The following is a 57,671-nucleotide window of genomic DNA, read 5'->3' as shown; positions in this document are numbered from 1 at the left end:
CAGGTCCGCGACGATCCACTCGATGCGGGTGCCGGACGCGATGCCGACCCGCTCGCCGACGGCCACGCCGAGGTCGACCAGGCCGGCCGCCAGCTCCCAGACCCTGGTCCTGGTGTCCTGCCAGGTCAGGCTCTGCCAGCCGGACCCGTCGCGGTAGCGGAACGCCTCGGCCGCCGGCGTGCGCCGCACGCGGTCGACGAACTGGTGCGCGAAGGACACGCCGTGCTGGGTGGTGGTCACTGTCGTCCCTTTCGAGGCGCCCGTGCGGGACCGGGTGCCGACGACCCTATGCGGTGCCGTCCGGGCGCCCGGACGGACGAGGTGCTCACGTGTCCGTCGACCCCGGCGTGGTGCCTCGCGGGCGCGCGTGGTCCCGGACCACCTCGTCGTCGGCCCAGGAGCCGCCGACCGGGTCCACGTCGAGCTCGCCCTCGTCCCGGACGACCTCCTGGGCACCCCATCCGGGCCGGTCGGCGGTGTCGGGCTGGGTGCCGTGGTCGCGAACGACCTCGTCGGCCCGCCAGCCGCCGGGTGCGGGGGCCGTGGTCGCCGTCCCGTGGTCGCGGACCTCCTCGTCGGCGGACCAGCCGCGGGCGCCGGCGGTCTCACCGCCGGGCGCGTCGGCCGGGACATCGCGGGGCGCCGGCTCGTCCGGCGCGGACGGCGTGGACGGTGGTGTCATGGCGGTCCCTCCTGCCTGTGGCGGACCCCACCATCGTGCCCCGCTCGGGCCGGATCCGCCCGCGACGGGGCCTCCGGGACGCCGGGTGCCGACCCGGCCGGCTTCGCGGACCGGCCCGGGTCCGGACCGCGGCCCGCAGCCGGGCGGGTTCAGCGGACCCGGGTGACCCGGACGGTGACCTCGTTGCCGGTCGCCGCCGGCCCCGCGTAGACACCCTTCACCGGCGGCACGTCCCGGTAGTCCCGGCCGCGGCCGACGACGACGTGGGCATGTCCGGGCGGAGCGCCGTTGGTCGGGTCGAACGCGGTCCACGCGCCGTCCCACCACTCCACCCAGGAGTGCGACTCGCCGACGACGGTGCGGCCGATCTCGGCGTCCGGCTGCGGGTGCAGGTAGCCGGAGACGTACCGGGCCGGGATCCGCACGGCCCGCAGCAACGCCACCGCGAGGTGCGAGAAGTCCTGGCAGACACCGCGGCGCTCGTGCCAGGCCTCCACGGCCGAGGTGTGCACGCCGGTGGCGCCCTGCTCGTAGGTCAGCCGGCGGCGGATCAGGTCGCAGACCGCGCGCCCGGCTGCGGCGGGTGTCGCGGACGACTCGCGGAGCTGCTGCGCGACGCCCAGCAGCTCGTCGTCGAGTTCGGTCAGCGGGGTCGGGCTGAGGAACTCCTCCTGCGTGTCCGACACGTCGGCGCCGGCCAGCGCGTCCCAGTCCAGGTGCGGGACCGGGTCGCGGGACGGGATGTCGAAGGTCTCGACGGTGGAGGTGGCGGTCACCGTGAGATGCCGGTGGGGACGGTGCACGTCGAACGCGGCGACGCGGGTGCCCCAGTGGTCGACGTAGGGCAGCACTCCCTCGAACGGGTCGATCTCCAGCCGGGACGACAGCACGGACTGTCCGGCCTCCTCGGCCGGCTGCATCCGGACCTCGTTGTAGGACGTGGTCACGGTGTCCGGGTAGGTCAGGGCGGTGCGGTGCACGATCTGCAGCCGCCAGACGTCCCCGGTCCAGTAGGCGGGCTGCGGCGCCGGACCGGCGGCGTCGTGGGCGGAGACGGTCACGCGAGACCTCCGGGCAGGGCGGGGGCGGTGGCCACGGGCGCGCCGGGCTGCACCGGCAGCGTGACCGGCGGCCGGGACGCTGGGCTGCCGGCCGGGGCCGCGGGGGAGCCGGGCGCCGATCGCCGCTGCCCTGAGAGGTGCTGCGCCGAGAGGTGCTGCGCCGCCAGCTGTTCCGCTCCGATCGTGGCCCAGGTGACCTCGTCGCCGCGCCGGAAGAAGGACCGGCTGACCGCCACGTGGGCGCTGTGCACGGTCCGTTGCAGGGCCGCGAGCAGGGTGGGCAGCTCGGCCGGCAGCTCGGTGCCGGTGCGGTAGTCCAGTCCGGTGCGGGTGCGGCCGACGATCCGCCGGGCGCTCGACGGGTCCCGGCGTGGGTCGCGCACCGGCGACCCGGACAGCGCCTCCAGCTCGGCCAGCGACGTCTCGGCCGCGGTGAGCGACCGCAGCACCGAGCGCGGGAAGCGGCGGTCGAGCAGCACGAACGCGGCGGCGGTGTGCTGCCCGACCATGCCGCCGTGCTCGCGGACGTAGGGCTCCCATCCGCCGCAGGCGGAGACCAGGGCGCGCCACGGCGGCACGGACCCGGTCTGCGAGTCGGCGGCCGCGAGCAGCCGGATCGTCATGTCGGCGCGCTCGAGCGCGCGCCCGACGGCCAGGAAGTGCCAGCCCTCGTCGTGACTCATCACCTCGTCGACCAGGCCGGCCGACATGGCGCAGCGCTCGGCCACCCAGCGCAGGTAGGTGTGCGGCCCGCCGCCGGACGAGGTGCGGCTGCGCAGCCCGTGCCACGTCACGTTCAGGCACTCCCAGACGTCCAGCGGCAGCGCGTCGCGCACGCCGCGGGCGTTGTCCCGGGCCGCCATCAGGGCACCGGACACCGAGGACGGCCGCTCGGGGTCGAACACCAGGGTGCGGACGAGCTGGCTCGGGTCGGCGCCCTCGAGCTCGGTGTCGCCCCGCAACCCCATGGACTCCACCAGCGACCGGATGACCTGGTGGTCCGTCTGCCACGAGCCGGTGGGCAGCAGGTGCAGGTAGGTGTCCAGGATGCGGGCCGTGCAGTCGGCCCGCTCGACGTGCCGTCCCAGCCAGTACAGCGACTCGGCGATGCGGCTCAGCACGCCGGGCTCCCGCCGGTCTGCGCCGCCGCGTCGCCCGGGATGCCCGGAGCCGGCCCGCGCGGGACCGGCTGGCTGCCGCGCCGGCCCTGGCGGTCCTGCCGGCGGTCCTGCTGCCGGCCCTGCTGCTGCTGGCCCTGCTGGTGGCGCAGGCCGGGGTCGGCGACGTCCGGCTCCACCGGCGCCTCGAACAGGAAGGCGCCGGTGTCCTGCGCGCCGCCGGACCAGCCCCAGCTGCCCTCGCCCTGCCACTGGCCGGCCCTGCCCTGGGACTGGCCCTGCCACTGGCCGGCCCCGCCCTGGGACCGGCCCTGCCATGGGGCGGCCGCGTCGTCCGTCCGGTCCTGCCACGGGGCGGTCCCGTCCGGCCCGTCCGCCCGGTCCGGCCCGTCCGGCGCGGTGCCGCCCGGCACCGGCGCGGCCGGACCCGCGACCCCGGGGACACCGCCGGTGGACCGGTCGTCCGCGCGGCGCCCGGCGAGCACCCAGGTGTCCTTGGACCCGCCGCCCTGCGACGAGTTCACGACGAGCTCGCCCTCCGGCAGCGCCACCCGGGTCAGACCGCCGGGCAGCACCCAGACCGAGCTGCCGTCGTTCACCGCGAACGGGCGAAGGTCGACGTGCCGCGGCCGCATCCGGTCGCCGATCAGCGTCGGCACCGTGGACAGCGCGATCTCCCGCTGAGCGATGAAGCCGCGGGGGTTGTCCAGGATGGCCGTCCGGGTCCGGGCCAGCGTCGCGCGGTCCGCGCGCGAGCCGATGACGATGCCCTTGCCGCCGGAGCCGTCGACCGGTTTGACCACGAGTTCGGCCAGGTGCTCCAGCGCGTAGTCGCGGTGGTCCGGGTCCTCCATCCGGTAGGTGTCGACGTTCGGCAGGATCGGCTCCTCCCGCAGGTAGTACCGGATGATGTCCGGCACGTAGGTGTAGACCAGCTTGTCGTCGGCGATGCCGTTGCCGACGGCGTTGGCGATCGTCAGGTGGCCGGCCCGCGCCGCGTTGACCAGCCCCGGCGAGCCGAGCAGCGAGTCCAGCCGGAACTGCAGCGGATCGAGGAACTCGTCGTCGACCCGGCGGTAGATGACGTGCACCGGCATCTCCCCGCCGGTGGTGCGGACGTACACCCGGTTGTTGCGACAGACAAGGTCCCGGCCCTCGACCAGCTCGACGCCCATCTCGCGGGCCAGCAGGGTGTGCTCGAAGTAGGCCGAGTTGAAGACGCCGGGTGTCAGCACGACGACGGTGGGGTCGGCGACGTCCGGCGGGGCGACCGCCCAAAGCGCGGCCAGCAGCCGCCCGGGGTACTCCGAGACCGGGCGGACGTCCTGGTCGGCGGACGCCTCGGCCAGCACCTGCGCCACGGCCTGCCGGTTCTCCAGCACGTAGGACACCCCGGACGGCACCCGGACGTTGTCCTCGAGCACCCGGAAGCTGCCCTGCTCGTCCCGGATCAGGTCGACCCCGGAGATGACGATGCGGGCACCGTCCTGCGCGCCCATCCCGGCGACCTGCCGGTGGAAGTGCGGCGAGGTGGTGACGAGCCGGCGGGGCACCACGCCGTCGGCGAAGATCCGGCCGGGCCCGTAGCTGTCGGCGAGGAAGGCCTCCAGCGCCCGCACCCGCTGCGGCACGCCGTCCTGGACCACCCGCCACTCGTCGGCGGTGACGATCCGCGGGATCAGGTCCAGCGGGAACGGCCGCTCCACGCCGCCCAGGGCGAAGGTGATGCCCTGGTCCAGGAACGTCCGGCCCATGATGTCGGCGCGGGCCTTGAGGTCCGCCGCGGTGAGCGTCTGCAGCGCGCTGTGCACCGACTCGTAGGAGTCGCGGATGACCCCGGGACCGGCGAACATCTCGTCCCACGCACGGCCGAACGGGTAGTCGGCGAACAGGTCGGCCATCCCGGGAACGCTAGGTCCGGCGTGTTGCGTGACGGTCACGCCTCATTGTGTCCCGGTTACGCCGATGTGTCCTCGGCGCCCCGTCGGTGCCCCGCCCGAGGCCCGGTCGGCGTGCGGTCGGAGTCCGGTCGGCGCCCCGTCGGTGGACTGTCGTCGCCCCCGGGCCGGTCCGGAGGCGGGGCGGCCCGGGCCGCCTGGTCCGTGCGGTGCGGTGCGGGCGCCGTGTGGTGCGGCGGCGGACCTGAGACCATGTGCCGGCCGGTGCGGTGGGCGTACCGGTCACGGGCCAGCGCCCCCCGCACGCGGAGGAACACACCCATGAGTACGTCCGGCGGTACGACGGCGATCCTGGCCGCACTCGGTGCCAACCTCGGCATCGCGGTCACCAAGTTCATCGCCTTCCTGGTGTCCGGCTCGTCCTCGATGCTCGCCGAGTCGGTGCACTCGCTCGCCGATTCCGGGAACCAGGTGCTGCTGCTCGTCGGCGGGCGCCGCGCCCGCCGCGCGGCCACCGCCGAGCACCCCTTCGGATTCGGGCGCGAGCGGTACGTCTACGCGTTCATGGTGGCGATCATCCTGTTCAGCGTCGGCGGCGTGTTCTCGATCTACGAGGGCGTCCACAAGCTGCAGCACCCCGAGCCGATCGAGCAGGCATGGCTGCCGCTGGCGGTGCTGGTGATCTCGATCGGGCTGGAGTCGTTCTCGCTGCGCACGGCGCTCAAGGAGTCCGCGCCCGAGCGGCAGGGGATGTCCGTGCTGACCTTCGTCCGGCGGGCCAAGTCGCCGGAGCTGCCGGTGGTGCTGCTGGAGGACATCGCCGCGCTGACCGGGCTGGCCCTGGCGCTGATCGGCGTGGTGCTCGCCGTGGTCACCGGCGACGGCGTCTGGGACGGCGTCGGCACCGTCGCCATCGGGGTGCTGCTGGTGGTCGTCGCCATCGTGCTCGGCATCGAGACCAAGAGCCTGCTGATCGGCGAGGGTGCCTCGCCGACCGACCTGGTGACCATCCGGGCGGCGGCCGAGGCCGGCGCGGAGATCGGTTCGATCATCCACATGAAGACGCTGTACCTGGGTCCGGACGAGCTCATGGTCGGCATGAAGGTCGCGGTGACGCCGACCGAGTCCGCCGCCGGCGTCGCCGCGGCCATCAACGCCGTCGAGGAGCGGGTGCGCGCCGCACTGCCCAGCGTCGGACCGATGTACGTCGAGCCGGACATCCTGGACCCGTCCCGGGCGGCGGCCGCAGCGGTCCCGGCGCCGGCCGCCCACTGAACGGGGGAGGAAGACATGCTGGTCGCGTTCTCGGTGGCGCCGTCCGGTGACGGCGAACTGACCCGGCAGGGGCCGGCCGACTCGGTGTCGCAGGCGGTGGCCGACGCGGTCCGGGTGGTGGCGGAGTCCGGGCTGCCGTACCGGACGGACGCCATGTTCACCACGGTCGAGGGGTCCTGGGACGAGTGCATGGACGTCGTCCGGCGCGCGTCCGAGGCCGCCGGCCGCTACGGGTCGCGGGTGTCGCTGGTGCTCAAGGCCGACATCCGCCCGGGCCACACCGGCGAGCTGGACGGCAAGGTGGCCCGGGTGCAGCGGTTGCTCGACGGGTCCTGACCGCCGGGTGCGGGACGTGCCGAGGCGGGTGCTGCTGCCGGCGGCCCGACCCGGTGGGCCGCGTGCTCAGCGGCGCACGTCCGCGGGTCCGCGGTGCAGCGGCAGCCCCGCGGCCACCCACGCCTCGACACCGCCGACCAGGTCGGTGGCCCGGTGCAGGCCGACGGCCTGCAGGCTGGCCGCGGCGAGGCTGGAGCTGTAGCCCTGCCGGCACACCACCACGATTTCCCGGTCGTACGACGTCGCCTCCGGGATCCGCGACGGGCTCGCCGGGTCGAGCCGCCACTCCAGCACGGTCCGGTCGATGACCAGCGCCCCGGGCAGTTCTCCGGTCTCCGCGCGCTGGTCCGGCGTCCGGGTGTCCACCAGCAGCGCGCCGGCGGCGACCGCCGCGACCGTCTCCTGGGCGGTCCGCCGCCGGAGCGTGGCCCGGGCTCGCTCGAGGACGGCGTCGACCCCCGAGACCGCCTGCGCCGCTGTGACCGTCATACCGCGATGCCCCCCCGCCGGCGGGCCGGCGCCGACAGCGCCAGGCTAGCCGCGCGCCGCCGGCCCGCTGCCGGCAGACGGGCGCAGAGCCCGGGTGCCGGCAGCGCACCGTCCGCTGAGGGCAGGTAATCAGTGACGCGGACGGCAGGGATGGTGTCCTGCAGACCCGGCGGTCAGCCCTTCTCCGCGACATCCGGGCACGACGAGTAGTCGACGTCCGGCTGCCAGACGGTCGACCAGCAGTAGCTCATGTCCGAGGAGTCGGTGGCGGTGGCGCCGGCCTGCTGGGTGGGGGACGGCGCGGGCGTGGCGGCCTGCGCGGGAGCTGCGACGGCGACGCCGAAGCCGCCGAACAGCAGCACCATCCCGGCGCCGGCGGCAAGACGGCGGATCGAGGAGGTCCGGGGAAGGCGGCCCGGCTCCACGTCGGTGCTGGGACGGCGGGCGGGGGATGTCGTCGTGAACATGGCGAGATCCTGCGACGGCTCGCGCCCGTTCGGACCGGTCCGATCGATCGACCAGGCGGAGGGCTCCTGTCCTCCGATCGGCGGACAGCGGGTCCGCCTGGAATGCCGGACACGCCGGCTCCCGTGCCTCCGCGAGCCCCGCCCCGTTCCGGACCACCGCGGCTGGACCGTGCGGATGTCGCCGATCCGTCGATGCCGTACGCAGGCGGTCGGCCCACCTCGCGGTGATCACCGAGGCACCCTGTGTGGATCTTGCGGGCGACTTGCAAGCCGGCCGGTCCCCGTCGCAAGCGCCCGTCGCAGCCGGCTCCAAGTCCGCCGAAAGGGGTGCGGCCGACAGTCGTCACCATGCGTTGCGCCTGCCCGGATTCCGCCGTGGTCCTGTCCGCCCCCCTCGCCGTGCCGTCGACCTCCGGATGGGCCGCGGTCCTGCGGCGTCACCTGCTGACCGCGGTGACGGCGGCCGCGCTGCTGCTGGGTCTGGCACTGGGCGGTCTGCTGGGCGGGACGACGGTGCTGGCCGGCGGCGCTGGGATGGCTCCCGCCGGGGCGCTGCAACCGGCTGGCGGCACGGCTCCGGTGACGGCCGGTCTCCCGGACCTGGCCCGGCCGTCGGCGGCGGTCCCGGGCACGGGTGTCGGGGGCGGTGCCGCGGTGGCGGCCCCGGCCGGCGACCCGATGGCGCTGCCGGACCTGGCCGCGGGCGGCCTGCTGGCCACCGGGCGGTTCCTGTCCGACGTCGTGCCTGCGGCGGTCGGCGACCTCGCCGGGGCGCTGCACGACTGGTCGACGGCCCGGTCGGTGCTGGCGGCGGTCCGGGCGGCGGAGGCCCACCCGGCGGGCCGCTGATCCGGCCCCGCCGGGTGGCCGACCCGGACACCGGTACCGGCACCTGGACCGGGCACTGCCGACCGGCATCGACGGCCCGTGGAACGGCGACACCCGGTGGTCCGGACGGACCACCGGGTGTCGTGGATCGTGCCGCCGGGCCCGGGGCCGTGTCGCCCCGGGCCGCGGATCACCAGCCGCCGCCCCAGGCGAACGCGGAGGTGCCGGAGCCGGAGCTGCCCGCGGCTGCGCCGACGGCCTCGTCGCTGCCGGTGTCGCCCGTCGTGCCGGTGTCGCCGGTGGAGCCGTCGCCGGAACCCCAGCCGCCGGTGCTCCAGCCGCCGGTGCTCCACGGGTCGACCAGCGTCCAGCCGTTGCCCAGGTCGGTCCAGCCGGAGCCGGACAGGTCACCGGTGCCGCGGCCCCAGCCGCCCATCGACCACGGGTCCAGCCCGCCCGGGCCGCCACCGGGATAGCCACCGGCACTGCTGCCCGACCCGCTGCCCGACCCGCTGCCCGACCCGCTGCCCGACCCGCTGCCCGACCCGCTGCCCGACCCGCTGCCCGACCCGCTGCCACGGCCCGATCCGCCGGCCGATCCGGTGCCGGTCGATCCCTCGGCCTTCCAGGTGACCGTGAAGGTGTCGTCGCCGGTCAGCGGGGACACCGTGGCCATCGTGGTGCCGCTGCGGTCGGCGAGTTCGATCTTCCGGGCGTTCGACAGCGTGCCGATGCGCTTTCCGTCGACCCGGATGTCGGAGAAGGTCTCGGAGCCGAAATCGGCCAGCGGCAGCACGCTCTCGGTGCGACCGTCGGACGGCGCCTCGCTGATGATCTCGGCCGAGGCGTTCTCGGCGTCCGGCGCCTGACCGGTGACAGTCTTGGTCCAGCCGCGCGTCCGGTCGGTGAGCACCAGCCGGTAACCGGAGTCGGTCGAGGTCACCGACGCCGTCATGGAGTCGCCAGGCTTCACCGTCTGCGGCAGCGTGACGGACGCCGCGGGGTAGAACTCGTACCAGGTCGAGTAGCTGGGCGTGCCGTTGTCGCAGTCGCTGGACGTGCCGATCTGCTCGACCGACTCGCTGCCGTCCCCGTCCAGGCCTACCCAGTGGGCGCTGTAGGCGGTCCGGCGCGGCGCGCAGGTCACCGTGGGCACCGTCCAGGACGCCGACACCGACGTGTAGGTGCCACCGGTGACCTCCCAGCCGGCCCAGTCGGCGCTGACCGTGCTGTCGGCGGTCGAGTCGGACGGTGCGGCGACCACCGACGGCGGCGTCGCACCCGCCACCCCGCTGCCCACGCCGAGCATCAGCACACCGGCCGCGGCACCGACCACGGCCCGCCGTGCGGTCCGCCGGTGGCGGGAGGCGCGGGTGTCGGTGGTGGCGGGGTCCGGCGACGCGGCGCCGGCGGCAGAACGCACAGTCATGTTCGAGGCCCTCCGGGATCGGCCGCCCGAGGTCGGCGGCCACTGCGGTCCACGGTGGGACGGCTGTCTGTGCGGGGGACGTGAGCGGGCGTACCGGAGGCTGAGGACTTGCAAAGAATGGAGCGAGAGCAACGATCCGGCCGTCACCGGGCCGGGAGACGGCGACGCCCCCACCCGGTGGGGGCGGGGGCGTCGCGGACCTCTGGCTGCGGACGGGTCAGAGGATGACCAGGCCCGCGGTGTTCGCCTTGGCGGCGGCGAAGCGCGCCTGGGCGTCGGCCCAGTTCACGACGTTCCACCAGGCTTTGACGTAGTCCGCCTTGACGTTCTTGTACTGCAGGTAGAAGGCGTGCTCCCAGACGTCGACCATCAGCACCGGGATCTGCGCCGCCGGGATGTTGCCCTGCTGGTCGTACAGCTGGAAGATGTTCAGCCGCTGGCCCAGGGAGTCCCAGGCGAGCACCGACCAGCCGGAACCCATCACGGACGTGGCGTTGGCGGTGAACTGCTTCTGGAAGGCGTCGAACGAGCCGAAGAACTCGTCGATCGCCGCGGCCAGCTCGCCGTCGGGACGGTCGCCGCCGTTCGGCGACAGGCTCGGCCACCAGATCGAGTGGTTGACGTGGCCGCCGAGGTTGAAGGCCAGCTTCTTCTCCAGGCCCGGCAGCGTGCCGAACGACTCCTTCTCGCGGGCCTCGGCGAGCTGCTCGAGGGCCTCGTTCGCGGTCGTCACGTACGTCTGGTGGTGCTTGGTGTAGTGCAGCTCGGTGATCTGCCCGGAGATGTGCGGCTCGAGCGCCCCGAAATCGTAGGGCAGGTCCGGAAGGGTGTACGGGGCCATGCGGTGCTCCTTCGACGTGTCGGTGCAAGTCGGTCCGAGATCCACCGTATACCCGTGGCGCGGAGCGGCACCGGCCGCCCGAGCCGGTCACCGCGGACGCCGGAAGGGTTGCGCCACAACGGCTCTGACAGAGTCGTCGGGGAGCCGTGGCGGGATCACCCCCAGGACGGCAGCCAGGTCTCGGCGGTCAGCCGGTCCTGCGTGATCGGGTCGCCCTGCAGGATCGGCAGCAGCCAGATGAAGTTGGCCACCACCAGCCCCACGTAGACGGCCACCACCGCCACCGACAGGAACCGTTTCTCCACCCCGGCGCGGGCCCGGCCGAGGACGTCGCCGAGCACCAGGCTGATGCCGATGACCAGGAACGGCGCCAGCGGGGTGACGTAGAAGAAGTACATCTGGCGGTCGAGGTTGAAGAACCAGGGGACGTACCCGGCCCCGTAGCCGACCAGCACCGCGGCGTAGCGCCAGTCGAGCCGGCCGATCGCCCGCCACAGCGCCCAGCCGGCGACGAACAGCGACACCCACCACAGCGCCGGCGTGCCGATCAGGAAGATCCGGCCGATGCAGTCGGTACGTCCGTCGCCGCAGCCGCTCTGCCCCGAGGACACGTAGTAGAGCACCGGCCGGGTGCCGATCGGCCACGTCCAGGGCTTGGACTCCCACGGGTGCCGGTCCGCGGGGTTGGTCGGGGTGAGCAGGCTGGAGTGGAAGTCGAGCATCTTCCACGTCCACTGCCACAGCGAGTTGTGCCAGACCGCGGCGATCTTCTGCAGCCCGGTGCTGGTCCAGTTCTCGGTGTCGGCGACGAAGATGTGCCGGGCCCACCCGTCCTCGGAGGCGAACCAGGCCCACCACGACGCGACGTAGGTCGCGATCGGCACGACCGCCAGGGACCAGAGCGAGGGCAGCAGGTCGCGCCGGATCACGGCCACCACCGGGGTGCGGATGCCAGCCTCGCGCCGCGCGGTGATGTCCCAGACGACGCTGAGGATGCCGAACGCGGCGATCCAGTAGAAGCCGGACCACTTGACCGACGTGGTCAGCCCCAGGAACAGCCCGCATCCGAAGCGCCACCAGCGGGCGCCCAGCGCGACGCCCGCGCGCTCGCCGCTGCGCCGCCAGAATCCCGGGCCGCGGGTGGGCAAGAAGGCGTCGGGGTCGGCGACCGACCGGTTCAGCCGGGCCCGCACCTGGTCCCGGTCGGCGATCAGACAGGCGAACGCCGCGAGGATGAACAGCTCCTGGAACACGTCGAGCAGCGCCGTGCGGGCCTGCACGTGGCTGACCCCGTCGCAGATGACCAGCACGCCGGCGATGGCGCCGACCAGCGTGGAGCGGGTCATCCGGCGGACCACCCGGACCATCAGGGCGATGATGATCGTCCCGGCCACCACCGACGAGATCCGCCAGCCGGTCGGGTTGTAGCCCAGCAGCATCTCGCCGAGCGCGATGATCTGCTTGCCCAGCGGCGGGTGCACCACCACGCCGAACGCCTGGTTGTCCTCGATGCCGCCGTTGCGGATGACCTCGGCGGCCTGCACGGCGTAGTACTTCTCGTCGAACAGCGGCGTGGGGACCGATCCGGACCCGCCGACCCCCCCATCAGCGGCCTGCCCCACGTTCCACAGCCGCAGCAGCCCGCCGATCAGCGCCAGCCCGGCGGTGACCAGCCAGGCGCGCAGCCGGTCGGTCGGCGGGTCGGGCAGCCGGCGCCGCTCCGGACGCACCGGGCGGCGCACGGGCGGCACCTCGCCGATCGCCACCACGTCGGCGGCCGGGTCCGGCCGGGCCTGGCTCGGGTCCAGATCGTCGACCAGCGGGACGGTGCTGCCGCGGCCGGTGCGGTGCAGGGCCGAGGGGTCCGGCGGCGTCCCCCCGTCGGGACCGTCACCCGCGGCGGGCGATCGGCCGCCGGCAGGGTCGACGAGCGGCGGGGCGGTCATGCCCGCGATCGTAAGGTGGGCCCGGTGAACACCGGCGTGAACCCGGACGCCGGGCGCATCGCGGGCGAGCCGCCGGGCGGCGTGCTGATCCTGGGCGGGACACCGCTGGGCCGGCCGGCCGACGCCTCGCCGGCGCTGGTCGAGGCGCTGCGCACCGCGGACCTCGTCGCGGCGGAGGACACCCGCCGGCTGCTGCGGCTGGCCGCCGACCTGGACGTGGCCGTGCACTGCCCGGTGGTGTCGTACTACGAGGCGGTGGAGGGTGCGCGGATCCCCGGCATCCTCGACCGGATCCGCGGCGGCGGCCGGGTGCTGCTGGTGACCGACGCCGGCATGCCGTCGGTGTCCGACCCGGGGTACCGGTTGGTGGCGGCGGCCGCGGCGGCGGGGCTGCGGGTCACCTCGGTCCCCGGCCCGTCTGCGGTGGTCACCGCGCTGGCGCTGTCCGGGCTGCCGTCGGACCGCTGGACGTTCGAGGGCTTCCCGCCGCGCAAGGCAGGGGAGCGGTCCAGGGCGCTGCGCGAGTTGGCCGGTGAGCGCCGGACGATGGTGTTCTTCGAGTCGGTGCACCGCATCGCCGACACGGTCGGTGCGATGGTCCAGGCGTTCGGCGCGGACCGGCCCGCCGCGCTGTGCCGGGAGCTGACCAAGATGCACGAGGAGGTCCGCCGCGGCACCCTCGGCGAGCTCGCCGCCGGCCTGGACGGTGTCCGCGGCGAAATCACACTGGTGGTGGCGGGGGCACCGGTCGTGGCGGTCGAGATCGGGGACGCCGAGCTGGCCGCACAGGTCGCCGAGCTCGTCGCCGCTGGCCGGACCCGGCGGGACGCCGTCGACGAGGTGGCCGACCGATCGGGTGTGCCGCGCCGCCGGGTGTACGACGCGGCGCACCGGTGATCGCCACCCTGCTGGACCGTGCGGGCAGGATGAGGTCATGGCGACGTTGAAGGAGCGGATCCGCGGCGACCTGACCCGGGCGATGAAGGAGCGGGACGCCGTGGGGGTGTCCACGCTGCGGATGGCGCTCGCCGCCATCACCAACGAGGAGGTGGCCGGCGACACGGCCCGGGTGCTCAGCGACGCCGACGTCGTGTCCGTGTTGACCCGCGAGGTCCGCAAGCGCCGGGAGGCCTCGGAGGCCTTCGACGGGGCCGGCCGGCCGGAGCTCGCCGCCCGCGAGCAGGCGGAAGCCGCCGTGCTGACCGGCTACCTGCCCGCCCAGCTCTCCGACGACGAGCTGTCGGAGCTGGTCGCGGCGGCGGTCGCGACCGTCGCCGCGGACACCGGTGCGGCCCCCGGCCCGCAGCAGATGGGCGCCGTCATGAAGCTGGTGCAGCCGCAGATCGCCGGCCGCGCCGACGGCAGCCGGGTCGCCGCCGCCGTCCGCTCCGCCCTGTCCGGCTGACCCCGGCCGCCGGGCAGCCGGACGCCCGGCCGACCCGCCGGACGGCATCCGGCCGGGGTAGGCAAGGCTGTCCCCGCCGTCCGCGACCCCGGTCGCCGGCGCTCCCACGTTTGTCGCAGTCCCTCTCCGTCCCGACCAGCAGGAGGTCCGCATGTCCGCAGCACCGAAGGCCGACATCGGGGTGACCGGACTGGCGGTGATGGGGTCCAACCTGGCCCGCAACTTCGCGAGCAAGGGCTTCGTCACCGCGGTCCACAACCGCACCAGCGCCAAGGTCGACGACCTGATCACCGAGCACGGCGGCGACGGCACGTTCGTCCCGTCGCACTCCATGGCGGACTTCGTCGCCTCGCTGGCCACCCCGCGCAAGGTGATCATCATGGTCAAGGCCGGCGGCCCGACCGACGCCGTCATCGACGAGCTGGCCGAGCTGCTGGAGCCCGGCGACATCCTCATCGACGGCGGCAACGCCCGCTTCCAGGACACCCAGCGCCGTGAGGCCGCGCTGCGCGAGCGACAGATCCACTTCGTCGGCTGCGGCATCTCCGGTGGCGAGGAAGGCGCGCTCAACGGGCCGTCGATCATGCCGGGCGGCTCGGCCACCGCGTACGAGTCCCTGGGCCCGATACTCGAGAAGATCTCGGCCCACGTCGACGGCGAACCCTGCTGCACGCACATCGGCGCGGACGGTGCTGGTCACTTCGTCAAGATGGTGCACAACGGCATCGAGTACGCCGACATGCAGCTCATCGCGGAGGCCTACGACCTCCTGCGGCGCGGCGCCGGCCTGGAGCCCACGGCCATCGCCGACGTCTTCGCCGACTGGAACCGCGGCGACCTGGACTCGTTCCTGATCCAGATCACCGCGGAGGTGCTTCGCCAGGTCGACGCCGACACCGGCACGCCGCTGGTGGACGTCATCGTGGACGCCGCCGGCATGAAGGGCACCGGCACCTGGACGGTGCAGACCGCGCTCGACCTGGGCGTCCCGGTGTCCGGCATCGCCGAGGCGGTGTTCGCCCGCGGGCTGTCCTCGCTGCCCGAGCAGCGGGCGGCCGCCCAGCAGATCGGCCTGCCGGGGCCCTCGCAGAGCTGGCAGGTCCGCGACGTCGACGCCTTCGTCGAGGACGTCCGGGCGGCGCTGTACGCCTCCAAGATCATCGCCTACGCCCAGGGCCTGGACGAGATCGTCGCCGGCGCCGCCCAGTGGAACTGGGACATCGACCTCGGCGCGGTCGCCCGGATCTGGCGCGGCGGCTGCATCATCCGGGCCAAGTTCCTCAACCGGATCACCGAGGCCTACCGGGACGCCGGCGAGCGACCGGCGAGCCTGCTGTTCGCGCCCTACTTCACCGAGGCGATCGGGCACGCCCAGGACTCGTGGCGGCGGGTCGTCGCCGGGGCGGCCCAGTCGGGCATCCCGACGCCCGGCTTCGCCGCCGCGCTGGCCTACTACGACGGGCTCCGCGCCGAGCGGCTGCCCGCCGCGCTCATCCAGGGGCAGCGCGACTACTTCGGAGCCCACACCTACCGGCGGGTGGACCGGGACGGCGTCTTCCACACCCTGTGGTCGGGCGACCGGTCGGAGATCTCCGCCGAGGGCGGTCTCGGCCCGCAGGAGGCCAAGCCCCGTCGCTGAGCGCCGGACCCCGGACACGCCACCGGCCCGGGGCGCAGCTGCCCCGGGCCGGTGACCGGCGGACCGCTCAGGCGGTGGCCGCGGCCGGCCGCGGTGCGCCGTCGAGCTCGGCGAGCACGTCGGCCGCGTCGCTCACCGCGGTCACGGCGGCCGGCGCGGTGGCGGCCGCCGGCGCGCTGTCGGCCCCCACGGCACGTGCGGCGACGGGCCGCGGGCTGCGCCGCAGGGCGACCAGCACCAGCAGCACGGTGGCCGCCAGGAAGATCGCGGCGACGGTGAAGCCGCGCTCGGACCCGGCGACGAACGCGGCCCTGGCCCGGTCGGCGGCCGTCCCGGTGGCGCTCGCGGCAGCCGACCGGCTGGCGCTGCCGAACACGGTCACCAGCACGGCGAGCCCGAGGGCACCGCCGACCTGCTGCATGACGTTCACCAGCCCGGACGCCGCGCCGGAGTCCTCCGGGGCGACCCCGGACAGCGACGCCGCGGTGAGCGGGACGAACGCGACGCCGTTGCCGAGACCGAACAGCAGCAGCGGCAGCAGGAGGTCCAGGTACCCGCTGCCGGCGTCCAGCCGGGTGAGCCAGGCCAGACCGACGGTGGACACGGCCAGCCCGCCGGCGATCAGCGTGCGGGTGGCGAACCGGCCGACCAGCACCCGCGCGGACAGCTGCGACGAGCCGAACAGGGTGACGGTGAGCGGCAGGAACGCCAGGCCGGTCACCACGGCCGAGTAGCCCAGGATCTCCTGCAGGAACTGCGTCAGGAAGAAGAACATGCCCATCATCCCGGCGACCAGCAGCAGCCGGGCGACGTAGCTGGTGGCGCGGTCCCGGTCGGCGAAGAGCCGCAACGGCGTGATCGGCGAGCTGCTGCGCCGCTCGATCAGGACGAACGCGGCGAGCAGGACGGCACCGGCGCCGAAGGCGACCAGGGTCAAGGGGTCCGTCCAGCTCCGCTCGGCGGCCCGGACGAAGCCGTAGACCAGGCCGGTCATGCCCAGCGTCGAGGTGACGGCACCGGCCACGTCCACCCGCCCGCGGGACCGGGCGGTCTCGCTCAGGACGCGGACGCCGGCCAGCACCGCCAGCCCGATCGGCACGTTGACGAAGAGCACCCAGCGCCACGACACCCACTGCGTGAGCACGCCGCCGACGATCAGGCCGAGCGCGGACCCGCCGATCGACACGGCCGTGTAGTAGCCCAGCGCCCGGGTCCGCTCGGCGCGGCCGGGGAACAGGGTCATCAGCAGGGCCAGAGCGGACGGCGCGGCGAGCGCCGCACCGGCGCCCTGCACCGCCCGGGCCGCCAGCAGCGTCGCCGCATCCTGCGCGAACCCACCGGCCAGCGACGACAGCGTGAAGACGGTGATGCCGGCGGTGAAGACGCGGCGCCGGCCGAACAGGTCACCGGCCCGGGCGCCGAGCAGCAGCAGGCCACCGAACACCAGCGTGTAGGCGGTGACCACCCAGGACAGGCCGGTGGGCGAGAACGCCAGCGCGCCGGCGATGTCCGGCAGCGCGATGTTCACGATCGTGGCGTCCAGCGTGACCATCAGCTGGGCGGTGAGCACCAGCGCCAGCACGGCGGCCCGGCGCCGGTCGCCGGTCGCGGGCCCGGCGGCGGACCGGTGCGGGTGGGGTAGGGACAAGGTCATGACTGCGGTCCTTCCACGCCCCGAGGGCGTAGCATCGGCGAAACGGATGGTTCCTCCGGTTCGCCCGGGCCCAGGCCATCCGGAGGTTGCCTCCGCTTAGAACCATACGGAGGTTGCCTCCGCTTCTGCAAGTGCACGCGAGAGGTGACCCGCATGACTCGGCTCGACGGTGAGTCGGCGCGCACGGCCGGCGGCACGGCGACCTCGGCCGCCCCGGAGCCGGCCGCGGCGACCACGGCGATACCGGCGACGGCCGCGCCCCGCCCGCTGCGGGCGGACGCGCGGCGCAACCGCGACGCCCTGCTCGCCACCGCCGCGGACCTGTTCAGCGAGCGCGGCGTCGACGTGTCGCTGGAGGACATCGCCCGTGGCGCCGGGGTGGGCATCGGGACGCTGTACCGGCACTTCCCGACCAGGGAGGCCGTCGTGCTCGCCGTCTACCAGCGGCAGATCGACGACCTGGCGGAGGCCGCCAGGACCCTGCCGTCGACGCACCCGCCGGCCGAGGCGCTGCGGGAGTGGATGCGTGGGTTCGTCCGGTACGCCGCCGTCAAGCGCGGCATGGTGGCGCTGCTCCGGTCGATGATGGACACGCAGACGGACCTGTTCGCGTCGGCGCGCACGACGCTGCGGGAGTCCGCCGGCGCCCTCATGCGGGCGGCCGCCGACGCGGGGGAGATCCGCGCCGACGTCGAGCCGCAGGCGATCCTGCAGGCCATGGGCGGGATCTGCATGGCCACCGACCGTCCGGGCTCCGAGGCCTCCGCGGTGGCGCTGGTGGACCTGGTCTTCGACGGTCTGCGGTTCGGGGTCGGCGCTTCGGCCTGACGCCGGGAGCCGCGGCCGGGTCCCCGGCTGCCGAACCGGTGCGGCGGGGCCGAGCAACTAGCCTCTAGCCATGGGTTCCATCCTGACCGCCGTGGCCTGGCCCTACGCCAACGGTCCACGGCACATCGGCCACGTGTCCGGCTTCGGCGTCCCGGCGGACGTCTTCTCGCGCTACCAGCGGATGGCCGGCCACGACGTGCTGATGGTCAGCGGCACCGACGAGCACGGCACGCCGATCCTGGTGCAGGCGGACGCCGAGGGCGTCCCGGCGGCCGAGCTGGCCGACCGCTACAACCGCGTCATCGTCGAGGATCTCGCGGGCCTGGGGCTCTCCTACGACCTGTTCACCCGGACCACCACCCGCAACCACTACGCCGTGGTGCAGGAGCTGTTCCGGACGGTGCACCGCAACGGATACCTGGTGCCGCGCACCACGATGAGCGCCATCTCGCCGTCCACCGGGCGGACCCTTCCGGACCGCTACATCGAGGGCACCTGCCCGATCTGCGGCTACCCGTCGGCCCGCGGCGACCAGTGCGACAACTGCGGCAACCAGCTCGATCCGGTGGACCTGATCGACCCGCGCTCGAAGATCAACGGCGAGAAGCCGTCGTTCGTGGAGTCCGAGCACTTCTTCCTCGACCTGCCGGCGCTGGCCGGCGCGCTCGGTGAGTGGCTCGGCACCCGCACCGACTGGCGGCCGAACGTGCTCAAGTTCTCGCAGAACCTGTTGCGCGACATCCGTCCTCGCGCGATGACCCGGGACATCGACTGGGGCATTCCGGTACCGCTGGACGGCTGGCGCGAGCGCGGCGACAAGAAGCTGTACGTCTGGTTCGACGCCGTCATCGGGTACCTGTCCGCGGCCGTGGAGTGGGCCCGGCGCTACGGCACCGACCCGGAGCAGTGGCGCCAGTGGTGGAGCGCCGACGGCAGCGACGACGGTCCCGGCGCCCGCCAGTTCTACTTCATGGGCAAGGACAACATCACCTTCCACTCGCAGATCTGGCCGGCCGAGCTGCTGGCCTACGACGGCCGCGGGGACCGCGGCGGCAGCCCGGGCACCCTGGGGCCGCTGCGGCTGCCCACCGAGGTGGTCTCCAGCGAGTTCCTGACGATGAGCGGGTCCAAGTTCTCCACCTCCCGCCGCACGGTGATCTACGTCGGCGACTTCCTGCGCGCCTACGGCCCCGACGCGCTGCGCTACTTCATCGCCGTCGCCGGGCCGGAGACCCAGGACACCGACTTCACCTGGGACGAGTTCGTGCGCCGCAACAACTTCGAGCTGGCCAACGAGTGGGGCAACCTGGTCAATCGCTCGATCTCCATGGCGCACCGCAACTTCGGCCGCATCCCGGACCGCGGGCCGGTGACCGACGCCGACGGCGACCTGCTGGCGGCGTCCGCGGCCGCGTTCGACACCGTCGGGGACCTGCTGTCCCGCAGCCGTTTCCGGGCCGCGGCCGGTGAGGCCATGCGGGTGGTGTCGCTGGCCAACAAGTACCTGTCGGACGAGCAGCCGTGGAAGCTCGGCGACGACCGGGAGCGGCAGGGCACCGTCCTGCACACCGCGCTGCAGGTGGTCGACGACGCCAAGACGCTGCTGACGCCGTTCCTGCCGCACGCCGGGCAGGCGGTGTTCGCAGCGCTGGGCGGCGAGGGCGTGTGGGCGGCGCAACCGGAGATCCGCGAGGTCGAGGACTTCGACGACGACGTCGAGGGCGTCGGGGTGCCGCCGCCCCGCAGCTACCCGGTGCTGACCGGCGCCTACCGCGACGAGCAGGCCCGGTGGCAGCGCAGCGACATCCGGCCCGGGCGGCCGCTGGCCAAGCCGGCGCCGCTGTTCGCCAAGCTGGACCCCGGCCTCGGCGAGGCCGGTCCGGACTGGGCGCCGCTGCAGTGAGCCGGACCGCCGTGCCGGGGGACCGGCGGTGACCGGCGTGCACCCGGCCGTCGCCGACCGGTCACCCGCCCCGGTGCCCGAGCCGCTGCCGCGGCCGGTCGCGGACGCGCACACCCACCTCGACGCCTGCGGGTGCGTCGACGCGGCGGACGTCACCGCGGCCGCCGACCGGGCCGAGCAGGTCGGTGTCCGCCGCATGGTCACGGTCGGCGACGACCTGGCGTCCGCGCGCTGGGCCGCGGACGCCGCGCAGTGGGACCCGCGGGTGTGGGCCGCCGTCGCGATCCACCCGACCAGGGCCGACACCCTCGACGAGGCGGCCAGGGCGGAGCTGGAGCAGCTCGCCCGCCGGGAGCGGGTGGTCGCCGTGGGCGAGACCGGGCTGGACCACTACTGGGACGCGGCCCCCGCCGACGCGCAGCGCGAGGCCTTCGCCTGGCACATCGACCTGGCCAAGCGGGTCGGCCTGCCGCTGATGATCCACGACCGGGACGCGCACGACGAGGTCCTGGCGGTGCTCTCCGCGGAGGGCGCCCCGCCGGTGGTGGTGTTCCACTGCTTCTCCGGGGACGCCGGGTTCGCCCGGCGGTGCCTGGACGCCGGGGCCGTGCTCTCCTTCGCCGGCCCGGTCAGCTTCAAGAACGCCCGGGCGCTGGCGGAGGCGGCGGCGCTGGTGCCCGCGGACCGGTTGCTGGTGGAGACCGACGCGCCGTTCCTGACGCCGCACCCGCACCGCGGACGGCGCAACGAGCCGTACGCGCTGCCGTGGACCGTCCGGGCGCTGGCGGCCCTGCGCGGGGTCGACGTGGCCCAGCTGTGCGATCAGGTGAGCAGGACCACAGCACGGGTGTTCGGCTGGCCGGAGCCCTGACCGGGGCCTCGGATGCCGTTGTCTCACACGGCCTCCTGGGGACCCGGCACCGGCTCCGCCACCGGCGTCCACCGGCCTCCGGTGCGCCGGTCGCCCGGAGCGGTCAGGACGCGGTTGCCGGCCCGTAGCCGTGCCGTTATTGTCCTGTGACAACGGCCGGGATGGGGAAGTTCCGGGTGTGTCGCAGCAGGTGCCGCTCGGGGACCCCTGGGTCCCGGCGCGAGCCTGCCCTACGGGCGTGCGCCCGCCCGACCCCCTGCCCGGGCACCACCAGGCTGGGACACCGACCTCTTGGCACGAGATCTCGACGGCGCGGACCGCCCGCGCGGCGCGCACCGGGCGGACGGTGCGGACGGCACCCGCCGCACCGCCGGTGCGGACTCCGCGGGCGTCGCACCGGGCGCGGCCCACCACGGCGGCCCGGCCGCCCATCGGCGGGCCGGTCGTGGACGGCGCCGCCCCCTGCTCGCCGCCGCCGCGACGGTGCTCTGTCTGGTGACCGTCGGTGGGACCGCGGCCGCCGCGCTCACCAGGACCGTGACCGTGACGGTCGACGGCCAGCAGCGGCAGGTCACCACGCTGGCCGACTCGGTCGGCGGTGCGCTCCAGGACGCCGGTGTGCAGGTCGGCGCGCGCGACGCCGTCCGCCCGGCAGTGGCCACGCCCGTCGGCGACGGGTCGTCCGTCGTCGTCGACCGGGCGCGTCCGGTCACCGTCACCGTGGACGGCCACCGGCAGCAGGTCTGGACGACCGCGCGCACCGTGTCGGCCGTGCTGTCCCAGCTGCACCGGGATCCGGGCGACTACCAGCTGACGGTGGACCCGGCTGCTGCCGTGCCGCTGGCCGGGCTGGCCATCGGCGCCCGCACGCTGCACGAGGTCTCGGTGACGACGCCGTCGGGCGACACCACCGAGGTCGACACCCCCGCGGCGACCGTGCGGGAGCTGCTGACGCAGCAGGGCGTCGTCCTCGGCCGCAACGACCGGCTGTCGCTGCCGCTGGACTCGCGGTTGGCCGACGGTGCCGCGGTGCGGATCCGCACGCTGCCGACCGTCGCCGTGACCGACGGTGCCCGCCGTCCGGTCACCGGCGCGTCGGCGCAGCCCACCGTGGCGGCGCTGCTGCGGGAGCGCGGCGTCGCCGCGCCGGACGCCGACGACTCCGTGACGGTGACCGTGGCCGGCCGCCGCGTCCCGCAGGGGCTGGTAGCGCCGCTCCGACAGGGCATGTCGGTGACGGTGGTGCGGATCAGCCGGCACACGGCGGTGCGCACCGTGACCGTGTCCCAGCCTGCCGACCGGACCGTCCAGGACGACACCATGGACGAGGGGACCAGCCAGGTCACCGCAACCGGCCATCCCGGGACGGTGCGCGAGGAGTGGCGGACCACCACCGTCAACGGCAGAGCCCGTGCGCCGGAACGCCTCTCGCGACGAGAGGTGACGGCGGCGACCCCGTCCGTGACCCACGTCGGCACCAGGGTGGTCCCGCCGGCACCGGTCGCCACCGGCGGGTCCGGCACGGCGGGTCCGGACGCCGACACCGCCACCGCGGACGGTCCGACGGGCGACGCCGCGACCGACAGCGACGCGGGTACCGGCGAGGCCACGGCATCCGCCCCGCCCGCGGACACCGGCGGCTCGGGCAGCGGCGTGAACTGGGACGCCATCGCGCAGTGCGAGTCGACCAACAACTGGTCGATCAACACCGGCAACGGCTACTACGGCGGCCTGCAGTTCGACATCGGCACCTGGCTGAGCAACGGCGGAGGTGAATACGCCCCGCGGGCCGACCTCGCCACGCGAGAACAACAGATCGCCGTGGCCGAAAGGGTCTACGCCAGCCGCGGTCTCGAGCCGTGGGCGTGCGGGTACGCAGCCGGCGGCTGAGCCGGGGTTGCCGGCCGGCCATTCCGCTGTTACGGTGGAGTTACCGCCTCGAAATACTTCCGTGATGGTTGCCGTTCATCCGGCCTGAATCCACGGACGGCGTGCCGGCCCGGCCGGCCCCTTTTTGCCGCACTGCGGACCCGGCTGCCGGCCGGCCGCCGTGCGCCCTGTCCGTGCAGACCCCGGAGGACACCGTGACCACCTCGGACCACCAGGCCGACCAGCCCGACGACGCCGGTACACCGGCCGTCCCTGACGCCGCGGCGACCGGGAGCACCAGCGCCCCGGTCACCCGGTCCCGCGCTGGCGGCCGCCGGGTCCGCCGCGCCGTCGTCGCCGCCGTCGCAGTGCTGGCCGTCGGGGGCGGCACGGCGATCGCGGTGACGCACGGCGCGCCGGCGGCCGCCGACGCCCTGTCCGCCGGTCCCTCGCCGGCCGCTGCACCGTCGGCGGCGGTGCCGCCGGTCACGCCGGCCGGCACCTCCGGCGCCGTGCTGGACGCCGGCGCCCCGCGGGAGATCCCGGTGGCCCGGCAGGCCGCAGCGCCCGCGTCCACGGTCACCCTGGTGGTCGGCGGACGGCGCAGCACCGTCCACTCCGCCGCGAGCACCGTCGCCGCGCTGCTCCGGGAGCGGCACCTCACCGTCGGCCGGCAGGACGTGCTCACCCCGTCCGCGCCCACCGCGCTGCACGACGGGGCGACCGTCACGCTGCGGCGGGTAGAGATCTCGTCGATGGTCCGGCGGGTCACGCTGGCCGCACCGGCCACCCGCACGGTGCAGGACGCGGCGCTCGACCGGGGCACCACCAAGGTGGTCCGGAAGGCGGCCACCGGGCAGGTCACCATCCGCTACCGGGTCACCGTCGTCGACGGCGTGCGGACGGTCCGGGAGCTCGGGCGCCGCACCGACGCGCGGCCGGTCGGGTCGATCGTGCACGTCGGCACCCGGGTGCCGGACCCGGGGTCGGAGGCCGCCGCGAAGCAGGCCGCCGCCCGGTTCACCTACGACGGCATCCAGGTGCTCACCCACGACACCACCTTCGGCGTCAACTGGGACGGCCTGGCCATGTGCGAGTCGACCCACAACCCGCGCGCGGTGAACGCCTACCCGTCCGCCGGCCTGCCGACCTACGGCCTCTTCCAGTTCGACATCCCCACCTGGGAGTCCGTCGGCGGATCCGGCAACCCGATGGACGCCTCGCCGTCGGAGCAGCTCATGCGCGCCAAGCTGCTCTACCAGCAGCGCGGTCTCGAGCCGTGGGCGTGCGCGTACGCAGCGCACTGAGCCCGCTCGGCAGCCGGCCCCGCCGACCCCGTCCCCGCCCGGCCACCGCACGTCGGTGGCCGGGCGGCGGCGTCCGCGGGCCGGCTCCGGGCCCGACCGGCCGGGTCCGCGGGTCCGGCGTCCGGCGACGTCGACCGGCCGTCCGCCCCGGCGGCGCGTGTGAGGATGGAACGGTGACGGACGGGCGGGGCACGACCGGGTCGGCGCCGCCGGCGCCGCCCGGAGCCCCCGGTGCCGCAGCTGCGAGCACCGCCACCGCGAGCGCCCCGGCCGCGAGCACCCCAGCGCCGGCGCCGGGCACTCCGTCCGGCACCCTGCTCGGCGCCGCGGAGATCCGCCGGCTCGCCGCCGAGCTCGAGCTGCGGCCGACCAAGACCCTGGGCCAGAACTTCGTGCACGACCAGAACACGGTGCGCCGGATCGTCGCCGCCGCCGGGGTGTCCGCCGACGACCACGTCCTGGAGGTCGGTCCCGGCCTGGGCTCGCTGACCCTGGCGCTGCTCGAGGTGGCCGGCGGGGTGACGGCCGTCGAGATCGACCCGCGGCTGGCCGGGCGGCTGCCGCGCACCGTGGCCGACCACCTGCCGGAGCGGGCGGCTGCGCTGCGGGTCCTCACCGCCGACGCCCTGCAGGTCACCGCCGCGCAGCTGCTGGCGGTGGCCGCCGCGGGTGCCGTGCCGGTGCCGACGGCGCTGGTCGCCAACCTGCCCTACAACGTCGCGGTGCCCGTGCTGCTGCACCTGCTGGCCGAGCTGCCGTCGCTGCGCCGGGTCCTGGTGATGGTGCAGGCCGAGGTGGCCGACCGGCTGGCGGCGCCGCCGGGCAGCCGGACGTACGGCTCGCCCAGCGCCAAGGCGGCGTGGTACGGCACCGTCCGCCGGGCCGGCGCCGTCCCGCGGTCGGTGTTCTGGCCGGTGCCGGGTGTCGACTCGGCGCTGGTCCAGCTCGTCCGGTCCGACCGGACGCCGGTCGGGGACCGGGACCGGGTCTTCCGGGTGATCGACGCGGCCTTCGCCCAGCGGCGCAAGACCCTGCGGTCCGCGCTGGCCGGCTGGGCGGGGAGCCCCGTGCGCGCCGAGGAGCTGCTGCGGGCGGCCGGGGTCGACCCCGGCCTGCGGGGCGAGATGCTCGACGTCCACGGCTTCGCTGCGGTCGCGGCCGCCGCCCTGGCGGCCGACGAGCACGCCGGGACCGGACGGTGACCGGCCGGCAGCGGGTGGTGCCGGGACCGGTGCGGGTGCGGGTGCCCGCGAAGGTGAACCTGCACCTGTCCGTCGGCGACCTGCGCCCCGACGGCTACCACGACCTGGTCACGGTGTTCCACGCGGTCGACGTGTTCGACGAGGTGGTGGTGTCCGCGGCGCCGCGGTCGTCGGTGCGGACGGTCGACGGGGCGGGCGGCGGCGCCGTCCCCGGCGTGCCGGCCGGTCCACGGAACCTCGCCGGCGCCGCCGCGCGGCTGCTGGCCAAGGAGTGCGGCCGCTCGGGCAGCACCGGGCCGGTTGCCATCGAGATCATCAAGAACATCCCGGTGGCCGGTGGCATGGCCGGCGGCAGCGCCGACGCGGCCGCAGCCCTGGTCGGCTGCGCGGCGCTGTGGGGCCTGGACCTGACCCGCGACCAGCTCGCCGAGTTCGCCCGGCGGCTCGGCGCCGATGTGCCGTTCGCGCTGACCGGCGGCACCGCGGTCGGCACCGGCCGCGGTGACCTGCTGTCCCCGGTGCTGGCCAGGACCCCGCTGCACTGGGTGCTGGCGGTCGCCGGCGAGGGACTGTCCACCCCGGAGGTCTTCGCCGAGCTGGACCGGCTCCGGGCCGCCGGCGACCCGCCGCGCGTCGCGCCGGTCCAGGAGATCCTCGCGGCGCTGCCGTCCGGGGACCCGGTCCGCATCGGCGCCGCGCTCGGCAACGACCTGCAGGCGGCGGCGGTGTCGCTGCGGCCGGAGCTGCGCCGCACGCTGCGCGCCGGGCGAGCTGCCGGCGCCGTCGGCTCCGTGGTGTCCGGCTCCGGCCCGACCTGCGCCTTCCTGTGCCCGGGGCCGGACGCCGCCGCCGACGTCGCCGCGGAACTGGCCGGGTCCGGTACCTGCCGGGCCGTACGGATCGCGTCGGGACCCGCCCCCGGGGCCCGACTGGTGGGGAGCGGATGACGTGGCGAACCTGGTGAACGTCGAGGCCGTGACCGTCGTCCGCGGGCTCCGCACCGTGCTGGACGGCGTCTCGCTGGGCGTGCAGACCGGCGACCGGATCGGCGTCCTCGGCCTCAACGGCTCCGGCAAGTCCACGCTGCTGGCGGTGCTGTCCGGCCGGTTGGTGCCGGACTCCGGGCGGGTGTCGATGTCCCGCGGCACCCGCGTCGAGGTCGTCGGCCAGAGCGGCGACCTGCCCGACGGGACCGTCCGGGACGTCGTGCTCTCGCACTTCGGGCCGGGGGACCACCAGTGGGCGGGCGACGCCGGCGTGCGCACCGTGCTGGACGGCCTCGGGCTGTCGAACATCGGTCTCGATGCTTCGGTCGACCGGCTGTCGGGTGGCGAGCGCCGCCGGGTCGCGCTGGCCGCGGCCCTGGTCACCGACGCAGACCTCCTGGTGCTGGACGAGCCGACCAACCACCTGGACATCGAGGGGGTGGCGTGGCTGGCCTCCTACCTGCTGACCCGGCGGTCGGCGCTGGTGGTCGTCACCCACGACCGCTGGTTCCTCGACGCCGTCGCCGGGCTGACCTGGGAGGTCGTCGACGGCGCCGTGCACATCCGGGAGGGCGGCTACTCGGACTGGGTCTTCGCCCGGGCCGAGCGGCTGCGGCTGGACCGGGCCGCCGAGGAGCGGCGGCGGAACCTGGCCCGCAAGGAGCTGGCCTGGCTGCGCCGCGGCGCGCCCGCCCGGACGTCCAAGCCGCGCTACCGGATCGACGCCGCCGAGGCCCTGATCGCCGACGTGCCGCCGCCCCGGAACACCGTCGAGCTGCACGCCTTCGCGCGCCGCCGGCTGGGTCGCGACGTCGTCGAGTTCCGCGGGGTGACCGCCACCGTGCCCACCACGGACGGGCCGCGCGTGCTGCTGGACCACGTCGACTACCTGGTGGGGCCGGGGGACAGGGTCGGGCTGGTCGGCGTCAACGGGTCCGGGAAGTCGACCCTGCTGCGCATCCTGGTCGGCGTGCAGCAGCCGGAGTCCGGTGTCGTCAGGATCGGCAGCACGGTCCGGCTCGGTTACCTGTCTCAGGAGGTCGCCGAGCTGCCGACGGACCTGCGTCTGATCGAGGCCGTCGCCCAGGTCGCAGGCGTCGCCGAACTCGGCGGTCGCGAGCTCACCGCGGGCCAGCTGGCCGAACGGTTCGGCTTCACCACGGCCCAGCAGTGGACCAGGGTCGGCGAGCTGTCCGGCGGCGAGCGGCGGCGGCTGCAGCTGCTGAGGCTGCTCATGGCGGAGCCGAACGTGCTGGTGCTGGACGAGCCGACCAACGACCTGGACACCGACACCCTGGCCGCGCTCGAGGACCTGCTCGACTCGTGGGCGGGCACGCTGGTCGTCGTCAGCCACGACCGGTACCTGGTCGAGCGGGTGGTCGACGACGTGGTCGCGCTGTTCGGCGACGGGCGGATCACCCACCTGCCGGGCGGCGTCGAGGAGTACCTGCGGCGCCGGCGGGAGCAGCAGGAGGCCCGGCCCGCGGCCGCCCGCGCTGCCGGCCCGTCCGCGGCGGGGGGATCCGGCGGCACCTCCAGCGGGGCTCCGGGCGCGGACGGTGCCGGGCCGGGGGCGGCCCCGGACGCCGGGACGGCGCGGCTGCTGCGCAAGGACCTGCAGCGGCTGGAACGCCGGCTGGAGTCGCTGCAGCGCCGGGAGCGGGACCTGCAGGACCGGCTGGCCACCGTCGGCAGCGACTACGCCGCCGCGGCGGAGCTGGACCGGGACCTGCAGCGCACGCTGGCCGAACGCGACGACGTCGAGGGGCAGTGGCTGGAGGTGGCGGAGCAGCTGGAGAGCGCCTGAGCGCTGCGCCGGGACCCGCCGCCGTATCGCGCCGCGACGGTGCCGGTGCCGGTGCCGGTGCCGGTGCCGCTCAGCCGGCGCAGTCCAGCAGCCCGACGGCCCGCTTGCTGGCCAGCACGTGCCGGGCGGCGTCGCGCACCCTGGCCCGGAACCCGGCGTCCCGCGCCGCCTCGGCCGTCAGCGCCGCCGTCATCGGAGCCAGGTCCTGCGTCCGCACGGACAGCACGAGATCGCCGCCGGCACGCACGAAGTCGACGGCACGCCGACCGGCGCTGCGGTCCTGCACGGCCACCGCATTGCCGAGGTCGTCGGACACCACCAGACCCGAGAAGTGCAGCCGGTCCCGCAGCAGCCCGGTGACGACGGGCCGGGAGAACGCCGCGACCTCGTCCGGGTCGAGCTGCGGGTACCGCGCCGACGACACCATCACCGCGACCGCGCCGGCCGCGATGCCCGCGCGGAACGGCGCCAGGTAGGGGTCGTCCGGCGTCACCTCGTCGTCGACCGCGCCGGTGTCGGTGTCGGTGTTCACCCGCACCCGGCCCAGGCCCGGGAAGTGCTTGACGGTGGCCCCGACGCCTTCGGCCTGCAGACCCCGGACGACGACGGTCACCGCCCCGGCCACCTGGTCCGGGTCGCTGCCGTACTGCCGGTCGTTGGCGCCGATCGGCGGGTTGTCGTCGGCGGTGCCGGGCGGCACGGTGTCCGCGACGGGCGCCAGGTCGAGCGTCACCCCCGCGGTGTGCAGCCGGCCGGCCCAGCGCCGGGTCAGTGCGGCGAGGTCGTCACCGGACAGCTCGCCCTGCTCGACGGCCGTGGGGATCGGGGGGAAGTCGTCGCCGGTCAGGCTCTGCACGTAACCGCCCTCCTGGTCCACAGCGACGTGCAGCGGGACGCCGCTGCGCCGCCCGACGCGCTGTTGCAGCGTCGCGACGTCGCGGGCCAGCGCGGTGGCCGGCCGGGTGGAGCGGCCGGCCAGGAAGACGCCGCCCACCGGGGTGCCGGACAGCGCCTCGGCGGCCGACACCGGGTCCTCCACCGGCAACCCGATCATCACCAGCTGCCCGACCAGCCGGCTGCCGTCGAGTCCGGCCAGCACCCGGTCCACGCAGTCCTTCGGACGCGCCGGCGAGGTGGTCGCCCGGGACGGGGAGGCGGTCGGGCCGGTGGTGGGCAGTCGCGACACGGTCACCGTCCGGGGGGTCGAGGTGGGGCCGGAGGGCGCAGTGCGGGCCGGTGACCCCGGGGAGCGTGCGGTGGTGCCGGTGCGCGGCGTGGACGTCGCGCGGCCCGGCTCGGCGCGGGACGCCGTCCCGGGCGACCCGGACATCGGCGGCGTGGCGGACGGCGTGCCGCTCGGCACGGTGCCCACCGTGGCGGCGCCGGGCCCCGGCGAGCTGTCCGCGGGCGACGGCGCGCTGCTGCATCCGGCGAGCAGCACGGTCAGCAGCACCAGACCGGTCGCGCGCGCCGCCCGGCCCCTGCGGTGCATCGGTCGTCCCTCCGTCGGTGCCGGCCGCCCGCGGGGTGCCGGCGACCCGGTGCGGGCCGGCCGCGGATGCGGGCGACCCGTGCGTCCCGACGTGCCGTCAGGTGCAGACCCAGTCCAGCACGAACCCGGCGAAATCCTCGGGATCGTCGGCGTACGGGCGGCGCCCGCCGCGCACGGTGTTGCGCATGCCGTTCGGTACGGCCGCGGCCAGCTGGTCCAGCAGCGCCCGCTCGCCGGCGCTCTCCCCGGCGCAGCCGAGCACCAGCGTGCGCGCGGTGATCCGGCTCAGCTCCTCCCACCAGATCTCGTCCGTCTGGGACAGCTGCTCCAGCGCCGACCGCGCCCGCGAGTACCCGCCGAGGTTCTGCCGGAGCTTGCCGCGGCGCAGCGTGGTCAGCGCGCCGCTGACCGCCATGCCGGGCGACATGCGGGTCTGCATCGCCGGTCCCGACCGCGGCGGCAGCAACGGCTGGGACAGCACGAGCGTGCAGATCTCGGCCGGCCGGGCCGCGGCGACCGACGCGGCCAGGTACCCGCCGAAGCCGTGGCCGACCAGGTCCAGCGGCTCCCCGGCGAGCTGCGGGAGCGCCTGGACCAGGTGGTCGACGTAGCCGGACAGTTCCGTGCCCACCGGGTCGCTGTGCCCGCAGCCGGGCAGGTCGACGGCGACCAGCTCGCGGCCGGCGCGCACCACCGGGCGGGTGAGCTGCTCGAAGGCTGCAGCGGAGGAGCCCAGGTCGTGGAGGAACAGGATCGGCCGGCCGGTGCCGTTGGAGAACACCCGGAGGTCCCGGCCGTCGAGGATGAGGTCGTGTACCGCGCTGTACATGCCGGTCATTGTGGCTCACGTCACGACCGGGCCGCGGTGCGACGCGGATCACGTCGGGCGGCCGGTGCCCGGTGTCAGCCGAGCAGCCCCCGCTCGTAGGCCACCCGCACCGCGGCGGCGCGGTCGCGGACGCCCAGCTTGCCGTACAGGCGCACCAGGTGCGTCTTGACGGTGGCCTCGCTGACCAGGAGCTGGCGGCCGACCTGGCGGTTGGTGCCACCCGCGGCGATGGCGCGAAGCACGTCGACCTCCCGCTCGGTGAGCTGCTCGACCCGTCCGCGGGTGACCAGCGCCTGCGCCGCCTCGGGGCTGAGCACGGTGCGACCCTGGACGGCCTGCAGCACGGCCGCGACGAGCTCCGCGCGCGTGGACGCCTTGAGCAGGTAGCCGTCCGCGCCGGCGTCGACCGCGGCGTGGATGTCGCGGTCGGTGTCGTACGTGGTCAGCACCAGGATCCGGGGGCGGGCGCCGCCGCGGGACCGCAGCCGGCGGATCGCGCCGACCCCGTCCAGCACCGGCATCCGCAGGTCCATCAGCACCAGGTCCGGGTCGGTGCGGTCGACGAGCGCCAGCGCCTCCAGGCCGTCCCCGGCCTCGCCGACCACCTCGACCCGGTCGTCGGCCTGCAGCATCCCCTTGATCCCGTCGCGCACGACGGGGTGGTCGTCGACGACGACGAGCCGGACGGTCATCGCCCGGACCGTCCCGTCGGCGTCGGCGTCGGCGTCGCCGTCGCCGTCGACGGCGCCGGCCGGACCGGCACCGTCCGGACCGGCACCGTCCCGTCCGGCACCGTCCCGTCCGGCATGCTCCCGTCCGGCCCCGTCCCGGCCGGTGCACCGGACCGGTCCGGCAGCGGCACCGTCACGCTGACCACGCACCCCGCGCCCGGTTCCGACTCGACGGTGAGCCGGCCGCCGGCGAGCCGGGCCCGCTCGGCCATGCCGGCCAACCCGTGCCCGCCGTCCCGGCCGGGCCCCGGGGCGCTGCCCGGGTCGAAGCCGTGCCCGTCGTCGCCCACGTCCATCACGACCTCCCCGTCCGCGTAGCTCAGGCTGACCACGACGCGCGCGGCGCCGGCGTGCCGCGCCACGTTGGACAGCGCCTCCTGGCAGATCCGCAGCAACTGCCGGTCGACGTCCATGTCGGTGTGGACGTCGACGTCGGCATCGGTGCCGGCGTCGTCACCGACATGGACACCGGCCGGGCCGGAGACCTCCACGGTTGCCGCCACCTCGTGGCGGGCGCTCCAGCGACCGACCAGGTCCTGCAGCGCCTCGGCCAGCGGCCGGTCCGCCAGCTCGACCGGGTGCAGCGCGTCCACCGCCCGGCGGGCGTCGCGCAGGCTCTCCCGGGCCAGCTGCCGCGCCCGGTCGACTCGCAGCTCGACGTCCCGCCCGGAGGTCGCCGCCTCGAGCTGCGTCACGATCGCCACCAGCCCCTGCGCGACCGTGTCGTGCAGCTCGCGCGCCAGCCGGGCGCGCTCGTCGCGGATGCCGGCGTCGCGGGCCTGCTCGACCAGTCGTTGCTGCAGGGCCGCGTTCTCGGCCTGCGCCTCGAGCAGCGCCCTGGTCGTCGCGGCCCGTCGCAGCACCGCCTCCTCGCGCCGGTTGGCCACCGTGATGATCACGACGCCGAGCAGCACGTCGAACAGGTAGAGCGAGATCGACAGCGTGCCGGCCGGGACCAGGTTCTGCCAGCCGCCGACCTGGGTGCCCACCATCGGCAGCGAGAACACCGCGATCGCCGCCAGCATCACCGGGCCGGTGAAGAAGCTGCCGCAGATCAGGTACGCCGACCAGCCGAAGACACCGGCCAGCGGGGCCACCACCATGAGGGCGGCGATGAGCCCGTACTGCACCACCACGGCGAGCACCCGGCGCGGGTAGGGGGTGAGGTCCCAGGTGAGCCACCACTCCAGCCACCCCCACGACAGCACGCCGAGCCCGACGATCCAGGCCAGCTCGGACGGGCGGTGGCCGCTGGTCACCGCGGCGAGCACCAGGGCGATCAGCAGCAGCACCCGGAGCAGGTGCCGCGAGACGCCCGCGGGCACGGCGGCGTCCGGCCAGGTCAGCTGCGGGCGGTCGCGCATCCAGCGGCCGTGCGGCTCCCACTCCGGCAGCCGGCGCAGCGGCGTGTAGCGGGGCAGGGCGATCCCGGGCGACCAGAGGTCACCCGGGGTCGTGGTCCCCACCGGCGGGTTCGTCGTCGCCACCGGGACCGCCGTCATTCCCACCGGAACAGTCTGACCGCCAGCAGCGACGTGACGACGCCCCAGCCGAGCAGCACGCCGATGTGCAGCAGCCGCGGCCAGTGGCCGGCCGCGGCGTCGGCCAGGGCCTGGGACGCGGCGCCGGACGCCGTCCAGTCGGAGATGCCGCGCATCCAGCCCGGCATGAGCGGCCGCTGGATCCACAGGCCGGCGAAGAACTGCAGCACGAAGAACAGCACGGTGCCGAAGCCCGCGGCCACCTTGGCGTTGCGGAACAGGCTGGCGATCACCATGCCGATGCCCAGGAACGCCCAGGCCGACAGCAGGTAGGCGAGCAGGAACAGCAGCGGGCTGCGGGGTAGCGGCGCGCCGAGGAACGCCGGCACCACGACGATCACCACGGTGCTCAGCACCGAGACACCCAGCACCAGCACGAGCTGCGCGACGAGCAGCAGTGCCGGCGAGGCGGGCGTGGTGCGCAGCCGCTTGAGCACGCCCATCTCCCGGTAGCGGGTGAGCACGTCCGGCAGCGCCTGGATGGCCAGGATCGCGATCGCGAACAGCACCAGGACCGGTTGGTACACCGAGAAGAAGCTGCTGCCACCCAGGTCGGCGGTGGGATTGCGGGTGGCGGGCAGCGCGCCGAGCACGACGGCGGCGGCGACGGGCAGGATCGCCGCCCACAGCACGACGCCGGGGTTGCGGGCCAGCAGTCGGGCCTCGCTGCGGATCATGGCGGTGGCGGCGCTCATCGGTGGGCCTCCTCGTCCTCGTGGGTCAGGGCGACGAAGGCGTCGTCCAGTCGGGGTTGGTCGACGCGCAGCCGGTGCACGGCGATGCCGTGTCCGTGCAGCGCGATGACGACGGCCGCGGTCACGTCGTCGGTGCCGGTGACGACGAGCCGGGAGCCCTGCTCGGTCGCGGTGTGCACCTCGGGCAGCAGGCGCAGCAAGTCCGGGTCGACCGGCCGGCTGGGCTCGAACGTCATCCGCTGGTCCGTCTGCACGGAGGCGGCCAGTCCCTCGGGAGTGTCGAGCGCGACCACCCGGCCGGCGTCGATCACCGCGACGCGGTCGCAGAGCCGCTCGGCCTCCTCCATGAAGTGACTGACCAGCAGCAGCGTCACGCCGGTGCCGCGCAGGTCCTCCAGCAGTCCCCAGACCTCGCGGCGCGCGGCCGGGTCCAGGCCGGTGGTCAGCTCGTCGAGGATGGCCACCCGCGGGTTGCCGATCAGGGCCAGCGCGACGGACAGCCGCTGCTTCTGCCCGCCGGACAGGGTGGCGTACGCCGCGTCCTGCTGACCCGCCAGGTCCAGCCGGGCGACCAGCTCGCGCCAGTCCCGCGGCCGCGCGTAGAACGCCGAGTACAGCTCGAGAGCCTCGCGGACGGTCTGCTTGTCCGGCAGCCGTGACTCCTGGAGCTGGATCCCGACGGCCTCGCGGAACGCCGTGCCCTCGTCCGCCGGGTCCATCCCGGCGACGCAGATCCGGCCGCCGTCCCGCCGCCGCAGACCGCCGATGCACTCGACGGTGGTGGTCTTGCCCGCCCCGTTCGGCCCGAGGATCCCGAAGATCTCGCCGGGCTCGACGGTGAAGGACACACCATCGAGCACCGTCCGGCCGCCGTAGGCCTTGCGTACGTCCTGCACGTCGATCATTGCCATGCCGTCGATCCTGGGCGGCGGGTGGGTGCGCGCGCGTCCGACGGCCGGCTCCACCTGGGTCCACCGATCGGATGACCCGCCGCCGTGGCGCCGCCGCGGTGCACCGGCGGGATCGACGGATCCACCGCCGTCCCGGTGGCGCACCACGACCACGAGCGCAGGCTCGACGCCGCACCGACACCGCGGCCGCCGTCCGGTGCGAGGGCACCGGGCGGCGGCCGCGGGAGGGACGTGCCGTGCTGCGCGGGTCAGTGCTCGGCGACGCCCCGCAGCCCGGGGTCGCCCTCGTCGGCGTGGTAGTCGGCACCGGACGTGACGTCCCGGCCGTCCCGGACGTGCGCGGCGCGCAGGATCGCGCTGACCACCACGGCGACCAGGAGATTGGCGACCAGCGCCACGATCCCGACGTAGATCTGGATCGCGGAGCCGCTGAACGGGTGCCAGCCGAAGATCGACAGGTTGCCGAGCGCCAGCGCAGAGCCGCCGAAGTGCTGCTTGCCGGTGGCGGGGTTGCCGATCGTGTAGAGCAGGTACAGGCCCCACGCCATGCCGACGACCCAGCCGGCGATCAGTGCCTTGGAGTGCAGCCACCGGGTGTACAGCGCGATCGCCACCGCCGGCAGGGTCTGCAGGATAATCACGCCGCCGATCAGCTGCAGGTCGATCGAGAACTGCGGGTTGATGAACAGGATGAACGCCACCGCGCCGAACTTCACCACCAGGGAGGCCCACTTGGCCTGCCGCGCCTCCTGCTTCGGGGTGGCGTCGCGCTTGATGTACTCCTTGAAGATGTTCCGGGTCCACATGTTCGCGGCCGCGATCGACATGATCGCCGCCGGGACCAGGGCTCCGATGCCGATGGCCGCGTAGGCGATGCCGGCGAAGACGCTGCCGAACTGGCTGTCGAACAGGGCCGGCACGATCGTGTTGGTGTCCGGCGCGCCGGTGGCGTTGTTGACGACCGGCTTCACGCCGGCGGCGATCGCCACGTAGCCCAGCAGCGCGAGCAGGCCCAGCAGGAACGAGTAGGCCGGCAGCGCGATCATGTTCTTCTTGATGGTGTCCCGGCTCTTGGAGGCCAGGATGCCGGTCGCCGAGTGCGGGTAGAGGAACAGCGCGAGCGCCGAGCCCAGGGCCAGCGTGGCGTACTGCAGCTGGTTGTTCCGGGTCAGCGTGATGCCGTCGGCGGGGCTCGGGCTGGCGTCGAACTTGGCCTGCGCCGTGTCGATGATGTGCGACCAGCCGCCCAGCTTGGACGGCAGGTAGATCACCGCGACGATGATCACCAGGTAGATCAGGCCGTCCTTGACGAAGGCGATGAGCGCCGGCGCGCGCAGCCCGGACTGGAAGGTGTACAGCGCCAGCACCAGGAACGCCACGAACAGCGGCAGGTGGCCGACGAACCCGTGGCCGTTGATGCCCATGGTGCGCAGCACGGACTCCAGACCCACCAGCTGCAGCGCGATGTAGGGCATCGTGGCGACGATGCCGGTGATCGCGACGATCAGCGCCAGGGTCGGCGAGCTGTACCGGCCGCGGACGAAGTCGGCCGGCGTCACGTAGCCGTTGGCCCGGGACACCGACCAGAGCCGCAGCACCGGCAGGAACACGATCGGGTAGAGCACGACGGTGTACGGCAGGGCGTAGAAGCCCAGCGCGCCGGAGCCGAAGACCAGGGCCGGGACGGCGACGAACGTGTACGCCGTGTACAGGTCGCCGCCGACCAGGAACCAGGTGATCCAGCCACCGAACTTGCGACCGCCGAGCCCCCACTCGTCGAGGTGGTCCATCGTCGAGCCGGCCTTCCACCGGCTGGCCCAGAAGCCCATCGCCGCGACACCGACGAAGAGCAGGACGAAGACGACGAGCTCGACGGTGTGGATGCCGCTCACCGGGACGTCCCTAGGTCGCCCTCGTCCGGGTTGGCCGGGGCCGGCAGCCGCCCGGCCTCGCCGCGGTCGAGGGACCGGGTGGCGGCGAACACGATGGCCACGCACGCGACGCCGACGAACACGAACGCGAACTGGTACCAGTAGAAGAACGGCAGACCGAACAGCCGCGGGCGGTCCTTGTTGAACCACGGCGTGATCAGCATCAGCAACGGCAGCAGCAGCAAGAGGTTCCAGACGCTGAACCGCAGTCCGCCGCGTGCCCCCGTCCCGCCCTCGTCGCCGACTGGTGTGGATCCCGGCATCGTGCCTCCTCGTGATCGCCCCGACGCGAACGTGCAGGACTGTAACGCCGCCGTGAAGTCGGGTCGCGGCGCGCGGGCCCGGTGCTGCTCCGTGTCCCGGAACCTCGCGACCTGGAGCGGCCCGGAGCGGCTCAGGCCAGCAGTGCGTCGATCGCCTCGCGGGTGGGCGCGGACGTGCTGGCCCCGGCAACCGTCGTCGCCAGCGCGCCCGCCGCGCAGGCCCGGCGCACCGCCGCGGCCGGGTCCCCGCCCTCGGCCCAACCGACGGCCAGTGCGCCGGTGAAGGCGTCGCCGGCGCCGGTGGTGTCGACGACCGTGACCGGGGTGGACGGGACGTCGACGGCCCGCCCGTCCGGCCCGCGGTAGCGGGCGCCGTCCGCCCCGAGGGTCGTCACGACGTGCGGGATGCCGGACAGCACGGCGTCGCCCAGCGTCCTGGCCTCGCCCTCGTTGACGACCGCGACGGTGACGGCCCGCGCCAGCTCTTCGGGGAGCTCGCGGGCAGGCGAGGCGTTCAGCAGGACGGGGATGCCCGCCGCGGCCGCAGCGGTGGCGGCCGCGGTCACCACCTCGATCGGGATCTCCAGCTGCAGCACCACCAGCCCGGCCGCGCCGACCAGCTCCCGCCCCGCGCCGTCCAGCGTGACCGCCGAGTTGGCGCCCGGCAGCACCACGATGGTGTTCTCGCCGTGGCCGTCCACCGTGATCAGGGCGACGCCGCTGGCGCCCGGGACGGTCCGCAACGCCGATACGTCCACCCCGGCACCGGACAGCGCCGCGCGCAGGGGGGCGGCGAACGCGTCCTCGCCGACCGCCCCGACGAAGGCCACCCGGCCGCCGGCGCGCGCCGCCGCGATGGCCTGGTTGCTGCCCTTGCCGCCGGGGACCGTGGCGAATCCCGAACCGAGCACGGTCTCCCCGGGTGCGGGGAAGGCCGGGCAGTGCCCCACGAGGTCCATGTTCACCGAGCCGACCACGACGATCGGGCCCCGGGCGGCGGCCATCGGCGTCACCTCTCTGCACGCGGCCGGCGGGTCCGGCCGGCGCCGACCGTATCGCCCGCCGCACCCGTCGACCCGGAGGGGCGCGGGCGCCTGTCCGGTGGGCAGCCCACCGCACCTGTCCCGACCGGGCGCGAACCTGCGCATCGGCGCCGCCGGGGGACCGCCCGGTGCGTGGCCTAGCGTGGACGGATGAGCGCCTTCCTCGACGCCCTGCGAGCTGCTGCCACCGGCGAGGCCGGGCTGACCACGGGGGAGCCGCACGCCCCGGTCCGGACCAGCTGGGCGGACGTGCACCGGCTGGCCCGCGCCGGGGCCGCGGTGCTGGCGGCCCGCGGGGTCCGGCCGGGCGACGCCGTGGCGGTGCTGGCCGGGGCGCCGGTCGACGTGGCGCCCGCGGCGCAGGCGGTCTGGCTCGCCGGTGGTTCGGTGACGATGCTGCACCAGCCGACGGCCCGGACCCGGCCCGAGCACTACGCGGCCGAGACCCTCACCACGTTGCGGGTCATCGCCGCCCGCCTGGTCGTCGTCGGCGCGCCGTTCGAGCACTTCGTGCCGCTGCTGGCCGAGCAGGGCGTCCCCGCCGTCACGGTCGACGAGCTGCGGGGCGGAGACCCCTCCGCGGCCGTCGATGTCGACCGCGCGCCGTCGGATCCGGCCCTGCTGCAACTGACCTCGGGCTCCACGGCGGTGCCCAAGGCCGTCCGCATCACCCACGGCAACCTCTGGGCGAACATCGAGTCCATGTGCGCCGCAGCGGATCTGCGGGCCGGTCGGGACGTCATGGTGTCCTGGCTGCCGCTCTTCCACGACATGGGCATGGTCGGCTTCCTGACCCTGCCGATGTGCCGGGGCATCGAGTCGGTGTGCGTCACGCCGGCCGACTTCCTGTCCCGGCCGCTGCTCTGGCTGGAGCTGGTCAGCAGGTACGGCGGGACGTGCACCGCTGCACCGAACTTCGCGTACGCCCTGGCGGCGCGGGTGCTGGCCAGGGCCGACGGACTGGACCTGTCGTCGCTGCGGTTCGCTCTGAACGGGGCGGAGCCGATCGACGTGTCCGCCGTGCAGGGTTTCCTGGCCGCCGGCGAGCGGTTCGGCCTGCCGCCCACCGCCGTCGTCTGCGCCTACGGCATGGCCGAGGCGACGCTGGGCGTGTCGTTCCATCCCTGGGGCACGCCGTTGCAGGTCGACGTGCTGGACGCCGTTGCCCTGGAGACCGACCGCAGGGCGCGACCCGCCGACCCCGGCGCGCCGGCCGGCAGCGTGCGGACGTTCCCGGTGCTGGGGCCGCCGCTGGCCGGCATCGAGGTCCAGGTCAGGGACCCGCAGGGGGCGGCGTTGGCTGAGGGCGGGGTCGGCGTGCTGCACCTGCGCGGCGACTCGGTGACCGAGCTGTACCTCTCGGTGGACGGGCCGCGACCCACCCGTGATGCCGACGGATGGCTGGACACCGGGGACCTGGGCTACCTCTCCGGCGGCCGGGTGGTGGTCTGCGGCCGGGTCAAGGACGTGATCATCATGGGCGGCCGGAACATCCACCCGACCGACATCGAGCGGGTCGCCCTGCAGGTCGAGGGCGTCCGCGCCGGGAACGCCGTGGCCGTGCGGTACGTGCCCGCGGGGCGCCGGGAGAGCTTCGCCGTCGGTGTCGAGTCGCGGGAGGCCGGGGACCCGGCCGCGGTGCGGCGGATCGAGGACGGGGTGCGCTCGGCGGTCACCGCGGAGATGGGTGTCCGTCCCGCCCTGGTGGCGGTGCTGCCGGTGGGAACCCTGCCCAAGACGCCGTCCGGCAAGCTGCAGCGCTCCGCGGCGGCCGCGCTGCTGGACCGGCTCACCGCGCCGAACTGACCCGGATCGGCGGGCTCCGGCGCCGCCGCCGGTGCGGCGGAACGGCGGGCGCCAGTCGGCCGTCCAACCGCCACTGGCGGCCGGGAGGAGACGGTGATGGGCAGGATCTGGCGGTTCGTTCCCGCGGTGTGCGCGGCGGTGGTGTTGTCGGCCTGCGCCACCGGCACGGGTGGCCTGGCCCGGCCGGTCGACACCGGCGGCTCCGCGACCTCGCCGTCGTCCGGACCGTCGAGTGCCGCCGCAGCGGCCGTCGACGGAGCCACGACGACGTTCCGGTGGAACACCGGCGCGCTGCCGCCACCGTACAGCCACTCCTGGGTGGTGACCCTGCAGGGCACCGCGGGCACGCTGACCTTCCGCGCCGACGGCAGGGGCGCACCGTCGTGGTCGGCTCCGTTCACCGTGGACGCCGCGCGCGCGGCCGGGTACCGGTCGGCGATGGCCGGCGAGGTCTCCGGCGGCACGGACACCGACGACGACTACCTGGCCGGCGGCTCGACCGGCAGCTACAAGATGGTTCTCGCGGACGGCACCCGCTGGCAGGGCAAGCTCGGCGGCAACGACGCCACCCGCGCGCTGCTCGACCGGCTCGAGGAGCAGAGCAAGGCCCTGGTGCCGGCGGACGTGTGGTCCGGAGTGGAGGGTCGCTACACGGCCTGGCAGAAGACCGCGCCGCGCTGACCGGACCGGCCGGCGGGCCGAGGATCTGCCGTACCGGTCCGCGCGGATGCAGGTCCGGGCTCCGGTGGCCGCCCACGCGGGAGGTCGCCGTCGGTCGGTGTGGTCGCATCTGCGGCGATACCCTCCGGCCCGTGGACCGGCCGCACAGCCGCTCATCGGCTCTCGATACGGCGACGGCGGCGCAGCAGCGGGCACCGGCGGGCCTCGGCCGCCCGTCCGCCGGCAGCCGGATCATCGGTCGGGACGTCGAGAAGGCGGCCATCGACCAGCTGATATCCGCCGTCCGCGACGGCGTCAGCGGGACGCTCGTGCTCATCGGAGAGCCCGGGATCGGCAAGACGGAGTTGCTGCACTACGCCGCGGTGTCGGCCGGCGGATTTCACGTGGCAACGGCCGTCGGCGTCGAATCCGAGAGCCGGCTCGGCTTCGCCGGGCTGCACCAGCTGCTCCTGCCGTACCTCGATCGGGTGGACGAACTCCCGGAACCGCAACAGGAAGCATTGACCACTGCGTTCGGGTTGCGGGCGGGTGACCCGCCGGACCGCTTCCTGATCGGCCTGGCCGCTTTGACCTTGCTCAACGGCGTGGCAGCTGCCGGTCCCGTGCTGTGTGTCGTCGACGACGGCCAGTGGCTCGACCGGGAGTCGCTCGAAGCGGTGGCCTTCGTCTGCAGGCGGCTGCAGATGGACGGCATCGGCGTGCTCCTGGCGCTGCGGGGCGAGCCGGACCCGGCCGTGGGACTCGGCGCCTTCCACACCCTCCGGATCGGAGGCCTGCCCGACGTGGACGCCGGACGGTTGGTCGCGTCGCGGTTGGCAGGAAGGCGCCTGGACCCGCGCGTCGGACAGCGGATCGTCGCCGACACCGGCGGCAATCCGCTGGCTCTGTCTGAGGTCGTCGACGGTCTCAGCGCCGACCAACTGGCCGGCCGGATGCCGCTCCCGGCAGGACTTCCCCTCGGGTCCAGGCTGGAATCGCTGTTCCTGTCACGGATTCGGGACCTGCCCACCGCCACCCGAAGCCTGCTGCTGTTGATCAGCATCGCTCCCACCAACGACCCCGCTGCGGTGTGGCGGGCTGCGGCGGCATGGCAGCTGACCCCGTCCGACGCGGACGCGGCCGTGGCGGCGGAGATCCTGACGGACGGACCCGAGCCGGTGTTCCGCCATCCGCTGATCCGCACGGCCGTGTATTCCCGGGCCACTCCGGCCGCGCGTCGGCGAGCGCACGCCGCCATGGCCGAGGCCACCGATCCGGACCGGGACGGCGACCGGCGTGCGTGGCACCTGGCCGAGGCCGCCGTCGGGCCGGACGACGACGTGGCCGCCGAGCTCGAGGCGGCGGCGGACAGCGGCCGACAGCGCGGCGGATGGACCGCGGCCGCCGCGCTGCTGCTGCGGGCCGCCTCGCTGTCGTCGGATCCCGGAGCCCGGGCCGCCCGGTTGTTCGCCTCGGCCCAGGCGCAGCTGCGAGCCGGGGACCTGCAGGCCGCTCGGCTGCGCCTGCTCGAGTCCCGCCCCGATCTGCGGTCACCCCTGCTGCGGGCGGAGGCGGCGCGCGCGGAAGCGTTCCTGCTGTTCGCCTCCGGCCGGCTGGCGACCGTCCCGGTGCTGCTGCTCGAGGCTGCGTCCACGGCGGCCCCGCTCTCCCCGTCCACGGCGCGGGAGATCCTCTTCGAGGCGCTGGTCACCGGGATCATCGGCCATCACGAGCAGCGCGACTGGACCGTGGTCGGCATCGCCCGGACCGCGCTGGACGCGCTCGGCGGCGTGACGGCGCAGCTTTCCGTCACGGAGACGCTGATGGCAGCTCTGGCCACCCGCCACGCCGCCGGGCACGAGCAGGCGGCTCCGCTCCTGCGCGCGGCGCTGCTGGCCCTCTGCACCGCGGAACTCCCGTCCCACACCAATCTGTCCTGGGCCATCCCGGGATCGTTCGCCGCGGCGGAGCTCTGGGACGACGTGCACCGAAAGAGGCTCCTGCAGAAGCTGATTGCCGACGAACGCCGGCGCGGTGACCTCGGCTCGTTGCACAACTCGCTGCGCCGCTACACGCGCTGCGACATCGCCGAGGGCGATCTCGCGACCGCCGAGCTCCGCCATGCCGAGGCGTCCGACATCAGCGTCGCGATCGGCATGCCCGACTACGGGTTCGCCCTGCGGAGCGAGCTGCTGGCCTGGCAGGGCCGCGAGGCCGAGCTCCGCGCTGTCGCGGCCGACGTCCTCGGGGCGTCGGGCCCCCGCGCGCACGGCACCTCGTACGGCAACGTGGTGCGCTACGCCCTGACCGTGCTGGAATTGAGTCTGGGGCGCTACGACGCCGCGGAAGCCTCCGCCCTGCCGCTGTACGAGGACGACGCCACCCCGTTGTCCACGACCATCCTGCCCGACCTGGTGGAGGCGGCGGTCCGCGCGGGCCATCCCGCACTGGCCGATGCCGCCCTGGCGCGTCTGGAGCTGCGCGCCAGGGCGTCGGGGACCGATTGGGCACTGGGCATCCTGGCGCGCAGCAGGGCTCTACTGGTCGACGACGCGACCGCGGAGCCGCTCTTCCGCCGCGCAGCCGAGCACCTGGGTCGGTCGCTGCAACGGACCGAGGTGGCCCGCACGCAGCTCCTGTACGGCGAGTGGCTCCGCCGGGATCGCCGGCCGACGGACGCGCGGGTACAGCTCCGCGCCGCGTTCGATCGATTCGCGAGCATGGGAGCGCCGTTGTTCGCGGACCGGGCCAGACGGGAGCTGGCGGCGACGGGCGAGCGTGCGCGCCGGCGCTCAGGACCGGCGACGACCGACCTGACTCCTCAGGAACGCCAGGTGGCCCGACTGGCGGCGCTGGGCCACACCAACGTCGAGATCGCCACGCGGCTGTTCGTCACCACGTCCACCGTCGAGTACCACCTGAGCAAGATCTTCCGGAAGCTCGACGTCACTTCCCGCAGGCAGCTGGCCGGCGCGCTCGGGATCGCCGCCGCGACCTGACGCGACACCCCAGCCGAGTCGACGCTGGGGTGCATCCCCGGTGCGACGGACGTGCCGGCGGTGGTCGACTCCGGGCACCACCGCCACCGCGAGACAAGGAGTCGACCGCCATGACGTCCACACCCGTCCTGTTCATCCACGGTCTGTGGCTGCACGCGTCCTCGTGGGCGCCGTGGATCGACCTCTTCGAGCACGCCGGCTACACGGCGACCGCGCCCGGATGGCCCGGTGACCCCGAGAGCGTCCAGGAAGCGCGCGAGAACCCCGAGAGCATCGCCGACCACGGGATCGACGACGTGGTGGACCACTTCGCCGCGATCATCGGCAGGCTCGACACCCGGCCCGTTCTGGTGGGGCACTCGTTCGGCGGCATGATCGCGCAAAAGCTGCTCGGCCGCGATCTGGCCGCGGCTGCAGTCGCCATCGACGCCGCGCAGATTAAGGGCGTCCTGCCGCTGCCGCTGTCGGCGCTGCGGGCGACGCTGCCGGTGTTCCGGAACCCTGCGAACAAGCACCGGGCCGTCTCCCTGACCGCCGAACAATTCCGCTTCGCCTTCGGCAACGCCATCAGCGCGGATGAGTCGGACGCGCTGTTCGATCGGTGGGGCATCCCCGCACCCGGCCGCCCCCTGTTCGAAGCGGCAGCCGCCAACTTCAATCCGCATTCACCGGCGAAGGTTGACACCGACAACTCCGGGCGCGGCCCACTCCTGTTGATCACCGGCGGCCGGGACAACACGGTTCCGGAGGCGGTGACCCGGGCGACGCTGAAGCAGTACCGACACTCCGACGCGGTGACCGATCTCCTGGAGTTCCCGGACCGTGCGCACTCGTTGACGATCGACCGCGGTTGGCGGGACGTGGCGCAGGCCTGCCTGTCCTGGCTGGCGACGCAGGGCCTGGGCGGCTCGCCCGACCACTCCCCGGACGCCGCCGCAGCGTCCCGGACCGACGGCGCCGATTCCCGGGTCCGGCCGTGACCGTGGGCATCCACCGGACCCCGTCCGGCCTGCGACCCCGAGGTTCGGACGCGTTCCCGTGCACGTCGGGCCGCACCGGCCTCATCGCCGCCGCGATCGGGGGAGCGCGATGAACCTCGGCATGGACGGGAAGGTCGCCGCGGTCACCGGCGGTAGCAAGGGGATCGGCCTCGCCGTCGTCCAGGCACTGGTCGCCGAAGGGGTCAGGGTCGCCGTCGGCGCACGCGAGGAATCACCGGCGTTGAAGGCACTCGCGTCCGACGGGTCCGTGCTGACCGTGCCGGGCGATCTGTCCACCGGTCCGGGCGCCGAACGGCTGGTGCAGCGTGTGCTCGAAACGTTCGGCGCTCTGGACATCCTGGTGAACAATGTGGGTGGCGTCCGCCCGCGGCCGACAGGCTTCCTCGACGTCTCCGACGACGACTTCCGATGGGCGTTCGAGCTCGACTTCCTCTCCGCCGTCCGGATGACCCGAGCCGCGCTGCCGCACCTGCTGGCCCGGGCCCCGTCGTCCATCGTCACCGTTGCGTCGGTCAACGCGACCCTGCCGGATCCGACAGTGATCGACTACGGCGCCGCCAAGGCCGCGCTGGTGAACTTCAGCAAGGCGCTGTCCAAGGAAGTCGGGCCACGGGGCGTCCGGGTGAACACAGTCAGTCCGGGACCGGTCGCGACCGACTTGTGGCTCGGTGCCGATGGTGTCGCCGAGACCCTCGCCGCCAGCACCGGGCTGGACCCGACCGCGGTGGCGGCGCAGGCGGTCTCGGGGTCGGCCACCGGCCGATTCACCCGCCCCGAGGAGGTGGCCCACCTCGTCGTCGTGTTGGCCGGCCCTCGGGCGGGGAACGTGACCGGAACCGACGTGATCATCGACGGTGGGCTGGTGACGTCGATGTGAGAAGCCGCGGGCCGTCCGTCGGCGGCGCTCTACGACCCACCGCCGGCGCCGGGACCACGATCCCTGGCGGCGGCGTCCGACCGCTCCGACGACGGCTCAGTGCAGCCGGTTCTGCGTCTCCAGCAGCCCGACCTCCAGCAGCGAGGCGACGGCGTCCGCCGCGGTTTCCACCAGCAGCGGCAGCTCGCGGCGCTCGGTGGCCGAGAAGTCCCGGAGCACGAAGTCCGCGGGGTCCATCCGGCCCGGCGGGCGGCCGATGCCGCAGCGGACCCGCAGGTAGTCGCGGGTGCCGACGGCCGCGGAGATCGACCGCAGGCCGTTGTGGCCGCCCTCGCCGCCGCCCTGCTTGACCCGGACGGTGCCGGCCGGCAGGTCGAGCTCGTCGTGCACGACGACGAGCTCGGCGGGCGGCACCTTGTAGAACCGCGCCAGCGCGGCGACCGGCCGTCCCGACTCGTTCATGAACGAGCGCGGGACGGCCAGCACGACCGCGTGGTCGCCGATCCGGCCGGTGGCGGCGTCCGCTCCGGCCTTGTGGCGCGAGAGCCGGACACCGGCCCGCTCCGCGAGCCGGGCCAGCACCATCGCGCCGATGTTGTGCCGGTTGCCGGCGTACTGCGGCCCCGGGTTGCCGAGGCCGACGACCAGTGCCGGCACGGCTGCCGACCGCTCGGTCAGGACTCGTCGACGGTGTCGCTGCCCTCGCCGGCGGCGTTCCCGGTGTCCTCGGTGCTCTCGGGCTCGTCGCGCTCGACACCGGCCTCGGCTTCCGCCTCGGCCATCTCCGCGTCGATGTCCTCGGCGGTCGGGGCTGCCTGCACCGCGACGACCAGCAGCTCCGCGTCGGACTGCAGCGTCGCGCCCTCGGGCAGCGACACCTGGGCCGCGGTGATCTGGGTGCCCGCGGCGAGGTCCTGGACGGAGACCTCCAGCGCGGCCGGGATGGTCAGCGCGTCGGCCTCGACCGACAGCGTGTTGGTCTCGGTGAGCACGAGCGCGCCGGGGGCCGGCTCGCCCACGACGGTCACCGGGACGTCGACGGTGACCTTCTCGCCGCGACGGACCGAGATCAGGTCGACGTGCTCGACGTAGTCGCGCAGCGGGTGGCGCACCACGGACTTGGCCAGCGCCAGCTCGCTGGCGCCGTCGTCCAGGACCAGCGTCAGCACGGTGTTCGCGCCGTGCTTGATGGCCGCGGCGAACTCGCGCGCCGGCAGGGACAGGTGGCGGGGGTCGTTGCCGTGTCCGTAGAGGACGGCCGGGATCTTGCCGGCGCGGCGGGTGCGGCGGGCTCCACCCTTGCCGAACTCGGTGCGCTTCTCGGCCACCAGGCGGACGGCGGGGGACTCGGACACGGTGGTGCTCCTTCGGGAACGGGCAGCGGGAGCCCTGGTGGGGCTCCTGCGCTGGGGGACGTGCGGTGGGGCGGCCGCCACAGCGGGGCAGGTCGGGACCCACCGCGTCGATCACGGCGCGATCCGCCAGCGGATCCGCACCCTCGCCGAGGCAACCCGACCACTCTACCCGGGCCGCGAGGACGCCTCCAAACCTCCTCGGGCACCCGCGCCGGGCGGCTCAGTGGTCGACGAGCGTGACCTCGAACGAGTACTGGCTGGCCCGGTAGACGTGCCCGCCCCACTCGACCGTGGCGCCCGAGTCGTCGTGGGTGGCCCGCTCCATGGTCAGCAGCGGTGCCCCGCGCCGCTCGCCGAGCAGCCGGCACTCCTCGACGGTGCCGGCGCGGGCACCGATCCGCTGCCGGGCCACGCGGAAGTGGACGCCCCGCGCGCGCATGACCTGGTACAGCCCGCGGGCGGCCAGCTCGTCGGCGTCGATGTCGGCCAGCGCCTGCGGCAGGTAGTTCTCCAGCACGGCCAGCGGCTCGCCGTTCGCCCAGCGGACCCGGCGCAGGTGCAGCACCCGGGTGCCGGGCCGGACGTCGAGACGGGCCGCGACGTCGTCCCGGGCCGGCACCACCTCGTGCACCAGCACCGTGGTGGCCGGCGCCTGGTGGGCGCGGCTGAGGTCGTCGAACAGGCTGGTCAGCTCGACGGGCCGGGTGACCTTGCCGTGCACCACCTGCGTGCCGACCCCGCGCTTGCGGACCAGCAGGCCCTTGTCCACGAGCTCCTGGATGGCGCGGCGCATGGTGGGCCGGGACAGCCCGAACTGGTCGGCCAGGCTGATCTCGTTGTCCAGCCGGGCGCCCGGGCCGAGCCGGCCGGAGGTGATCGCCCGCTCGAGGAGCTGGGACACCTGGAAGTAGAGCGGCATCGGGCTGGACCGGTCGAGATCGCCGAAATCCTGCGCCATCACCCCGCCCCTCCGGTCGCCGGCTGGAGCGTACCGAGCACCGGTCAGGACGATCAATCATCGGTATGTCAGGACATACGTTGACACCGCAGGTGGCGTGCGACAGCCTTGGCCCACCCACGCCGGCGTCCGGACGCCGGCGAGGGCCCGGCCGGCCGGCGCCCGGTCGGGCGGACGGGAGTGGTGGCGCGTGGCGGACCGTCTCGACGTCCTGACCATCGGCCGCGTCGGCGTGGACCTGTACCCGCTGCAGGACAACGTGGGTCTCGAGGACGTCGAGACCTTCGGCAAGTACCTGGGCGGCAGCGCGACCAACGTCGCCGTGGCCGCCGCCCGGCACGGCCTGCGGTCGGCCGTCGTCACCCGGACCGGCCCGGACGCCTTCGGCCGCTTCGTGCACCGCGCGCTGCAGGACCTCGGCGTGGACGACCGTTTCGTGACGGCCGTGCCGGGACTGCTGACGCCGGTGACCTTCTGCGAGATGTACCCGCCGGACCACTTCCCGCTGCTGTTCTACCGGCTGCCCACCGCTCCCGACCTGCAGATCCACGCCGACGAGCTGGACCTGGCGGCGATCGCGGAGGCCGGCGTCTACTGGTCCACGGTGACCGGCCTGTCCGAGGAACCCAGCCGGTCCGCCCACCACGCGGCCTGGCGCGCGCGCGGACGGCGGCGCTGGACGGTGCTCGACCTGGACTACCGGCCGATGTTCTGGTCCGACCCGGCCGCGGCGACGGCGGCCGTCCGGGATGCCCTGCCGCACGTCACGGTGGCGGTGGGCAACCGGGAGGAGTGTGAGATCGCCGTCGGCGAGACCGATCCGCTGCGCGCGGGGCGGGCGCTGCTGGACGCCGGGGTGGAGCTGGCCGTGGTGAAGCTGGGCCCGCGCGGGGTACTGGGCGTCACCCGCGACGAGGTGGTGGAGGTGCCGCCGACCCCGGTGACGGTCGTCAACGGGCTGGGTGCCGGCGACGGCTTCGGCGGCGCGCTGTGCCACGGCCTGCTGCAGGGCCGGCCGCTGGCGGAGGTGCTGCGCTTCGCCAACGCCGCCGGCGCGATCGTCGCCGGTCGCCGGGAGTGCTCGACCGCCATGCCGACGACCGCCGAGGTGCAGGCGCTGCTGGAGCGGGTGGGTGGTGGCTGAGCGGACCGGAGCCGGCCGGCGGCACCGGTCGGTCCGGGGGGGGGAGGGACGTGGTGTGGTCGGGGCGGTGTGCAGGGCGGTCCCGCGCAGTGCGACTGTCGTGGTCGTCGAGAGGAGCGGGTGATGGACGGGACGACCCTGCCGACGCCGGTGATCGACGGTGAGCCGTCGGGCAGGCCGGTCGGCACACGCGCGCTCCGGCGGCCGGGCCTCCGGCCGACCGCGCGCCGGTTCGCCGTGCGTCGAAGCCTGGCGAGCATGGCGGACGGCGACTCCGCCGGTCGTCTGGTCGTCGCCGCCGCGGCGGTGCGCTGACATGGCGGCACACCTGCCCGACCGGGGCCGCCACCACCTGCCAGCCGGCACCACCGGGGACACGGGCGCCGCCGGCGCCGATCTGCCGGGCGCCTCCGGCACTGATCAGCCGGGCGCCTCCGGCGCCGATCAGCCGGGCGCCTCCGGCACTGATCAGCCGGGCACCTCCGGCGCCGTGGTCGAGGTCGACGTCACCCCGGAGACCGCGGGCTGGGCCTGGTCCGGCCTGCGGGTGCTGCGGCTCGCACCCGGCGTGCCCGCCACCGTCGCCACGGGAGACCTGGAGACCCTGGTGCTGCCGCTGTCCGGGGGTCTCGAGGTGCGGTGCGACGGCGACCGTCTCGAGCTCGCCGGGCGTCCGGACCCGTTCTCCGGGATCACCGACTTCGCGTACCTGCCGATCGGTGCGCAGGCCGAGCTGGAGAGCGTGTCCGGTGCCGTGGTGGCGCTGCCGGCCGCCCGGGCGACCCGGCGGCTGCCCTTCCGCTACGGGCCCGCCGACGAGGTGCCGGTCGAGCTGCGCGGCGCCGGCGCCTGCAGCCGGCAGGTCGTCAACTTCGCGACGCCCGAGGCGTTCGAGACCGACCGGCTCATCGCCTGCGAGGTGCTCACCCCGGCGGGCAACTGGTCGTCGTACCCGCCGCACAAGCACGACGAGGCCGCCCCGCACGAGTCCGAACTCGAGGAGATCTACTACTACCGCTTCCGTTCCGTCGCGCCGGTGCCGGTCAGCGGGTGCGAGGCCGGATACCAGCGGGTGTACGGGACGCCGGAGCGGCCGATCGACGTGCTGGCCGCGCTGGGCGACGGCGACGTCGTGCTGATCCCGCACGGCTGGCACGGGCCGTCGATGGCCTCGCCGGGGCACGACATGTACTACCTGAACGTCATGGCCGGGCCGGGGGAGCGGGCGTGGCGCATCTCCGACGACCCGGACCACGGGTGGATCCGGCAGGTCTGGGCCGCGCAGGAGGTGGACCCGCGCCTGCCGCTGTACCGGCTGCCGGCGCGCCCCGCGGACGGGGGTACCGGCCGGTGACCGGTGCGCACGCGGACCGTCCCGCAGCGGTGCCGGGCGACGCCCCCGCGGCACCGGCGGCCGGTGCGACCGCGGACCGCGCACCGGACACGGTCCGGCTGACCGTCGGGCAGGCCGTCGTCCGGTTCCTGGCCGCCCAGTACACCGAGCGGGACGGGGTGCGCCGCCGGCTCTTCACCGGGTGCTTCGGCATCTTCGGCCACGGCAACGTCGCCGGCCTGGGACAGGCGCTCCTGCAGGCCGAGATCGACACCCCGGGCCTGCTGCCGTACCACCAGGGCCGCAACGAGCAGGCGATGGTGCACCTCGCCGCGGGCTACGCGCGGCAGCAGGACCGGCTGCAGACCTTCGCGGTCACGGCGTCGATCGGTCCCGGTTCCACGAACATGCTCACCGGCGCGGCGCTGGCGACGATCAACCGGCTGCCGGTGCTCTTGCTGGCGGGAGACGTCTTCGCCACCCGGGTCGCCTCCCCGGTGCTGCAGGAGCTGGAGCAGCCCTACGCCGGCGACCTGTCGGTCAACGACGCCTTCCGCCCGCTCTCGCGCTTCTTCGACCGCGTCTGGCGACCCGAGCAGCTGCCGTCCGCGCTGCTCGGCGCGATGCGCGTGCTCACCGACCCGGCGGAGACCGGCGCGGTGACCCTGGCGCTGCCGCAGGACGTGCAGGCGCAGGCCTGGGACTGGCCGGCCGAGCTGTTCGCCGACCGGGTCTGGCGGATCGGCCGCCCGCCGCCGGAACCGGCGGTCGTCGCCCGGGCCGCGGAGATCATCCGTTCGGCCCGGCGGCCCTTCGTGGTGGCCGGCGGCGGGGTGATCTACGGCGGGGCCGACGGAGCGCTGCGACGCTTCGTCGAGGCCACCGGCATCCCCGTCGGCGAGACCCAGGCCGGCAAGGGTTCGCTGCCCTACGACCACCCGTGCAACGCCGGCGCGGTCGGCGCCACCGGCAACCCGGCCGCGAACGCCCTGGCTCGGGAGGCGGACGTCGTCCTCGGCATCGGCACCCGGTACTCCGACTTCACCACGGCGTCGCGGACCGCCTTCGCAGCCCCCGGGGTGCGCTTCGTCACCGTGAACGTCGCCCGGCTCGACGCCGTCAAGCACGCCGGGCTGCCGGTGCAGGCCGACGCCCGCGAGGCGCTCGACGCGCTGACCGAGGCGCTCGCCGGTCACCGGACCGACGACGCCTACCGGGAGCGGGTCGCCGCGCTCTCCCGGGCCTGGGACGAGACCGTGGTCGCCGCGCACCGCAGCGGTCACGGCGCCCGCACCGGCACCCTGGCGCAGGCCGAGGTGCTCGGCGCGGTCGAGGCGGCGATGGGTCCCCGCGACGTCGTGGTGTGCGCCGCCGGGTCGCTGCCGAGCGACCTGCACGCGCTCTGGCGCACCCGGGACCGCAAGGGCTACCACGTCGAGTACGGCTACTCCTGCATGGGTTACGAGATCCCCGGTGGCATCGGCGTCCGGATGGCCGCCCCCGACCGGGACGTCTTCGTCACCATGGGCGACGGGTCCTACCTGATGATGGCGACGGAACTGGTCACCGCGGTCCAGGAGGGCATCAAGATCATCGTCGTGCTGCTGCAGAACCACGGCTATGCCTCGATCGGCGCGCTCTCGGAGTCCGTCGGTGCGCAGCGCTTCGGCACCAGGTACCGGTACCGCGACCCGGCCACCGGCCGGCTGGACGGTGCCCTGCTCCCGGTCGACCTGGCCGCCAACGCCGAGAGCCTGGGCGTGCACGTGGTGCGGGCACGGACGCTGGCCGAGCTGACCGAGGCCCTGGCCGCGGCGAAGGCCGCCGACCATGCGGTGCTGGTGCACGTCGACACGGACCCGTTCGAGCCGTCGCCGTCCGGTGACGGCTGGTGGGACGTGCCGGTGGCCGAGGTGTCCACCCTGGACTCCACGGCCCGGGCGTATCGCGAGTACCGCGACGGCAAGCGCGCACAGCGGCCGTACCTGTGAGGGCACCGGACAGGGCGCCGGGTCACCGCGAGCAGAATCGACCCGACAGCGAGGAGAGGACGACATGACGGTGACGCAGGAGGCCGCGGTCCGGGCCGGCACGGACCTGGACGTGGTGACGCACTGGGCGGACGGCGCCCCCTTCCCGGGATCCGGCCGGCGCTTCGGCGACGTCTACGACCCGGCGACCGGCCAGCTGAGCCGCCGGGTGGCCTTCGCCGACGCGGACGACGCCGAGCAGGTGATCGCCGCCGCGGTGCGGGCCTTCCCCGAGTGGCGCGACGTGTCGCTGGCCCGCCGGACGCAGGTGCTGTTCGCCTTCCGCGAGCTGCTCAACGCCCGCAAGCAGGAGCTGGCGCAGATCATCACCGCCGAGCACGGCAAGGTGCTGGACGACGCGCTCGGGGAGATCACCCGCGGCCAGGAGATCGTCGAGTTCGCCTGCGGCCTCCAGCACCTGCTCAAGGGCTTCAACACCGAGAACGCCTCGACCCGGGTGGACGTGCACTCGTTGCGCCAGCCCGTCGGCGTGGTGGGCATCATCTCGCCGTTCAACTTCCCGGCCATGGTGCCGATGTGGTTCTTCCCGCTGGCGATCGCCGCGGGCAACGCGGTGGTCGTCAAGCCCAGCGAGAAGGACCCGTCCGCGGCCAACTGGCTGGCGGCGCTGTGGAAGGAGGCCGGGCTTCCCGACGGGGTCTTCAACGTCCTGCACGGCGACAAGGCTGCCGTCGACGCGCTGCTGACCCACCCGGCCGTGCGGGCCATCTCGTTCGTCGGCTCGACCCCGATCGCCCGGTACGTGTACGAGACCGCGACCGCGCACGGCAAGCGCGTGCAGGCCCTCGGCGGGGCGAAGAACCACATGCTGGTGCTGCCCGACGCCGACCTCGACCTGGCCGCGGACGCGGCGGTCAACGCCGGCTTCGGCTCGGCCGGCGAGCGTTGCATGGCCGTCTCCGCGCTGGTGGCGGTGGACACCGTCGCGGACGACCTGGTGGCCAGGATCGCCGATCGCATCTCCGGCCTGCGCGTCGGCGACGGGCGCCGGGGCTGTGACATGGGCCCGCTGGTCACCGCGGCCCACCGGGACCGGGTCGCCGGGTACATCCAGGCCGGCGCCGACGCCGGGGCGACGCTGGTGGTCGACGGCCGGGACCGCGACGTGGACGGCGCCGCGGAGGGCTTCTGGGTGGGACCCACGCTGTTCGACCACGTCTCGACCGACATGTCGATCTACACGGACGAGATCTTCGGTCCGGTGCTGTCCGTGCTGCGGGTGCAGAGCTACGACGAGGGGCTGGCACTGATCAACGCCAACCCCTACGGCAACGGCACGGCCGTGTTCACCAACGACGGGGGAGCGGCCCGCCGCTTCGAGAACGAGGTCGAGGTCGGAATGGTCGGCATCAACGTCGCCGTGCCGGTCCCGGTCGGCTACTACTCGTTCGGCGGCTGGAAGAACTCGCTGTTCGGCGACACCCACGCGCACGGCGTCGAGGGCGTGCACTTCTTCACCCGGGGCAAGGTGGTCACCACGCGCTGGCTCGACCCGAGCCACGGCGGCATCAATCTCGGCTTCCCGCAGAACGTCTGACCGGGACGTCCGCAGCGGAGGCAGCCGGGACCGGCCCGGCCGCCGGCCGGCCCGGCCGCCGGCCGGCCCGGCTGCCGGCCGGGGTCGGGGTGCAGAGCCGCAAGTGCAGCTGCGCGGTGCAGGTCCGCGGGTCGGCGTCGTCCGGTGCGCTGGACGTCGACCGGTGTGCTCGGCACCGTGCTCGCCTCCGTGCGAGGCTCCGGCACCGTCGGGTGCCGGCGCCCCGGATCGCGTCCGCCGATGCGGACGGGCGCGGCCGGCGCTCCCGGCGCTTGGTCCTGACATTCGTATGTCTGGACAAACCTTGACGGCATCGGTCGGCCGGGCCACGCTGGGCCGGACCCGGTCCGCACGCCGGACGCCTGCAACGGAGGACGCGTGACCGCCACCAGCACGACGAGCCGGCTGACCGTCGGGTCGGCACCCGACTCCTGGGGTGTCTGGTTCCCCGACGACCCGCAGCAGGTGCCGGCCGAGCGGTTCCTCGACGAGGTCGCGGCCGCGGGGTACCGGTGGATCGAACTCGGCCCGTACGGCTACCTGCCGACGGACCCGTCCGCCCTGCAGGACGCGCTGTCGGCGCGTGACCTGCGAGTCTCGGCCGGCACGGTGTTCGAGCACCTGCACCGCGAGGACAGCTGGGACAGCGTGTGGTCCCAGGTGTCCGACGTGGCGGGGCTGGCCGGCAGCCAGGGCGCGACCCACCTCGTCGTCATCCCCGACATGTGGCGCGACCAGGCCGACGGGTCGGTGATCGGGGAGCGCCACCTGGACGCCGAGGCCTGGCGGCGCAAGACCTCGGGCATGGACCGGCTGGGCCGCGCGGTCCGCGAGGAGTACGGGATGCAGGTGGTCTTCCACCCGCACGCGGACAGCCACGTGGACACCGGAGCGGCGGTCGAGAGGTTCCTGTCCGACACCGATCCCGAGTGGGTGTCGCTCTGCGTGGACACCGGCCACCTGAGCTACTGCGGCGGCGACAACCTGGCCGTGATCCGCGACCATCCCGAGCGGATCGGCTACGTCCACCTCAAGCAGGTCGACCCGGCGGTGCGCGCCCGGGTGGAGGCCGAGGACCTGTCGTTCTCGGCGGCGGTCCGGCTCGGCGCCATGGTGGAGCCGCCGCGGGGTGTGCCCGACCTGCCGCCCGTGCTGGAGGCACTGGAGGCACTGGGCCGCCCGCTCTTCTGCATCGTCGAGCAGGACCTGTACCCGTGCGCGCCGGACGTGCCCTACCCGATCGCCCAGCGCACCCACGCCTACCTGGCCGGCTGCCGACCGCTGCGCGCGCGCTGACACCCGGGACAGCGGCGGCCGGACGCAGCAGGGCCGGCAGGCCCGGACGTCCGGGCCCGCCGCCCCGTGGGCGTGGACGGTCAGCGCGCCTCGTCGTACCCGACGTACCCGCCACCATTGCGCAGCGACACCAGACCCGGGACGTTGTGGATGGACCCGTAGGTGTCGATCGCGTAGTTCAGCCCGGCGTAGAGGTTCGCGGCCGGGTTCAGCAGGTCGTCCGGCAGCAGCGCGGACCGGTAGGCGTTGAACGTGGGCTGGATGACCTGGATCAGACCCTTGGACGGATGGCCGTTCTGCGCGTTGCTGTCCCAGTTGTTCACCGCGTCCGGGTCACCGCCGGACTCCCAGCGGATCATCGTGTTGACGTCGTTCAGGTTGCCCGACGACTGTCCGAGGGCGGCCAGCACGCACAGCGTCACCGGGTTCCAGCGGGTGATGGACGTCCCGCTCGGATCCGGACCGATCGACGCGCAGCCGGAGGTCGCCGTCGCCGGCGTCTTGCCCGGCCACCACAGCGGCACCCCGGCCGAGGACACCACCGTCAGCCGGCCGTCCGTCTGCAGCACCGTGCGGGCAGCGGTGTTGCCGGTGGTCTTCGAGTACCAGAGCGGCGTGCTGCCCTGGTACACCACCAGGTTCCCGCCGTTCTGCTGGACCGCGTGCGCGCCCGGGTGACCGGCGGTGCCGGTCTGCCAGATCAACCGGCCCAGCCGGGTGCGCACCACCAGGTTGCCGTCGGTCTGCATGAGCACGTACGCGGACCGGTTCGCCGACCACAGCTGCCAGCCCGGCTGCAGCCACCGTCCGGGCATCAGCACGCTGTTCACCGAACCGGTGCTCCAGAGCACCGTGCTGCCGGCCCGCAGCGCCGCGGTGCCGTCCGAGCCCAGAGTCAGGTCCGACCACGGGTGCCCGGCGGTCCCGGACGCCCAGAGCACGCCGCCGCCCGGCGACTGGATGACCAGGTCGCCGTCGGTCTGCAGCAGCGCCACCGCACCCGGGTTCCCGTCGGTGTTGCTGTGCCAGAGCCGGCTGCCCTGCGCGGTCATCACCAGATCGCCGTCGGTCTGCATCGAGAGGGAGAACTGGCCCGACGGCGACGTCAGCGCACTGCCGGAGGAGATCGCCTGGCCGGGGGCCAGCGCCCGGGTCGGCGGCCCGGACAGCACGAAGCCGGCGACGTCCGCCACCAGGTGCAGGGTGCCCCCGGCCCTGGTCGTGAGCCGGACGGTGCCGTTCGTCCCGACCGGGACCAGCACCAGGTTGCTGACGGTCTGGCCCGGGCTCCAGTTCAGGTTCGAGGCGTTGGCGACCGCGACGCCGTCGGGACCGGCGACCAGGTAGCCGGCGGAGGTGGGGGCGGTGACGGTGACCACGAGCGCGACGGCGGAGACGCCGGAGGCCGGGACGCCGCCGGCCCCGGTGACCTTCAGCCGCACCGCGCCCGTACCGGCCAGCGGACCGCCGGCCCCACCGACGCCGGTGCGGCTGTCCAGCACCCGGGCCGGCAGCACGGGCTGCACCGACCCGGTCAGTGTCGTGGACCCGGCGACGACGTATCCCGCGACGTCCGCCAGCAGGTGCAGGGTGCCGGCGCCGGTCGTCCAGACGGTCATCCGGCCGTCCGGGCTGAGCGGGACGACGGCGAGGTTGGCCAGCGTCCCGCCGGCCGGGTAGTTCAGGTTCGAGACCGCGGGCGGGGTGGCGCCGGCGGGGCCGGCGGCCAGGTGGCCGCCGCCGGTGGTGCGGGTGACGGTCAGGTTGACCACCACGGCCGCCACGCCGGAGGCCGGGATCCCGCCGCGCCCGGTGACCTGGACGGTGACCGAGCCCCGGCCGGCGACCGGGGCCTGCGCCGCCCCGACGCCGTCGACGGTGTTCAGGATCCGGGACGGGCTCGGCAGCACCTGCACGCCGCCGGGCTCGGTGACGTCGCCGTCCCGGTAGTAGCCGGACACGTCGGCCACCAGGTGCAGCCGGTCCGTGGGCCGTCCGGACGTGTAGAGCCGCACCTTGCCGTCGGCGCCGACCGGGACCACCGCGAGATTGGCGACGGTCTGCCCGGCCGCCCAGTTGAGGTTCGACGCATCCGGCCGCGGGTCACCGTCGGCGCCGGCGGCCAGGTACCCGCCGCCGGTGGCGGCGGTGACGGTCAGGGTCAGCACGACGGCGGAGACGCCGTCGGCCGGGACGCCGCCGACCCCGAGGACCTGTACCGCGACGGACCCGGGGGCGACCTGCAGGCCGCGGGTCCCGCCGATCCCGGTGCGGGTGTCCAGCACCCGGCTGGACGTCAGCGCGCTGAAGGCGCCAGCGGTCGAGCCGGCCGCGCCCTGCGCGACCGGCGTGGCGGCGGGGGCGACCACCGGGACCGCTGCGAAGTCGGCGGCCGGGGCGGCGTGCGCGGCCGCGGGAACGGCAGCCGGTGCGGTGGCAGCTGCCGGTGTCAGCGCTGCGGCGGCTGGCGCGCCGAGCGCACCACCGGCCAGCACAGCGACGACCGCCGCCGTGAGCAGGACCTTCGTTCTGTGACCAGCCGACACACGTGTCCCCTTCGACCCGGCCGGCACCGGGCCGGCGGCGCGGCAGCCGCCCGACGCGGTTGCTGCCCGGCAGTACAGGGCACCGTCCGTGACTGCACATGCACGGAACGGCGGCACCGCCCTAGGCATCGTGCAAGGCGGTCCCGGCACAGGGCAATAACCCCTCCGAGGGGCGGCGCAGGTCGGAAGATGACGTAGAGCCACGCCTGTGGCTTCCGACAGGGCCGTCCGGGGGGTTTCCCGGCTCGCAGGACGGTGCGCGCCGGGCCGCGGCGCATCCGCCGGTCAGTAGGGCGCGTACCCGAAGACGTAGACCTCGTCGCCGACGGACAACCGGTCGAAGAAGACCTGCGAGGCTTCGTTCGACAGGTGGATGCACCCGTGCGACGGCACGGACAGGCTGCCGGCGTGGAAGGCGATGCCACCGTCGAAGAAGACCGAGTTCGGCATCGGGGCGTTGTCGAACTCGGAGGAGTGGTGGTCGGCGTCCTTCCAGTAGACCTGGAAGGTGCCCGCGTAGGTGCGGTAGCCGGGCCGTCCCGAGGTGGTCGGCACCGGGCCGTAGGTGATCCGGCCGCCGGACTGCAACCACGCCCGCGAGTGCGTCAGGTCCACGCAGGCCCGCGCGGAGGCCGGGCAGGGGTTGGCCGTCGCGGTCACGGTCCGCGGGGCGGAGGCCCGGGGGGTGAACCGTGCGTCGCCGCTGTAGCCGGCGCGGACCTGGTGGGCTCCGACCGACCACTGCGGCAGGACGACGGCGGCCGTGCCGCCGTGCAGGGCGCCGGAGGCGACCGCGCGTCCGTCGACGGTCACGGTGACCCGGCCGGGGGG

Annotated in this window: 47 protein-coding genes and 2 pseudogenes (1 of these 49 only partly in view); 24 read left to right on the top strand and 25 right to left on the bottom strand. The window is 74.6% G+C overall.

Annotated features, from left to right (window positions below):
* The 5 genes and pseudogenes from IEY37_RS02195 to IEY37_RS02180 all read right to left on the bottom strand — a co-directional run.
* Positions 1–240, bottom strand: the beginning of a protein-coding gene (locus IEY37_RS02195) for an AMP-dependent synthetase/ligase (protein WP_308426358.1). It extends 1,566 nt beyond the left edge of the window; the window shows 240 of its 1,806 coding nt (coding positions 1–240); it begins with the start codon at positions 238–240; its stop codon lies off the left edge, out of view.
* 85 nt (positions 241–325) lie between these two features.
* A complete protein-coding gene (locus tag IEY37_RS21805) occupies positions 326–682 on the bottom strand; it encodes a hypothetical protein (RefSeq protein WP_229673599.1) in 357 nt (118 codons plus the stop codon).
* 149 nt (positions 683–831) lie between these two features.
* Positions 832–1,743 (bottom strand): transglutaminase family protein, encoded by a 912-nt coding sequence (locus IEY37_RS02190; protein WP_229673597.1) that lies wholly within the window; start codon positions 1,741–1,743, stop codon positions 832–834.
* A complete protein-coding gene (locus IEY37_RS02185) occupies positions 1,740–2,864 on the bottom strand; it encodes an alpha-E domain-containing protein (protein ID WP_188939835.1) in 1,125 nt (374 codons plus the stop codon). Before IEY37_RS02185 ends, IEY37_RS02190 begins: the two co-directional genes overlap by 4 nt.
* A gap of 368 nt (positions 2,865–3,232) precedes the next feature.
* Positions 3,233–4,762 (bottom strand): annotated as a pseudogene (locus tag IEY37_RS02180) (circularly permuted type 2 ATP-grasp protein); the annotation flags it as partial.
* 318 nt (positions 4,763–5,080) lie between these two features.
* Here IEY37_RS02180 and IEY37_RS02175 point away from each other — a divergent pair.
* Both IEY37_RS02175 and IEY37_RS02170 read left to right on the top strand, forming a co-directional pair.
* Complete coding sequence (locus tag IEY37_RS02175; RefSeq protein WP_188939834.1) at positions 5,081–6,034, top strand: cation diffusion facilitator family transporter; 954 nt, start codon at positions 5,081–5,083, stop codon at positions 6,032–6,034.
* Positions 6,035–6,049: 15 nt separating this feature from the next.
* On the top strand, positions 6,050–6,370 hold the full coding sequence (locus IEY37_RS02170; RefSeq protein WP_188939833.1) for a thiamine-binding protein: 321 nt from the start codon (positions 6,050–6,052) through the stop codon (positions 6,368–6,370).
* 66 nt (positions 6,371–6,436) lie between these two features.
* Here the strand turns inward: IEY37_RS02170 and IEY37_RS02165 are convergent, their stop codons facing one another.
* Positions 6,437–6,859, bottom strand: coding sequence for a rhodanese-like domain-containing protein (locus IEY37_RS02165; protein ID WP_188939832.1), 423 nt, complete (start codon positions 6,857–6,859; stop codon positions 6,437–6,439).
* A gap of 173 nt (positions 6,860–7,032) precedes the next feature.
* The gene (locus IEY37_RS02160) at positions 7,033–7,326 is read right to left on the bottom strand and encodes a hypothetical protein (RefSeq protein WP_188939831.1); all 294 of its coding nucleotides are present in this window, start codon (positions 7,324–7,326) and stop codon (positions 7,033–7,035) included.
* 348 nt (positions 7,327–7,674) lie between these two features.
* Here IEY37_RS02160 and IEY37_RS02155 point away from each other — a divergent pair, with 348 nt between their 5' ends.
* Positions 7,675–8,175 carry a hypothetical protein gene (locus tag IEY37_RS02155; RefSeq protein WP_229673593.1) on the top strand — a complete coding sequence of 167 codons (501 nt, stop codon included), beginning with the start codon at positions 7,675–7,677 and terminating at the stop codon, positions 8,173–8,175.
* 169 nt (positions 8,176–8,344) lie between these two features.
* Here the strand turns inward: IEY37_RS02155 and IEY37_RS02150 are convergent, their stop codons facing one another.
* The 3 genes from IEY37_RS02150 to IEY37_RS02140 all read right to left on the bottom strand — a co-directional run bounded on the left by IEY37_RS02150 (position 8,345) and on the right by IEY37_RS02140 (position 12,370).
* Positions 8,345–9,583: a G1 family glutamic endopeptidase gene (locus IEY37_RS02150; protein WP_188939829.1), complete on the bottom strand. Its 1,239-nt coding sequence runs from the start codon at positions 9,581–9,583 to the stop codon at positions 8,345–8,347.
* Positions 9,584–9,800: 217 nt separating this feature from the next.
* A complete protein-coding gene (locus tag IEY37_RS02145; protein ID WP_188939828.1) occupies positions 9,801–10,424 on the bottom strand; it encodes a superoxide dismutase in 624 nt (207 codons plus the stop codon).
* 155 nt (positions 10,425–10,579) lie between these two features.
* Positions 10,580–12,370, bottom strand: coding sequence for a dolichyl-phosphate-mannose--protein mannosyltransferase (locus IEY37_RS02140; RefSeq protein ID WP_188939827.1), 1,791 nt, complete (start codon positions 12,368–12,370; stop codon positions 10,580–10,582).
* A 24-nt stretch (positions 12,371–12,394) separates the two neighbouring features.
* Here IEY37_RS02140 and rsmI point away from each other — a divergent pair, with 24 nt between their 5' ends.
* The 3 genes from rsmI (at position 12,395) to gnd (ending at position 15,414) form a co-directional block, all read left to right on the top strand.
* A complete protein-coding gene (gene rsmI / locus IEY37_RS02135) occupies positions 12,395–13,267 on the top strand; it encodes a 16S rRNA (cytidine(1402)-2'-O)-methyltransferase (RefSeq protein WP_229673591.1) in 873 nt (290 codons plus the stop codon).
* Positions 13,268–13,304: 37 nt separating this feature from the next.
* Positions 13,305–13,775 (top strand): GatB/YqeY domain-containing protein, encoded by a 471-nt coding sequence (locus IEY37_RS02130; protein ID WP_188939826.1) that lies wholly within the window; start codon positions 13,305–13,307, stop codon positions 13,773–13,775.
* 151 nt (positions 13,776–13,926) lie between these two features.
* Positions 13,927–15,414 carry an NADP-dependent phosphogluconate dehydrogenase gene (gene gnd, locus IEY37_RS02125; RefSeq protein WP_188939825.1) on the top strand — a complete coding sequence of 496 codons (1,488 nt, stop codon included), beginning with the start codon at positions 13,927–13,929 and terminating at the stop codon, positions 15,412–15,414.
* A 67-nt stretch (positions 15,415–15,481) separates the two neighbouring features.
* On the opposite strand, the gene IEY37_RS02120 is transcribed toward gnd, so the two are convergent.
* Positions 15,482–17,068 (bottom strand): MFS transporter, encoded by a 1,587-nt coding sequence (locus tag IEY37_RS02120; RefSeq protein WP_188939824.1) that lies wholly within the window; start codon positions 17,066–17,068, stop codon positions 15,482–15,484.
* Positions 17,069–17,221: 153 nt separating this feature from the next.
* Between IEY37_RS02120 and IEY37_RS02115 the strand changes: the two genes are divergently transcribed.
* The 8 genes from IEY37_RS02115 (at position 17,222) to IEY37_RS02080 (ending at position 27,841) form a co-directional block, all read left to right on the top strand.
* Positions 17,222–17,896: a TetR/AcrR family transcriptional regulator gene (locus IEY37_RS02115; RefSeq protein ID WP_188939823.1), complete on the top strand. Its 675-nt coding sequence runs from the start codon at positions 17,222–17,224 to the stop codon at positions 17,894–17,896.
* Positions 17,897–17,966: 70 nt separating this feature from the next.
* Positions 17,967–19,799, top strand: a complete 1,833-nt coding sequence (metG, locus tag IEY37_RS02110; protein ID WP_188939822.1) for a methionine--tRNA ligase — start codon at positions 17,967–17,969, stop codon at positions 19,797–19,799.
* Positions 19,800–19,827: 28 nt separating this feature from the next.
* Positions 19,828–20,670: a TatD family hydrolase gene (locus IEY37_RS02105; RefSeq protein ID WP_188939821.1), complete on the top strand. Its 843-nt coding sequence runs from the start codon at positions 19,828–19,830 to the stop codon at positions 20,668–20,670.
* A gap of 291 nt (positions 20,671–20,961) precedes the next feature.
* The gene (locus tag IEY37_RS22630) at positions 20,962–22,560 is read left to right on the top strand and encodes a resuscitation-promoting factor (RefSeq protein WP_188939820.1); all 1,599 of its coding nucleotides are present in this window, start codon (positions 20,962–20,964) and stop codon (positions 22,558–22,560) included.
* Between the two features lie 194 nt (positions 22,561–22,754).
* Positions 22,755–23,846, top strand: a complete 1,092-nt coding sequence (locus tag IEY37_RS02095) for a resuscitation-promoting factor (protein WP_188939819.1) — start codon at positions 22,755–22,757, stop codon at positions 23,844–23,846.
* Between the two features lie 314 nt (positions 23,847–24,160).
* Positions 24,161–25,048, top strand: coding sequence for a 16S rRNA (adenine(1518)-N(6)/adenine(1519)-N(6))-dimethyltransferase RsmA (gene rsmA / locus IEY37_RS02090; protein ID WP_188940159.1), 888 nt, complete (start codon positions 24,161–24,163; stop codon positions 25,046–25,048).
* Positions 25,045–25,995 (top strand): 4-(cytidine 5'-diphospho)-2-C-methyl-D-erythritol kinase, encoded by a 951-nt coding sequence (locus tag IEY37_RS02085; RefSeq protein ID WP_229673587.1) that lies wholly within the window; start codon positions 25,045–25,047, stop codon positions 25,993–25,995. The genes rsmA and IEY37_RS02085 overlap by 4 nt, the downstream gene beginning before the upstream one ends.
* A gap of 1 nt (position 25,996) precedes the next feature.
* Positions 25,997–27,841 carry an ABC-F family ATP-binding cassette domain-containing protein gene (locus IEY37_RS02080; RefSeq protein ID WP_188939818.1) on the top strand — a complete coding sequence of 615 codons (1,845 nt, stop codon included), beginning with the start codon at positions 25,997–25,999 and terminating at the stop codon, positions 27,839–27,841.
* 70 nt (positions 27,842–27,911) lie between these two features.
* Here IEY37_RS02080 and IEY37_RS02075 read toward each other — a convergent pair whose 3' ends face one another.
* The 9 genes from IEY37_RS02075 to IEY37_RS02035 form a co-directional block, all read right to left on the bottom strand.
* Complete coding sequence (locus tag IEY37_RS02075; RefSeq protein ID WP_229673585.1) at positions 27,912–29,333, bottom strand: glycoside hydrolase family 3 N-terminal domain-containing protein; 1,422 nt, start codon at positions 29,331–29,333, stop codon at positions 27,912–27,914.
* A gap of 97 nt (positions 29,334–29,430) precedes the next feature.
* Positions 29,431–30,162 (bottom strand): alpha/beta fold hydrolase, encoded by a 732-nt coding sequence (locus tag IEY37_RS02070; protein WP_188939817.1) that lies wholly within the window; start codon positions 30,160–30,162, stop codon positions 29,431–29,433.
* A gap of 74 nt (positions 30,163–30,236) precedes the next feature.
* Positions 30,237–30,854: a response regulator gene (locus tag IEY37_RS02065; RefSeq protein ID WP_188939816.1), complete on the bottom strand. Its 618-nt coding sequence runs from the start codon at positions 30,852–30,854 to the stop codon at positions 30,237–30,239.
* Entirely contained in the window at positions 30,851–32,395 is a 1,545-nt protein-coding gene (locus IEY37_RS02060; protein WP_229673747.1) for a sensor histidine kinase, read from the bottom strand. The genes IEY37_RS02065 and IEY37_RS02060 overlap by 4 nt, the downstream gene beginning before the upstream one ends.
* On the bottom strand, positions 32,392–33,129 hold the full coding sequence (locus IEY37_RS02055; protein WP_188939814.1) for an ABC transporter permease: 738 nt from the start codon (positions 33,127–33,129) through the stop codon (positions 32,392–32,394). Before IEY37_RS02055 ends, IEY37_RS02060 begins: the two co-directional genes overlap by 4 nt.
* On the bottom strand, positions 33,126–34,040 hold the full coding sequence (locus IEY37_RS02050; RefSeq protein WP_188939813.1) for an ABC transporter ATP-binding protein: 915 nt from the start codon (positions 34,038–34,040) through the stop codon (positions 33,126–33,128). The genes IEY37_RS02055 and IEY37_RS02050 overlap by 4 nt, the downstream gene beginning before the upstream one ends.
* A gap of 248 nt (positions 34,041–34,288) precedes the next feature.
* Positions 34,289–35,932 (bottom strand): monocarboxylate uptake permease MctP, encoded by a 1,644-nt coding sequence (gene mctP / locus IEY37_RS02045; protein ID WP_188939812.1) that lies wholly within the window; start codon positions 35,930–35,932, stop codon positions 34,289–34,291.
* Positions 35,929–36,234 carry a DUF3311 domain-containing protein gene (locus IEY37_RS02040; RefSeq protein ID WP_188939811.1) on the bottom strand — a complete coding sequence of 102 codons (306 nt, stop codon included), beginning with the start codon at positions 36,232–36,234 and terminating at the stop codon, positions 35,929–35,931. Before IEY37_RS02040 ends, mctP begins: the two co-directional genes overlap by 4 nt.
* A 131-nt stretch (positions 36,235–36,365) precedes the next feature.
* Positions 36,366–37,238 (bottom strand): ribokinase, encoded by an 873-nt coding sequence (locus IEY37_RS02035; RefSeq protein WP_188939810.1) that lies wholly within the window; start codon positions 37,236–37,238, stop codon positions 36,366–36,368.
* Between the two features lie 189 nt (positions 37,239–37,427).
* Here IEY37_RS02035 and IEY37_RS02030 point away from each other — a divergent pair, with 189 nt between their 5' ends.
* The 5 genes from IEY37_RS02030 to IEY37_RS02010 all read left to right on the top strand — a co-directional run bounded on the left by IEY37_RS02030 (position 37,428) and on the right by IEY37_RS02010 (position 44,620).
* On the top strand, positions 37,428–39,083 hold the full coding sequence (locus IEY37_RS02030) for a fatty acyl-AMP ligase (protein WP_188939809.1): 1,656 nt from the start codon (positions 37,428–37,430) through the stop codon (positions 39,081–39,083).
* A gap of 96 nt (positions 39,084–39,179) precedes the next feature.
* On the top strand, positions 39,180–39,764 hold the full coding sequence (locus tag IEY37_RS02025; RefSeq protein ID WP_188939808.1) for a hypothetical protein: 585 nt from the start codon (positions 39,180–39,182) through the stop codon (positions 39,762–39,764).
* A 131-nt stretch (positions 39,765–39,895) separates the two neighbouring features.
* On the top strand, positions 39,896–42,742 hold the full coding sequence (locus tag IEY37_RS02020; RefSeq protein WP_188939807.1) for a helix-turn-helix transcriptional regulator: 2,847 nt from the start codon (positions 39,896–39,898) through the stop codon (positions 42,740–42,742).
* A 110-nt stretch (positions 42,743–42,852) separates the two neighbouring features.
* On the top strand, positions 42,853–43,722 hold the full coding sequence (locus IEY37_RS02015) for an alpha/beta hydrolase (protein WP_188939806.1): 870 nt from the start codon (positions 42,853–42,855) through the stop codon (positions 43,720–43,722).
* Between the two features lie 109 nt (positions 43,723–43,831).
* Positions 43,832–44,620 (top strand): SDR family NAD(P)-dependent oxidoreductase, encoded by a 789-nt coding sequence (locus tag IEY37_RS02010; protein ID WP_188939805.1) that lies wholly within the window; start codon positions 43,832–43,834, stop codon positions 44,618–44,620.
* Between the two features lie 96 nt (positions 44,621–44,716).
* On the opposite strand, the gene pth is transcribed toward IEY37_RS02010, so the two are convergent.
* From pth to IEY37_RS01995, 3 genes are all read right to left on the bottom strand, one after another.
* Positions 44,717–45,298: an aminoacyl-tRNA hydrolase gene (gene pth / locus IEY37_RS02005; RefSeq protein ID WP_188940156.1), complete on the bottom strand. Its 582-nt coding sequence runs from the start codon at positions 45,296–45,298 to the stop codon at positions 44,717–44,719.
* Positions 45,295–45,975 carry a 50S ribosomal protein L25/general stress protein Ctc gene (locus tag IEY37_RS02000; RefSeq protein WP_188939804.1) on the bottom strand — a complete coding sequence of 227 codons (681 nt, stop codon included), beginning with the start codon at positions 45,973–45,975 and terminating at the stop codon, positions 45,295–45,297. Before IEY37_RS02000 ends, pth begins: the two co-directional genes overlap by 4 nt.
* 220 nt (positions 45,976–46,195) lie before the next feature.
* Positions 46,196–46,933 (bottom strand): GntR family transcriptional regulator, encoded by a 738-nt coding sequence (locus IEY37_RS01995; protein WP_188939803.1) that lies wholly within the window; start codon positions 46,931–46,933, stop codon positions 46,196–46,198.
* 190 nt (positions 46,934–47,123) lie between these two features.
* On the opposite strand from IEY37_RS01995, the gene iolC reads away from it, so the two are divergent.
* The 5 genes from iolC to IEY37_RS01970 all read left to right on the top strand — a co-directional run bounded on the left by iolC (position 47,124) and on the right by IEY37_RS01970 (position 54,294).
* Complete coding sequence (iolC, locus tag IEY37_RS01990) at positions 47,124–48,077, top strand: 5-dehydro-2-deoxygluconokinase (RefSeq protein ID WP_188939802.1); 954 nt, start codon at positions 47,124–47,126, stop codon at positions 48,075–48,077.
* A 316-nt stretch (positions 48,078–48,393) separates the two neighbouring features.
* Entirely contained in the window at positions 48,394–49,431 is a 1,038-nt protein-coding gene (gene iolB / locus IEY37_RS01985) for a 5-deoxy-glucuronate isomerase (protein WP_188939801.1), read from the top strand.
* Positions 49,432–49,460: 29 nt separating this feature from the next.
* Positions 49,461–51,401: a 3D-(3,5/4)-trihydroxycyclohexane-1,2-dione acylhydrolase (decyclizing) gene (gene iolD, locus IEY37_RS01980; RefSeq protein WP_188940155.1), complete on the top strand. Its 1,941-nt coding sequence runs from the start codon at positions 49,461–49,463 to the stop codon at positions 51,399–51,401.
* Positions 51,402–51,465: 64 nt separating this feature from the next.
* Positions 51,466–52,998: a CoA-acylating methylmalonate-semialdehyde dehydrogenase gene (locus tag IEY37_RS01975; protein ID WP_188939800.1), complete on the top strand. Its 1,533-nt coding sequence runs from the start codon at positions 51,466–51,468 to the stop codon at positions 52,996–52,998.
* Positions 52,999–53,376: 378 nt separating this feature from the next.
* Positions 53,377–54,294: a TIM barrel protein gene (locus tag IEY37_RS01970; RefSeq protein WP_188939799.1), complete on the top strand. Its 918-nt coding sequence runs from the start codon at positions 53,377–53,379 to the stop codon at positions 54,292–54,294.
* A gap of 80 nt (positions 54,295–54,374) precedes the next feature.
* Here IEY37_RS01970 and IEY37_RS21790 read toward each other — a convergent pair whose 3' ends face one another.
* Together IEY37_RS21790 and IEY37_RS22725 are read right to left on the bottom strand one after the other, a co-directional pair.
* A complete protein-coding gene (locus IEY37_RS21790; protein WP_229673572.1) occupies positions 54,375–56,840 on the bottom strand; it encodes a transglycosylase SLT domain-containing protein in 2,466 nt (821 codons plus the stop codon).
* Between the two features lie 285 nt (positions 56,841–57,125).
* Positions 57,126–57,671: pseudogene (locus tag IEY37_RS22725) on the bottom strand (L,D-transpeptidase family protein); the annotation flags it as partial.

The sequence above is a fragment of the Nakamurella endophytica genome (genome assembly GCF_014646215.1).
In the GTDB taxonomy this organism is placed as follows: Bacteria; Actinomycetota; Actinomycetes; order Mycobacteriales; family Nakamurellaceae; genus Nakamurella; species Nakamurella endophytica.
This window is presented reverse-complemented; position numbering and strand designations above follow the sequence as displayed.

Coding starts and splice junctions, on each gene's coding strand:
- IEY37_RS21805 (WP_229673599.1), bottom strand. CDS start 682: ATGACACCACCGTCCACGCCGTCCGCGCCGGACGAGCCGGCGCCCCGC.
- IEY37_RS02175 (WP_188939834.1), top strand. CDS start 5,081: ATGAGTACGTCCGGCGGTACGACGGCGATCCTGGCCGCACTCGGTGCC.
- IEY37_RS02170 (WP_188939833.1), top strand. CDS start 6,050: ATGCTGGTCGCGTTCTCGGTGGCGCCGTCCGGTGACGGCGAACTGACC.
- IEY37_RS02165 (WP_188939832.1), bottom strand. CDS start 6,859: ATGACGGTCACAGCGGCGCAGGCGGTCTCGGGGGTCGACGCCGTCCTC.
- IEY37_RS02160 (WP_188939831.1), bottom strand. CDS start 7,326: ATGTTCACGACGACATCCCCCGCCCGCCGTCCCAGCACCGACGTGGAG.
- IEY37_RS02155 (WP_229673593.1), top strand. CDS start 7,675: ATGCGTTGCGCCTGCCCGGATTCCGCCGTGGTCCTGTCCGCCCCCCTC.
- IEY37_RS02150 (WP_188939829.1), bottom strand. CDS start 9,583: ATGACTGTGCGTTCTGCCGCCGGCGCCGCGTCGCCGGACCCCGCCACC.
- IEY37_RS02145 (WP_188939828.1), bottom strand. CDS start 10,424: ATGGCCCCGTACACCCTTCCGGACCTGCCCTACGATTTCGGGGCGCTC.
- IEY37_RS02140 (WP_188939827.1), bottom strand. CDS start 12,370: ATGACCGCCCCGCCGCTCGTCGACCCTGCCGGCGGCCGATCGCCCGCC.
- IEY37_RS02130 (WP_188939826.1), top strand. CDS start 13,305: ATGGCGACGTTGAAGGAGCGGATCCGCGGCGACCTGACCCGGGCGATG.
- gnd (WP_188939825.1), top strand. CDS start 13,927: ATGTCCGCAGCACCGAAGGCCGACATCGGGGTGACCGGACTGGCGGTG.
- IEY37_RS02120 (WP_188939824.1), bottom strand. CDS start 17,068: ATGACCTTGTCCCTACCCCACCCGCACCGGTCCGCCGCCGGGCCCGCG.
- IEY37_RS02115 (WP_188939823.1), top strand. CDS start 17,222: ATGACTCGGCTCGACGGTGAGTCGGCGCGCACGGCCGGCGGCACGGCG.
- metG (WP_188939822.1), top strand. CDS start 17,967: ATGGGTTCCATCCTGACCGCCGTGGCCTGGCCCTACGCCAACGGTCCA.
- IEY37_RS02075 (WP_229673585.1), bottom strand. CDS start 29,333: ATGCACCGCAGGGGCCGGGCGGCGCGCGCGACCGGTCTGGTGCTGCTG.
- IEY37_RS02070 (WP_188939817.1), bottom strand. CDS start 30,162: ATGTACAGCGCGGTACACGACCTCATCCTCGACGGCCGGGACCTCCGG.
- IEY37_RS02065 (WP_188939816.1), bottom strand. CDS start 30,854: ATGACCGTCCGGCTCGTCGTCGTCGACGACCACCCCGTCGTGCGCGAC.
- IEY37_RS02060 (WP_229673747.1), bottom strand. CDS start 32,395: ATGACGGCGGTCCCGGTGGCGACGACGAACCCGCCGGTGGGGACCACG.
- IEY37_RS02055 (WP_188939814.1), bottom strand. CDS start 33,129: ATGAGCGCCGCCACCGCCATGATCCGCAGCGAGGCCCGACTGCTGGCC.
- IEY37_RS02050 (WP_188939813.1), bottom strand. CDS start 34,040: ATGGCAATGATCGACGTGCAGGACGTACGCAAGGCCTACGGCGGCCGG.
- IEY37_RS02040 (WP_188939811.1), bottom strand. CDS start 36,234: ATGCCGGGATCCACACCAGTCGGCGACGAGGGCGGGACGGGGGCACGC.
- IEY37_RS02035 (WP_188939810.1), bottom strand. CDS start 37,238: ATGGCCGCCGCCCGGGGCCCGATCGTCGTGGTCGGCTCGGTGAACATG.
- IEY37_RS02030 (WP_188939809.1), top strand. CDS start 37,428: ATGAGCGCCTTCCTCGACGCCCTGCGAGCTGCTGCCACCGGCGAGGCC.
- IEY37_RS02025 (WP_188939808.1), top strand. CDS start 39,180: ATGGGCAGGATCTGGCGGTTCGTTCCCGCGGTGTGCGCGGCGGTGGTG.
- IEY37_RS02015 (WP_188939806.1), top strand. CDS start 42,853: ATGACGTCCACACCCGTCCTGTTCATCCACGGTCTGTGGCTGCACGCG.
- IEY37_RS02010 (WP_188939805.1), top strand. CDS start 43,832: ATGAACCTCGGCATGGACGGGAAGGTCGCCGCGGTCACCGGCGGTAGC.
- IEY37_RS01995 (WP_188939803.1), bottom strand. CDS start 46,933: ATGGCGCAGGATTTCGGCGATCTCGACCGGTCCAGCCCGATGCCGCTC.
- iolB (WP_188939801.1), top strand. CDS start 48,394: ATGGCGGCACACCTGCCCGACCGGGGCCGCCACCACCTGCCAGCCGGC.
- IEY37_RS01975 (WP_188939800.1), top strand. CDS start 51,466: ATGACGGTGACGCAGGAGGCCGCGGTCCGGGCCGGCACGGACCTGGAC.